This is a genomic window from Thioclava sp. F42-5, from assembly GCF_002213195.1.
Taxonomy (GTDB): Bacteria; Pseudomonadota; Alphaproteobacteria; order Rhodobacterales; family Rhodobacteraceae; genus Thioclava; species Thioclava nitratireducens.
In genome coordinates, this window is record NZ_NBNZ01000005.1 from 221040 (window position 1) to 278710 (window position 57671).

55 protein-coding genes (2 of these 55 cut by a window edge) are annotated in these 57671 nt (G+C 60.6%); 16 read left to right on the plus strand and 39 right to left on the minus strand.

All coding sequences use genetic code 11. From position 1 onward, the window contains the following. The 6 genes from galU to B6V74_RS14565 all read left to right on the plus strand — a co-directional run. Positions 1–366, plus strand: partial view of a UTP--glucose-1-phosphate uridylyltransferase GalU gene (galU, locus tag B6V74_RS14540; protein ID WP_075775192.1) — the 3' end only. 528 nt of this gene lie to the left of the window's left edge; only the last 366 of its 894 coding nucleotides appear in the window; the start codon falls outside the window, past its left edge; its stop codon occupies positions 364–366. A gap of 3 nt (positions 367–369) precedes the next feature. Next, positions 370–1353, plus strand: a complete 984-nt coding sequence (gene galE / locus B6V74_RS14545; RefSeq protein ID WP_088723194.1) for a UDP-glucose 4-epimerase GalE — start codon at positions 370–372, stop codon at positions 1351–1353. A 25-nt stretch (positions 1354–1378) separates the two neighbouring features. Next, on the plus strand, positions 1379–2401 hold the full coding sequence (locus tag B6V74_RS14550) for a glycosyltransferase family 2 protein (RefSeq protein WP_088723195.1): 1023 nt from the start codon (positions 1379–1381) through the stop codon (positions 2399–2401). A 212-nt stretch (positions 2402–2613) separates the two neighbouring features. Then, positions 2614–3624, plus strand: coding sequence for a glycosyltransferase family 2 protein (locus B6V74_RS14555; RefSeq protein ID WP_088723196.1), 1011 nt, complete (start codon positions 2614–2616; stop codon positions 3622–3624). A gap of 13 nt (positions 3625–3637) precedes the next feature. Continuing rightward, positions 3638–5335 carry a beta-1,6-N-acetylglucosaminyltransferase gene (locus tag B6V74_RS14560; RefSeq protein WP_075775188.1) on the plus strand — a complete coding sequence of 566 codons (1698 nt, stop codon included), beginning with the start codon at positions 3638–3640 and terminating at the stop codon, positions 5333–5335. Between the two features lie 3 nt (positions 5336–5338). Further along, positions 5339–6730, plus strand: coding sequence for a nodulation protein NodH (locus tag B6V74_RS14565; RefSeq protein ID WP_088723197.1), 1392 nt, complete (start codon positions 5339–5341; stop codon positions 6728–6730). Positions 6731–6797: 67 nt separating this feature from the next. Here B6V74_RS14565 and B6V74_RS14570 read toward each other — a convergent pair whose 3' ends face one another. The 20 genes from B6V74_RS14570 to B6V74_RS14665 form a co-directional block, all read right to left on the minus strand. After that, entirely contained in the window at positions 6798–7262 is a 465-nt protein-coding gene (locus B6V74_RS14570; protein WP_075775186.1) for a PTS sugar transporter subunit IIA, read from the minus strand. Between the two features lie 33 nt (positions 7263–7295). Next, positions 7296–7871, minus strand: a complete 576-nt coding sequence (gene raiA, locus B6V74_RS14575; protein WP_075775185.1) for a ribosome-associated translation inhibitor RaiA — start codon at positions 7869–7871, stop codon at positions 7296–7298. 295 nt (positions 7872–8166) lie between these two features. Continuing rightward, on the minus strand, positions 8167–8943 hold the full coding sequence (lptB, locus tag B6V74_RS14580) for an LPS export ABC transporter ATP-binding protein (protein ID WP_075775184.1): 777 nt from the start codon (positions 8941–8943) through the stop codon (positions 8167–8169). Next, positions 8943–9434: a lipopolysaccharide transport periplasmic protein LptA gene (lptA, locus tag B6V74_RS14585; RefSeq protein ID WP_075775183.1), complete on the minus strand. Its 492-nt coding sequence runs from the start codon at positions 9432–9434 to the stop codon at positions 8943–8945. Before lptA ends, lptB begins: the two co-directional genes overlap by 1 nt. 8 nt (positions 9435–9442) lie before the next feature. Further along, complete coding sequence (gene lptC / locus B6V74_RS14590; protein ID WP_141104918.1) at positions 9443–10045, minus strand: LPS export ABC transporter periplasmic protein LptC; 603 nt, start codon at positions 10043–10045, stop codon at positions 9443–9445. After that, positions 10045–11001 carry a KpsF/GutQ family sugar-phosphate isomerase gene (locus tag B6V74_RS14595; protein WP_088723198.1) on the minus strand — a complete coding sequence of 319 codons (957 nt, stop codon included), beginning with the start codon at positions 10999–11001 and terminating at the stop codon, positions 10045–10047. Before B6V74_RS14595 ends, lptC begins: the two co-directional genes overlap by 1 nt. Continuing rightward, positions 10982–11596: a ribonuclease D gene (locus B6V74_RS14600; protein ID WP_088723199.1), complete on the minus strand. Its 615-nt coding sequence runs from the start codon at positions 11594–11596 to the stop codon at positions 10982–10984. The genes B6V74_RS14595 and B6V74_RS14600 overlap by 20 nt, the downstream gene beginning before the upstream one ends. A 105-nt stretch (positions 11597–11701) precedes the next feature. Further along, complete coding sequence (locus tag B6V74_RS14605; RefSeq protein WP_088723200.1) at positions 11702–12343, minus strand: DedA family protein; 642 nt, start codon at positions 12341–12343, stop codon at positions 11702–11704. 74 nt (positions 12344–12417) lie between these two features. Then, entirely contained in the window at positions 12418–13155 is a 738-nt protein-coding gene (locus tag B6V74_RS14610; protein ID WP_075775178.1) for a hypothetical protein, read from the minus strand. Positions 13156–13265: 110 nt separating this feature from the next. Then, positions 13266–14324: an ABC transporter ATP-binding protein gene (locus tag B6V74_RS14615; protein WP_088723201.1), complete on the minus strand. Its 1059-nt coding sequence runs from the start codon at positions 14322–14324 to the stop codon at positions 13266–13268. 3 nt (positions 14325–14327) lie between these two features. Further along, positions 14328–15116, minus strand: coding sequence for an ABC transporter permease (locus tag B6V74_RS14620; protein ID WP_075775176.1), 789 nt, complete (start codon positions 15114–15116; stop codon positions 14328–14330). After that, positions 15113–15967: an ABC transporter permease subunit gene (locus tag B6V74_RS14625; protein ID WP_075775175.1), complete on the minus strand. Its 855-nt coding sequence runs from the start codon at positions 15965–15967 to the stop codon at positions 15113–15115. The genes B6V74_RS14620 and B6V74_RS14625 overlap by 4 nt, the downstream gene beginning before the upstream one ends. Positions 15968–16044: 77 nt before the next feature. Then, positions 16045–17151, minus strand: coding sequence for an ABC transporter substrate-binding protein (locus tag B6V74_RS14630; protein WP_075775174.1), 1107 nt, complete (start codon positions 17149–17151; stop codon positions 16045–16047). A gap of 237 nt (positions 17152–17388) precedes the next feature. Next, positions 17389–18543: an iron-containing alcohol dehydrogenase gene (locus tag B6V74_RS14635; protein WP_088723202.1), complete on the minus strand. Its 1155-nt coding sequence runs from the start codon at positions 18541–18543 to the stop codon at positions 17389–17391. After that, positions 18540–19928 (minus strand): aldehyde dehydrogenase family protein, encoded by a 1389-nt coding sequence (locus B6V74_RS14640; protein WP_088723203.1) that lies wholly within the window; start codon positions 19926–19928, stop codon positions 18540–18542. The genes B6V74_RS14635 and B6V74_RS14640 overlap by 4 nt, the downstream gene beginning before the upstream one ends. Positions 19929–19972: 44 nt before the next feature. Next, positions 19973–21337, minus strand: a complete 1365-nt coding sequence (locus B6V74_RS14645; RefSeq protein ID WP_088723204.1) for a glutamine synthetase family protein — start codon at positions 21335–21337, stop codon at positions 19973–19975. A gap of 103 nt (positions 21338–21440) precedes the next feature. Further along, the gene (locus B6V74_RS14650) at positions 21441–22478 is read right to left on the minus strand and encodes a TRAP transporter substrate-binding protein (RefSeq protein WP_075775171.1); all 1038 of its coding nucleotides are present in this window, start codon (positions 22476–22478) and stop codon (positions 21441–21443) included. A 43-nt stretch (positions 22479–22521) separates the two neighbouring features. After that, positions 22522–23847, minus strand: a complete 1326-nt coding sequence (locus B6V74_RS14655) for a TRAP transporter large permease subunit (protein ID WP_075775170.1) — start codon at positions 23845–23847, stop codon at positions 22522–22524. Continuing rightward, positions 23847–24353: a TRAP transporter small permease subunit gene (locus B6V74_RS14660; protein ID WP_075775169.1), complete on the minus strand. Its 507-nt coding sequence runs from the start codon at positions 24351–24353 to the stop codon at positions 23847–23849. The genes B6V74_RS14655 and B6V74_RS14660 overlap by 1 nt, the downstream gene beginning before the upstream one ends. Further along, positions 24353–25123: an N-formylglutamate amidohydrolase gene (locus tag B6V74_RS14665; protein ID WP_075775168.1), complete on the minus strand. Its 771-nt coding sequence runs from the start codon at positions 25121–25123 to the stop codon at positions 24353–24355. Before B6V74_RS14665 ends, B6V74_RS14660 begins: the two co-directional genes overlap by 1 nt. A gap of 138 nt (positions 25124–25261) precedes the next feature. Here B6V74_RS14665 and B6V74_RS14670 point away from each other — a divergent pair, with 138 nt between their 5' ends. Together B6V74_RS14670 and B6V74_RS14675 are read left to right on the plus strand one after the other, a co-directional pair. Further along, entirely contained in the window at positions 25262–26140 is an 879-nt protein-coding gene (locus B6V74_RS14670; protein ID WP_240497113.1) for a MurR/RpiR family transcriptional regulator, read from the plus strand. Between the two features lie 233 nt (positions 26141–26373). Beyond that, entirely contained in the window at positions 26374–27822 is a 1449-nt protein-coding gene (locus B6V74_RS14675; protein WP_146694561.1) for a DUF6538 domain-containing protein, read from the plus strand. A 233-nt stretch (positions 27823–28055) separates the two neighbouring features. On the opposite strand, the gene B6V74_RS14680 is transcribed toward B6V74_RS14675, so the two are convergent. The 7 genes from B6V74_RS14680 to B6V74_RS14710 all read right to left on the minus strand — a co-directional run bounded on the left by B6V74_RS14680 (position 28056) and on the right by B6V74_RS14710 (position 35142). After that, a complete protein-coding gene (locus B6V74_RS14680) occupies positions 28056–28856 on the minus strand; it encodes a DNA-binding transcriptional regulator (RefSeq protein ID WP_088723206.1) in 801 nt (266 codons plus the stop codon). Between the two features lie 38 nt (positions 28857–28894). Continuing rightward, the gene (locus B6V74_RS14685) at positions 28895–29737 is read right to left on the minus strand and encodes a fumarylacetoacetate hydrolase family protein (RefSeq protein WP_088723207.1); all 843 of its coding nucleotides are present in this window, start codon (positions 29735–29737) and stop codon (positions 28895–28897) included. Positions 29738–29740: 3 nt separating this feature from the next. Further along, positions 29741–31234: a bifunctional 3-(3-hydroxy-phenyl)propionate/3-hydroxycinnamic acid hydroxylase gene (locus B6V74_RS14690; protein ID WP_088723208.1), complete on the minus strand. Its 1494-nt coding sequence runs from the start codon at positions 31232–31234 to the stop codon at positions 29741–29743. After that, positions 31234–32217 (minus strand): VOC family protein, encoded by a 984-nt coding sequence (locus B6V74_RS14695; protein ID WP_088723209.1) that lies wholly within the window; start codon positions 32215–32217, stop codon positions 31234–31236. The genes B6V74_RS14690 and B6V74_RS14695 overlap by 1 nt, the downstream gene beginning before the upstream one ends. A gap of 109 nt (positions 32218–32326) precedes the next feature. Beyond that, positions 32327–33334, minus strand: coding sequence for a TRAP transporter substrate-binding protein (locus tag B6V74_RS14700; protein WP_088723210.1), 1008 nt, complete (start codon positions 33332–33334; stop codon positions 32327–32329). Between the two features lie 27 nt (positions 33335–33361). Continuing rightward, the gene (locus tag B6V74_RS14705; protein ID WP_088723211.1) at positions 33362–34663 is read right to left on the minus strand and encodes a TRAP transporter large permease; all 1302 of its coding nucleotides are present in this window, start codon (positions 34661–34663) and stop codon (positions 33362–33364) included. Next, positions 34660–35142 carry a TRAP transporter small permease gene (locus B6V74_RS14710; protein ID WP_088723249.1) on the minus strand — a complete coding sequence of 161 codons (483 nt, stop codon included), beginning with the start codon at positions 35140–35142 and terminating at the stop codon, positions 34660–34662. The genes B6V74_RS14705 and B6V74_RS14710 overlap by 4 nt, the downstream gene beginning before the upstream one ends. A 599-nt stretch (positions 35143–35741) precedes the next feature. On the opposite strand from B6V74_RS14710, the gene B6V74_RS14715 reads away from it, so the two are divergent. Then, a complete protein-coding gene (locus B6V74_RS14715; RefSeq protein ID WP_168184232.1) occupies positions 35742–36263 on the plus strand; it encodes a GNAT family N-acetyltransferase in 522 nt (173 codons plus the stop codon). Positions 36264–36652: 389 nt separating this feature from the next. Here B6V74_RS14715 and B6V74_RS14720 read toward each other — a convergent pair whose 3' ends face one another. From B6V74_RS14720 to B6V74_RS14750, 7 genes are all read right to left on the minus strand, one after another. After that, on the minus strand, positions 36653–37438 hold the full coding sequence (locus B6V74_RS14720; protein ID WP_088723213.1) for an aldolase/citrate lyase family protein: 786 nt from the start codon (positions 37436–37438) through the stop codon (positions 36653–36655). Between the two features lie 18 nt (positions 37439–37456). Beyond that, the gene (locus B6V74_RS14725) at positions 37457–38380 is read right to left on the minus strand and encodes a DUF6282 family protein (protein WP_088723214.1); all 924 of its coding nucleotides are present in this window, start codon (positions 38378–38380) and stop codon (positions 37457–37459) included. Between the two features lie 92 nt (positions 38381–38472). Further along, entirely contained in the window at positions 38473–38805 is a 333-nt protein-coding gene (locus B6V74_RS14730; protein ID WP_088723215.1) for a cupin domain-containing protein, read from the minus strand. Positions 38806–38853: 48 nt separating this feature from the next. After that, positions 38854–39906, minus strand: coding sequence for a hypothetical protein (locus B6V74_RS14735; protein ID WP_088723216.1), 1053 nt, complete (start codon positions 39904–39906; stop codon positions 38854–38856). A gap of 3 nt (positions 39907–39909) precedes the next feature. Further along, positions 39910–41187, minus strand: a complete 1278-nt coding sequence (locus B6V74_RS14740; RefSeq protein WP_088723217.1) for a TRAP transporter large permease — start codon at positions 41185–41187, stop codon at positions 39910–39912. Next, entirely contained in the window at positions 41184–41711 is a 528-nt protein-coding gene (locus B6V74_RS14745; protein WP_088723218.1) for a TRAP transporter small permease, read from the minus strand. The genes B6V74_RS14740 and B6V74_RS14745 overlap by 4 nt, the downstream gene beginning before the upstream one ends. A 67-nt stretch (positions 41712–41778) precedes the next feature. Further along, positions 41779–42768: a TRAP transporter substrate-binding protein gene (locus B6V74_RS14750; RefSeq protein WP_088723219.1), complete on the minus strand. Its 990-nt coding sequence runs from the start codon at positions 42766–42768 to the stop codon at positions 41779–41781. Between the two features lie 114 nt (positions 42769–42882). Here B6V74_RS14750 and B6V74_RS14755 point away from each other — a divergent pair, with 114 nt between their 5' ends. Further along, positions 42883–43674: an IclR family transcriptional regulator gene (locus B6V74_RS14755; protein WP_168184233.1), complete on the plus strand. Its 792-nt coding sequence runs from the start codon at positions 42883–42885 to the stop codon at positions 43672–43674. A 515-nt stretch (positions 43675–44189) separates the two neighbouring features. Here B6V74_RS14755 and B6V74_RS14760 read toward each other — a convergent pair. The 5 genes from B6V74_RS14760 to B6V74_RS14780 are packed head-to-tail and all read right to left on the minus strand — an operon-like array spanning position 44190 to position 48430. Next, positions 44190–45467, minus strand: a complete 1278-nt coding sequence (locus tag B6V74_RS14760) for an FAD-binding oxidoreductase (protein ID WP_088723221.1) — start codon at positions 45465–45467, stop codon at positions 44190–44192. 11 nt (positions 45468–45478) lie between these two features. Then, positions 45479–46207 (minus strand): amino acid ABC transporter ATP-binding protein, encoded by a 729-nt coding sequence (locus tag B6V74_RS14765; protein ID WP_088723222.1) that lies wholly within the window; start codon positions 46205–46207, stop codon positions 45479–45481. Further along, positions 46204–46857 (minus strand): amino acid ABC transporter permease, encoded by a 654-nt coding sequence (locus B6V74_RS14770; protein ID WP_088723223.1) that lies wholly within the window; start codon positions 46855–46857, stop codon positions 46204–46206. The genes B6V74_RS14765 and B6V74_RS14770 overlap by 4 nt, the downstream gene beginning before the upstream one ends. A gap of 26 nt (positions 46858–46883) precedes the next feature. Further along, complete coding sequence (locus tag B6V74_RS14775) at positions 46884–47636, minus strand: ABC transporter substrate-binding protein (RefSeq protein ID WP_088723224.1); 753 nt, start codon at positions 47634–47636, stop codon at positions 46884–46886. A gap of 23 nt (positions 47637–47659) precedes the next feature. Beyond that, complete coding sequence (locus B6V74_RS14780) at positions 47660–48430, minus strand: IclR family transcriptional regulator (RefSeq protein ID WP_088723225.1); 771 nt, start codon at positions 48428–48430, stop codon at positions 47660–47662. Between the two features lie 714 nt (positions 48431–49144). On the opposite strand from B6V74_RS14780, the gene B6V74_RS14785 reads away from it, so the two are divergent. The 6 genes from B6V74_RS14785 to B6V74_RS14805 form a co-directional block, all read left to right on the plus strand. Then, on the plus strand, positions 49145–50653 hold the full coding sequence (locus tag B6V74_RS14785; protein ID WP_088723226.1) for a type I restriction-modification system subunit M: 1509 nt from the start codon (positions 49145–49147) through the stop codon (positions 50651–50653). Continuing rightward, complete coding sequence (locus B6V74_RS14790) at positions 50643–51881, plus strand: restriction endonuclease subunit S (protein ID WP_088723227.1); 1239 nt, start codon at positions 50643–50645, stop codon at positions 51879–51881. Before B6V74_RS14785 ends, B6V74_RS14790 begins: the two co-directional genes overlap by 11 nt. Before the next feature lies 1 nt (position 51882). Beyond that, entirely contained in the window at positions 51883–52965 is a 1083-nt protein-coding gene (locus tag B6V74_RS18805; RefSeq protein WP_146694563.1) for a hypothetical protein, read from the plus strand. A 1-nt stretch (position 52966) separates the two neighbouring features. Then, entirely contained in the window at positions 52967–56245 is a 3279-nt protein-coding gene (locus B6V74_RS14795) for an HsdR family type I site-specific deoxyribonuclease (protein WP_088723228.1), read from the plus strand. Beyond that, entirely contained in the window at positions 56242–56973 is a 732-nt protein-coding gene (locus B6V74_RS14800; protein WP_088723229.1) for a SprT family zinc-dependent metalloprotease, read from the plus strand. Before B6V74_RS14795 ends, B6V74_RS14800 begins: the two co-directional genes overlap by 4 nt. A gap of 550 nt (positions 56974–57523) precedes the next feature. Continuing rightward, on the plus strand, positions 57524–57671 hold the start of the coding sequence (locus tag B6V74_RS14805; RefSeq protein WP_146694564.1) for a CBS domain-containing protein. Its footprint extends 878 nt past the window's final position; 148 of the gene's 1026 nt are visible here — the first part of the coding sequence; its start codon is at positions 57524–57526; its stop codon lies off the right edge, out of view.

The window sequence follows — 57671 nt, forward strand, 5'->3', positions numbered from 1 at the left end:
GTGGGCCCGGGCGACGGTCCGCGCCTGCCCGTCAATGGCATGGTCGAGAAGCCCAAGCCCGAAGATGCGCCCTCGAACCTCGCGGTGATCGGTCGTTACATCCTGACCCCGCGGATCATGTGGAACCTCGATGCGCGCAAGGCGGGAGCCGGTGGAGAGATTCAGCTGACCGACGCCATCGCGCAGGAAATCCACGGCGGCAACTCGGTCTACGCCTATCGCTTCGACGGCCAACGTTACGATTGCGGATCGAAAGCGGGCTTCCTGCAGGCAACGGTGGCCTTCGGCCTCCAGCGCCCGGATCTGAAGGACGAGTTCGGCGAGTATCTCTCCGATCTCTCCGCGATGCGGCAGGCTGCCGAGTAAGCGATGAAGCATGTGTTGGTGACGGGCGGTGCGGGCTATATCGGCTCGCACGCCTGCAAGGCGCTGGCCGCGGCGGGCTACGTCCCGGTCTGTTTCGACAATTTCTCGACCGGCTGGAAAGAAGCGGTGAAATTCGGCCCCGTCGAGGAGGGCGATCTGGCCGATCGTGCCCGGCTCGACGAAGTGTTCGCCAAGTATCAGCCCATCGCTGTAATGCATTTCGCGGCGCTCAGCCTCGTCGGCGAGTCGATGAAAGATCCGGCGAAATATTGGCGCACCAACGTGAATTGCGCGCTGAACCTGATCGAGGCGGCCGTCGATGCAGACTGCCGCAACTTCGTCTTCTCCTCGACCTGTGCGACCTACGGCGATCAGGACGGGGTGGTGCTGGATGAGAACACAGAACAGCGCCCGATCAACGCCTATGGCGGATCGAAACGCGCCATCGAAGACATGCTGCGCGATTTCGACGCGAGCCACGGGATGAACTCCGTGATCTTTCGCTATTTCAACGTGGCGGGCGCCGATCCCGACGCAGAAGTCGGCGAGCAGCACATCCCCGAGACGCATCTGATCCCGCTGATGCTCGACGCGATCGCGGGCAAACGCCCGGCGCTGACCGTGTTCGGCTCGGATTACGCGACGCGCGACGGCACTTGCATCCGCGATTACGTGCATGTCTCCGATCTGGTCGATGCGCATGTGCTGGGTCTGAAATGGCTCGAGGATGGCAAACCCTCGCGGGTCTTCTGCCTCGGCTCTGGCAACGGGTTCTCGGTGCGCGAAGTGATCGACGCCTCGCGCGCGGTAACCAATCGCGATGTTCCGATCGTCGAGGGGGACCGTCGACCGGGCGATGCGGCGTCGCTTGTGTCGGGCTCGAAACGGGCGACCGAGGAACTTGGCTGGCAGCCGAAGCGGTCGGACCTGTCCACCATGATTTCCGATGCATGGCGTTGGCATCAGGCGAAAGAGTATGAATACTGACCCCGAGGCAGGGTCAGGAGTATGGATGCCATCGCGCCATGAGCTTTGGGAGAGCTACAGGCTGCGCCTCAAGCGCAAGCACTTCCTGTGGCGCGCCCTGCGCAAGCGGCATCAGCTCGACAGCGTCACCAACCGCACCGGCAAGATAAGGCCCTGTGCGATCCTCGCCTTCGCGGTCATGCGCAACGAGGCGCGGCGGCTGCCCTTTTTCCTCAAGCATTACCGCAAGCTGGGCGTCGATCACTTCCTGATCGTCGATAATGGCAGCACGGATGACACCGCCGCGCTGCTGGCGGAAGCGCGCGACGTCTCGCTGTGGCAGACGGCGGGCAGCTACCGGGCCTCGCGTTTCGGGCTCGATTGGGTGACATGGCTGATGCTGCGCTACGGACACGATCGCTGGTGCCTGACCGTCGATGCGGATGAGCTGCTGATCTACCCCTATCACGACAGCCGCCCCCTGCCCGCGCTGACCGACTGGCTCGACCGGTCCGAGCAGCGCTGTTTCCCGGCGATGATGCTCGACCTCTACCCGAAGGGGCCGCTGGGCGCGCAGCGCTATGAGGCGGGGCAGGACCCGCGCAAGATCCTGAGCTGGTTCGATGCCGGGAATTACATGATGACCCGGCAGGACCGGACCGACGCGCTGTGGATTCAGGGCGGACCCCGGGCACGGGCGTTTTTTGCCCACAACCCCCGGCAAGCGCCGACCCTGTCGAAAATCCCGTTGGTGCGGTGGCATCGCCGGTGGGCCTATCTGAACTCGACCCATGCGCTGCTGCCCCGCCACCTGAACCAGACCTACGACACGGAGGGCGGCGAGGCGATTTCGGGGCTGCTGCTGCACACCAAGTTTCTCGACGAGATCGTGGACAAGTCGAAGGAGGAGAAATCGCGCGGCGAGCATTTCGGCCAGCCCGCGGAATTCGACCAGTATTACGACGCGCTGGCCGCCGATCCGGAACTCTGGACGCCGCATTCGACGCGGCTCGGCGACTGGCGACAACTGGAGGCGCAGGGGCTGATGTCGCGCGGCGGGTGGATGTAAATTTGTTGACTTGGGGGCAACAATACTGACGTGAGCGTGAAGCGCGGGCTTCTCAGTTGCAAGCAAACCGGGTAAGTATCGGAAGATATTGATAACCCGTTAAAAACTTGCCGATTTGAACCGGGCGACCTTTAACGATTTGAAAACTACGATACGAGCATCACGGGACCGAAGCGGCACGAAATGACCGCGACGTCGAAGAGGGACGGATATTGGGACTGAGAGAAATCGCCAGACTGCGCCGCAAGCGCAGAATTCGGCAGATTCGGGCTTTCCGGAAAAGCCGCGAACTCTCTCTCTATTCCGATCGCACCGGCGACATCCACCCCGAGGATATCCTCGTCTTCGTCACCGCCCGCAACGAACGCATCCGCCTGCCCTATTTCCTGCGCTATTACCGCGAGATGGGGGTCGGCCACTTCCTGTTTGTCGACAATGGCAGCGACGACGGCAGCGCCGAGTATCTCGCGCAGCAGGAGGATTGCTCGGTCTGGAGCACGGAGGCGTCTTACAAGGCGTCGAATTTCGGCATCGACTGGATGAACTGGCTGCTGCGCAAATACGGCACCGGGCATTGGACGCTGACGCTCGATCCGGACGAGTTCTTCGTCTACCCGTTCTGCGACACGCGGCCCATTCAGGCGCTGACCGACTGGCTCGACACCTATGGCATCCGGTCTTTCCCGGCGATGCTGCTCGATATGTATCCGAAAGGGCCGATCGACGCGCAGCCCTATCGCGAGGGGCAGAACCCGTTCGATCTGGCCTGCTGGTTCGATGCGGGCAATTACATGATCTCGCAGAACTCCGAGACCAATAATCTGTGGATCCAGGGCGGACCGCGGGCACGCATCTTTTTTCCCGACGCGCCGAAAAAAGCCCCCTCGCTCAACAAGATACCGCTCGTCAAATGGGAGCGCGGGAATGTCTATATCTCCTCGACCCATGCGCTGCTGCCGCGCGGCCTCAACCAGGTCTACGACACGATCGGCGGAGAGATGGTCTCGGGGTGCCTGCTGCATGCGAAGTTCCTCTCGCCGCTGACCGACAAGGTCGAGGAAGAGTTGGAGCGCAAACAGCATTACGCGGGTTCACGCGAATACCACGCCTATGCCCGCACGATCTCAAAAGAGCCCGATTTGTGGTGCAAATGGTCGGAGAAATATATCAACTGGCGCCAGCTCGAAATCCTCGGGCTGATGTCGAAGGGCAATTGGGCGTGAGGAAACAAGTCGCGTGACAGTCGGATTCATCATGATGTGCCACACCGCGCTCGACCGGGCCGCGCAGGTCGCGCGGTTCTGGTCGGAGGGCGGATCGCCCGTGGTGATCCATGTCGATGCCCGCGTCACCGCGCATGACTATAACGGCTTCAAGAAGATGCTCGCCGATCTGGAGAATGTCTCCTTCTCGCGGCGCTACAAATGCGAGTGGGGCACGTGGTCGCTGGTCGCCGCCAGCCAAGCTGCGGCCGAACAGATGCTGGCACTGCATGCCGACGTGCGCCACGTCTATCTGGCGTCGGGCTCCTGCCTGCCGCTGCGCCCGCTGCACGAGCTGACCGACTATCTCGACGCGCGGCCCTATACCGATTTCATCGAGAGTGTGACCACCACGGAAGTCGGCTGGACGGTTGGCGGGATCGACATCGAACGCTTCACGCTGCGCTTCCCCTTCTCGTGGAAAAAACAGCGGCGGATGTTCGACCGCTATGTCGAGTTCCAGCGCCGCGTAGGCTTCAAGCGACGCATTCCCGACGGGCTGGTGCCGCACTTGGGCAGCCAGTGGTGGTGCCTGACGCGCCAGACCCTGTCGGCCATTCTGGAAGACCCGGATCGCGCGCTTTACGACCGCTATTTCAAGCGCGTCTGGATCCCCGATGAGAGCTATTTCCAGACCCTCGCAAGGCTCTATTCCACCTCGATCGAGAGCCGCTCGCTGACGCTGACCAAGTTCGATTTTCAGGGAAAGCCGCACATCTTCTACGACGATCACCTGCAGCTTCTGCGGCGGTCGGACTGTTTCGTGGCGCGGAAAATCTGGCCCAAGGCGGACAAGCTCTATCGGACCTTCCTCGACAAAAGCCCCGGGCGGTCCGTCATGGCGGAGCCGAACCCGGCCAAGATCGACCGGCTGTTTTCCAAGTCGATCGAGCGGCGCACACGCGGGCGGCCCGGCCTCTACATGCAAAGCCGTTTTCCCAGAAAGGACCACGAGAACGGCAAGACCTCGGCACCCTATTCGATCTTCCACGGCTTCTCGGATCTCTTCGAGAATTTCGACGGTTGGCTCGCGAAATACGTGGGTGCCCGGGTTCACGGTCATCTCTTCGCCCCCGAACGCGCAGAGTTCGCGGGTGGCGAGCGGATGTTCAACGGTTGCCTGACCGACGACGCGGCGCTGCGCGATTACAACCCGCGTGCCTTCCTGACGAACTTGATCTGGAACTCGCGCGGGGAACGGCAATGCTACATGTTCTCGCCGCGCGACAATCAGGCGAATAACTGGTTCACCGCGACCGATCCGAATGCGCAAATCTCGGTCATCACCGGGGCCTGGGCCCTGCCGCTGTCGCGCCGCAACGAGAATTTCACGACGATCCGGCGCGAGGCCGCGATGCTGCAAAAGCGCGAGCTGGAGCATCTGGATATTCTCCGCTCGATGTATGTGAAGGCGCGGGTGCGGATCTGGACCGTCGCGGATTTCATCGAGAACCCGATGGAGCCCCTGCAGACCATCATCGACGAGATCAGCCCCCGCGCCACGCGCCGCCTGACCGAAGCGCCGCAGATGGTCGATCTGTCGGGGTTCAACCAATTCCTGCAAAATCTCAAGAACCAGGGGATGCAGCCACTCGTGATGGGGGATTTCCCGCTCGAGCAAAGCGGGCAGCGCGACGCCGTCCGCCGGGGCCGCCCCTATCTGGTGAAATAACCCATGCCCAAGTTTGAGAGTTTCGTCGTCTTCGCCGAGATGCGCACCGGCTCCAACCTCGTGGAAGCCGCGCTGAACGATCTGGACGGCGTGAGGTGCCATGGTGAGGCGTTCAACCCGGCGCTGATCGGGTACCCGAACCGCAAGGAGCTGGTGGGAGTCACCAAGGCGCAGCGCGACGACAATCCTCTGGTGCTGTGGAATGCGATCAAGTCTCAGGATGGGCTGAACGGCTGCCGCTATTTCCACGATCATGACCCGCGGATGCTGGCGGTCTTCGTGAACGATCCGAAATGCGCGAAGATCGTGCTGACCCGTAACCCGATCGAAAGCTATGTCAGCCTGATGATCGCGCGCGCGACGGGCCAATGGAAGCTGGGCGATGCGAAACACCGCAAGGCCACGAAAGCGCGCTTCGATGCGGAGGAATTCGAGGCGCATCTTGAAGGGCTGCAGGATTTTCAGGTGACGTTACTGAACGCTCTGCAACGCTCGGGACAGACAGCCTTCTATATCGATTATGAAGATGCACAGTCCGTCGAAGTGCTTAACGGTCTGGCGAATTGGCTGGGCGTCTCGGGGCGGCTGAAACAGTTGCCCGAGAACCTCAAGGTGCAGAACCCGGAGCCGCTGGAGGCAAAGGTCGCAAATTTCCCGGGGATGGAGGCGTCGCTGGCGCGACTCGACCGATTCAACCTGTCGAAGACCCCGAATTTCGAGCCCCGGCGCGGTCCCGGCGTGCCCGGTTTCATCGCGAGCGAGGCGGGGCTGCTTTATATGCCGCTCCGGCCCGCGATGGATGCGCCGATCCGCGACTGGCTGGCCGCGACCGGCGATCTGGTCGAAGGGTTCAGCCAGAAAACCCTGCGCCAGTGGAAACGCCGCCATCCCGGCCATCGCAGCTTCACCGTGCTACGCCATCCCCTGATGCGCGCGCATCTGGCGTTCAATGCCGTGCTGAACTGGGACACTATGGACGAGACGCGCGCCGTTCTGCGCGAAAGCTACAAGCTGCCAATCCCGAAGGAAGGGCAGAGCATCGCGCAAGACGACTACGCCGAGGCGCTGATCGCTTTCTTGGGCTGGCTCAAATCCAATCTCGCGAACCAGACGAGCCTTCCGGTGAACACGCTCTGGGCCACGCAATCCGCGGCGCTTCAGGGCATCGGCCAGTTCGCGCTTCCCGACCTGCTGGTGCGCGAAGAACGGATGGCCGAGGACTTCGCCTATCTCGCCAGCATGGCCGGGGTGGAGGCGCCTACGTTCGCGCCCGGAGAGACCGACACCGCGGCGATCAAGCTCGCTGATATCTGGACGCCCGATCTCGAGGCCGCCGCGCGCGAGACCTATACGCGCGACATGATGCAGTTCGGCTTCGGAAACTGGCGAGACTGATCTTGGGCCATGGAAAAAGCGCGCCGGGAGGACCGACGCGCTTTTTCGATTTTCATTCGAGAGCGATTCAGGCCGCCTGACGGCTTTGCGCTTCCGTCAGCACTGCGTGCAGCGTAGAGGGATCGGTATTCGCCCGCAGCTTCTCGCAGGTTTCCGGATCGCGCATCGTGCGCGACACGAGGGCCAGCGCCTTGAGATGCTCGACGCCGGAATCCTTCGGCGCGAACAGCGCGAAAACCAGATCGACCGGCAGCCGGTCCACCGCGTCGAAATCGAGCGGCTTTTCCAGACGCAGGAAGACACCCACGACCTCGCTCAGCCCGTCGAGCCGCGCATGCGGAAGCGCAACACCATGGCCGACGCCGGTCGGTCCGAGGCTCTCACGCTCCTGCAGCGCATCGACGGTTTCCGAGGCGTCGATCTTGTAGCACGCCGCCGCGATGTCACCGAGATCCTGAAACAGGCGTTTCTTGCTCGTGACATTCGACAGCACTTTGACCGCGCCAGGCACGAGAAGTTTAGATAGGTCCATGAACTCGTCTACTCCGCGCCCGTTCCGGGCCGCTCATTTGCTGTTGCGCGGGTCGATCCAGCCGACATTGCCGTCTTCACGCCGATGAACGACGTTGACCCCGCCATGTTTCTCGTTGCGGAAGACGAGTAGCGACGCGTCGGACAGCTCCATCTGCATGACCGCTTCACCGACCGAGAGCGTGGGAACCTTGGTTTCCATCTCGGCTACGATCATCGGAGCGCCTTCGCGCGTCTCGCCGGTATCGTCATCCTCTTCCGAGGCGAGCACATATAGACCTGCAGCTTCGAATTCAACTGGTTCGGCACGGTCGCGGTGATGATCTTTCAATCTGCGTTTGTGGCGCCGCAGTTGCTTGTCCATCTTTTCGCGGGCCGCATCGAAGGCCGCGTAGATTTCGGTGGCATGCCCCTTGGCCGAGGCGGTCAGCCCGGTCGACAGGTGCACCGTCGCTTCGCAGATATATTCATGCGCATCGCGCGAGAAGGTGATCTGCGCGTCGGTGGGACGCTGCATGTATTTCTCGGCGACTTCGCCCAGCTCCGACTTGACGTGAGATTGCAGGGCCTCTCCGACATCGATTTGTTTGCCGGTGATTTGGTAACGCATGGATTTCCTCCTTCACGCATTGGGCCAGTGACCCCAGCCTTGGGGCTGAGGTGTTTCGGGCCGGTTAATCTCTTGAAAAGTCGCGTCGAGTCTGAATTCGCCCGGGCCCTCTTTCGGGGACCTTTCGCGCGCCGGACCCCTCTCGGGGGCCGCAAGCGCGCCCGGGGAGTGGGGGCGAACATCACGCATCTCTTATGTATTTGGGGATGGATCGCAGGGGGTGTCAACGGGTGACCCTCGCTGCGGTGCAAAACTGCCGAGGGTCGGAGCCGCTTGGGCGATCCGTAGAGCATGCTCAGAGGATGCGGAAATGCTGCCCGAGATAGACGCGGCGCACGTTTTCGTCCTGCACAACCTCTTCTGCGGTGCCCGACATCAGCACCGTCCCGTCATGAAGGATGTAGGCCCGATCCACGATCTCGAGCGTTTCGCGGACGTTGTGATCCGTGATCAAAACCCCGATACCGCGATCCTTGAGCTGACCGACGAGGGCGCGAATCTCCGACACCGCGATCGGATCGACGCCCGCGAAAGGCTCGTCGAGCAACAGATATTTCGGATCGGCGGCCAGACAGCGCGCGATTTCGCAGCGACGGCGTTCACCGCCCGACAGCGCCAGCGCGGGCGCGTGTCGCAGGTGGCCGATCGAGAAATCGCCCAGCAGCTCCTCCAGACGTTCCCGCCGCGTGTGCGGGTCCGGCACGGCGACCTCGAGAACCGCCATGATGTTCTCTTCGACCGAAAGCCCGCGGAAAATCGAGGCTTCCTGCGGCAGATAGCCGATCCCGAGCCGCGCGCGGCGATACATCGGCAGGCCCGTCACATCGCGTCCGTCGATGAGCACCTCGCCCGCATCGGGACGGATCAGCCCGGCGATATTGTAAAAACAGGTGGTTTTCCCGGAACCGTTGGGCCCCAAAAGCGCCACGACCTCGCCGCGCGACAGATCGAGCGAGACATCGCGAATCACGGGGCGGCGCTTGTAGCTCTTGCGCAGCCCGCGGATCTGCAAACCGCCGTGACCCGCGACCGGGGCCAACCCGGCGTCGCTCTTGGCGGCATCCTCGACCATCACTTGCTCCCGGCGGGCTTCAGAAGCGTGCGGACACGTCCATCCATCGTGCCCGTGCCGGTGCTCAGATCGACATTGAGCTTGTTGCCCGACATCACGTTGTTGCCTTGGGTCAGAAGAACCTTGCCCGTCATCACGACGGTGCCCGCCTTCACGTCGTACACGGCTTCCTCTGCCTCGGCGGCTTCGGTGGGCGACACCAGCGTGACACCGCCGGTCGCATGCAGCTTCGTGATCTCGGAGCGTTTGTCGCTGGCGTAGAACACCTCAAGCTCGGCCGCTTTCATATGCATATCGCCTTGGGTGACTTCCACATTGCCGGAGAACACCGCCTGGCCGCTTTGCTGATCGACGTTGAGCGAGTCGGCCGTGACCTCGACCGGGGCGGTCTTGTCGGCGCGCAGACCGCCGAAATTGACGCTTTGCGCCATCACGAGAACCGGGAACGAAACCACCATTGCGCAGGCGGTGAAAAAACGCGCTCGAAACATCCACACCCTCATTGTTGCGGCTGATATACCAGCTTCACACCCTGTTTGAAAACAAGATCGTGACCGCTGCCATCCGCCGTCGGGACGATCTGCATATAGCCCGCATCGAGCGTTCCGAAAGGGGATGTCCCGTGAATGGGGCCGGGCGAGGTCAGAACGCTGCTATCGGTCTGAAGTTCAATTTTCTCGGAATTCACCCGATAGCCGTCGGAGGTCTGCATCGCGACCTTCCCGGTCAGATCGATACGGTTCGAATTGGGCTGAAACAGACCCTCATTCGCGCTCAGATCGGTCACATGGCCATCGGGTGCGGTCAGCTTTGCCGCGACCTGATCGGCACTCGCGCCCTGATCCTGCGCGGGCTGGGTGCGCGCCATTGCTGCGGTCACCGAGAGCGTCGCGCCGGTATCGGTCACGCCGGAATATTCGGGCCGGGTGACCGCATTTTCGCGCGCGAGTTTCTCGACATCGACTTTGGCATAGGGGATCGCGGCGCTCGGATCGATCCGACGTGAAACGAGGAAGATCGTCGACAACAGCGCCAGCGCGAGCAGCGGCAGCACGATCTTCGCCCAGTTCACCAGTCGCGTATGGCTATTGTCGTACATCATTAGACGATCCCGGCCCTCAGGCAGTCGTGGATCTGCAAGAAGCCCACGGGTTTCTCATCTTCGACGACGAAAAGCGCGGTGATCTTGCGCTCGTTCATCTGCGCCACCGCAGCCTCGGCCAGTTGTCCCGGCGCGATGGTGCGCGGATTGGCGGTCATCACCTCGGAGACCTTGTGCTCCAGCAGCCCCTGCATATGGCGCCGCAAATCGCCATCGGTGACGATCCCGGTCAGACGGCCCGCCTCATCGGTGACGCCGACGACGCCGAAGCCCTTCTGGCTCATCATCAACAGCGCATCGGACATCGGCGTGTCTTCCGCGACAAGCGGCATATCGCGATGCATCAGGTCCGAGACTTTCGACAGGCGCGCGCCCAGCTTGCCGCCGGGATGGAACGTGCGGAAATGCTCGGCGGTGAATTCGCGGTGCTCCATCAGCGCGACGGCCAGCGCATCGCCCAGCGCGAGCGTCATCGTCGTCGAGGTCGTGGGCACCACGCCCGTCCCGCAGGCTTCCTCGGCCTTGGGCAGCACCAGCGCGAGATCCGATTGCCGCAGCAGGGTCGAGTCCGGGCGGCTCGCGACACCGATCAGCGGAATCTGAAAGCGCCGCGTATGGGCGATCAGGTCGGCCAGCTCCGGCGTCTCGCCAGAATTGGACAGCACCAGCGCCAGATCGTGCCGGGTGACCATGCCCAGATCGCCGTGGCTCGCCTCCGCCGGATGCACGAAATGCGCCGGTGTCCCGGTCGAGGCCAGCGTCGCCGCGATCTTGCGCCCTATATGGCCCGATTTCCCCATGCCGGAAACGATCACGCGCCCCTCGGTCTTGAGGATCATCGACACCGCGCGCGAAAACTCGCCATCGAGGCTCGCCGCCAAGGCTTCGAGCCCGGCGACCTCGATGCCGATCACGCGGCGGGCGATGTCGGAATAATCAGTGGTGGAAGATGTCATTGGGTTCATCCCAGCCCAGCAGATCGAGCTTCGCACGCGTCGGCAGGAAATCAAAACAGGCCTGCGCCAGCCCGATCCGGTTCTCGCGCTCCAGCCGCTTGACCAGTTCAGCCTTGATCTGGTGCAGGTAGAGCACGTCCGAGGCCGCATATTCCATCTGCGCGTCGGTCAGCTCCGCCGCGCCCCAGTCCGAGCTTTGCTGCTGCTTGGAAATGTCGACGCCGACAAGCTCCTGCACCAGCACCTTGAGCCCGTGGCGATCGGTGAAGGTCCGCACCATCTTCGAGGCGATCTTGGTGCAGAAGACCGGCTTCGTCTCAACCCCGAATGCGTTGTAGAGGGCCGCCACGTCGAAGCGCGCGAAGTGGAACAGCTTCTCCACCGACGGATCGGCCAGCATGCGGCACAGGTTCGGCGCTTCGGTCTGACCTTGGGCGATCTTCACCAGATGCGCGTCGCCATCGCCCGACGAAAGCTGCACGAGGCAGAGCCGGTCGCGGCGCGGGTCAAGGCCCATCGTTTCGGAGTCGATGGCCACGACGGGACCGAGATCGAGCCCGTCGGGAAGGTCGTTTTGATGCAGGTGGATTGCCACGGCGTATCCTTCTTTAACGTCTTGCCGGGCATATAAGCCTTTTGCCGCGTTCTTGCCAACGCGAGATGGCGAAAGGCAGCCGAGGTATGGCGCTTGCTTCGCCGATCAGCTCTCGCGTGACGGCATGGCGCCGCTCGACTCGTCGGGGTCTTCCAGCGGCTTCCAGGTAATCACGCGGTAGATGTAGAGCAGGACGAGGATCACGATCACGCCGGTCGAGACCGGGTTCACCCAGCTTGCGACTTCGCTGTACTGCTTTCCGAGCAGATAGCCCGCAACGGTCAGCAATGCCGTCCAGAGCGCGCTGCCCACCGTGGTGTAGGCGAGGAACGGCAGGAAGGGCATCCGCGACATGCCAGCCGGCACCGAGATCAGCGTGCGCGCGCCGGGCAGCATCCGCCCGAAGAACACCGCTGCCCAGCCGTGCTTGTCGAACCATTTCTTGGTCCGGGTAATGTCGCGGGGGGTGATGCCGATCCAGCGACCGTGGCGGCTCGAGAGGTGACACAGACGCTTGATCCCGATCTTCAGACCAATCCAGTACCAGAGAAGCGCCCCGATGACCGAGCCGATCGTCCCCGCGACGATCAAACCGATCAGCGAAAATTTCCCTTGCGCCGCCATGTACCCCGCGAGCGGCATGATCAGCTCCGACGGGATCGGAGGAAAAACGTTTTCCAGCAACATCAGCCCCGCGATGCCGAAATAGCCGAAGGACGCGATAACGCCGGTAATCCAGTTGAACATGTTGTCTCCTTTGGCGACGAAAACCGGAACGGCGCGTCTTGGTCGGGTGGGTTAAACTGAGGTATCTGTCCGCTTCATTCAGCGGCCTCGTGCGGAGCCTTTGTTTGGCGCCCGTCGCCGCGTTGTTTCAGGCGTAGCTGCCCCAACTCGGCGCCGCGCCCCCGGCGTTTGCCGTCTTCGCCGGTCAGGTAGGCGCGGGCTTCCTGCTCCAGCATCTCCTCCAGCCGCGACGCCAGTTCCCGACGCTTGCGAAAACTGCGCAGCTGCTCGGTCGACAGGCTTTGCGGCAAGAAGCGTTGATGCTCCCCGGCGTTATAAACGTCGAGAGAAAGTCGTCCGGCGACGAGGATATTGTCGCGACTGCTTTCCGCCAGAACGGTGAATACCACGGTTTCCATCTCTTTCGCGTCGTCAGGCAGGCTGGAGAATTCCAGTGCGACATCCACGAGATCTGAAATCCGGCCCAGATCCCGGTACTCCGCAGTGTTCAACGGGCCCTTGATCGACTCGTCGGGTTGGGAATCCCCGAAAGGAGCGAAGCCGCCGGAGTCGCTGGCGATCGAGTGATAGGTTTTCCCGTCGACCACGAGATCGGCGAGAAGCGCTTTCACGAAGATTGGCTCGGCACCCATATTGCCAAGCATCAGATGCCCGCGTTCATGGCCGCCCGCGACCCGGGTGAGCAGCAGTTTCGAGCGCCGTTCACGCCGAAAATTCTGCAGTAGAAGTTGCAGGTAGACCAGCCAGACGAACGCGGTGACGATCTGCACCGCGATGCTCACAACCTGATTATGGTCGACAAGCCACTCCATCTTCATCCTTCTGCATCGGTCGCACGTAGTGTTCTATCGGCAACGCGGCAGAGGGGCGTCCGGGTCCGGAAACCTGAAGAAATGAGGAGCGCAGGACCGGTTTTGCCTCGTCAGTCGGCAAGAACCAGCAGATCACGGCTCGCTACGCTGACCTCGGCTTCGGTGCCGACCTTGGGCGGCGGGTTGCCGGGGCGGTTGAACGTGTCGAGCGCGATGAGCTGCCCTTCCACTTCCATTTTTACCCGCAGGATCGAGCCGAGGAAATGCGTCTCGACGATCCGCCCGGTGAACACCGTGTCATTGCCCTCGCGGCGGCCCAAGGCCAGAACCTCGGGCCGTGCGGCCAGCGTCACCGGAGTCCCCTGCCCCATGGTGACCGGTTCGGAGAGGATCACCTCGGTATCGCCGACCCGCAATGCGCCCCGCGCGGGATCGGCCACCTCGGCCTCCAGCGCGTTCAGCGTGCCCACGAATTGCGCGACGAACCGGGTCTTCGGCTGATTGTAGATTTCGAAAGGCGCACCGATCTGCTCGGCGACGCCACCATTCATCACCACCACGCGATCCGAGATCGACAGCGCCTCTTCCTGATCGTGGGTGACGAAGATCGTCGTGATGCCCAGACGTCGCTGAATGTCGCGGATTTCCTCACGCAGGCTCACGCGGATCTTGGCATCGAGCGCGGAGAGCGGCTCGTCCAGCAGCAGCACGCGCGGCTGAATCGCGAGCGCCCGTGCGAGCGCCACACGCTGCTGTTGTCCGCCCGACAGCTGGAACGGGTAGCGATTGCCCAGATCGGGCAGGCCGATCAGCGACAGCATCTCGGCGACACGTGCCTTGATCTCAGCGCGCGGACGTTTCGCCACGCGCAGCCCGAAGCCCACGTTCTGCGCGACTGTCAGGTTGGGAAACAGCGCGTAGGCCTGGAACACCATACCGATATTGCGCTGGTTCGCCCCCATATGCGTCACGTCCTGCCCGCCGATGCGGATCGCACCGCCCGAGGGGGACTCGAAGCCTGCCACCATCCGCAGCACCGTCGTCTTGCCGCAGCCCGACGGGCCAAGGAGCGAGATGAATTCGCCCTCTTCGATGGAGAGGTTGAAATCCTTCACAACGCGGTTCGCGCCGAAGGATTTTTCCAGATGTTCGATCTCGAGAGAGGCCATGGGTTACCGCTTTGCGTTCGTATGTTTGGAAAACCGGGTGACGAGTTGAATGAGCCCCATGCAGATCCAGGTGATCGAGAAGGCGATCACCGCAAGCGCGGCGGGCTCGTAAGCCTTGTTCGCGCCGGTCAGCTGCATGTAGGGGCCGAAGGCCGGCCGGTTGAGGAGCGAGGCGAGGACGAACTCGCCGATGACGATGGCGAAGGTAATGAAGGCGCCCGAGAGCACCGCGACCAGCACGTTCGGCAGGATGACGCGGGCAAGGATCGTGCTCCATCCCGCGCCGAGGCTTTGCGCCGCCTCGGTCAGCGTACCGACATCGATGGTGCGCAGGCCGGTATCGACGGCGCGATACATGTAGGGCAGCGAGAGCGTGGCATAGCCCAGCATCAGCAGGACATTGGTGCCCGTCGTCGTGCCGGTCAGCGGCAGGATCGACGACGTGTTATAGAGCCGGATATAGCCGAAAACGATCACGATTGGCGGGATCACCAGCGGCAGCAGCGTGATGAACTCCACCACCGGGCGCCAATGCGGCAGGCGCAACCGCACCCAATAGGCGGTCGGCACCACGATCAGCGCCCCCACGAGGATCGTGAAGATCGCCATCACGACGGAGTAGCTGAAGGTCTCGCGGAATTGCGGATCGGCCAGCACCGAGCGGTAAGCGTCGAGCGAATACACCCCGCGCCGCGCCCGCAGCGAGAATTCCAGCGTACCGAGCAGCGGCAGGGCGAAATAGAGCGCCCCGAACGCCAGCGCGAGCCATGACCAGAGTTTCTTGGATTTCATCGCATCCACCTTTCCGAGCGTACGCGCAGCCAGACATAGGCGAGGTTGGCTAGGCCGGTGATGACGATCATCCCGAAGGCCAGCGCGTAGCCCAGATGCGGGTCCTGCAGCACATCGCCACGGATTTGCGCGTAAAGCATGATCGGCACGATCGACATCGACGAACCGGTGAGCGCATAGGCCGTCGCCACCGCACCGAAGCTATTGGCGAACAGCAGCGCCAGCGTACCGAGCAGCGAGGGCCAGAGGATCGGCAGCGCGACGATGCGCCAATACTGGAAGCCGGTCGCGCCGAGGATGCTCGCCGCCTCTTTCCATTCGCGCTTCAGACCGTCCAGCGCAGGGGTGATGATCAGCACCATCAGCGGGATTTGGAAGAACAGATAGGTGATCGTCAGACCGAAGAAGCTGAGCAGGTTGAAGCCGTGCGTGTAGATGTTGAAGCCGAACCACGACTTCAGCAGCACGGTCACGAGACCCAGACGCCCCAGCGTCGCGAGAAAGGCGAAGGCCAGCGGCACGCCCGCGAAGTTCGAGGCCACGCCCGAGAAGGTCATCACCGGACCGCGCAGCCATTTCGGCAGGCCGCCCAGCGTGACGGCCGCAGCGAGCGCGAACCCGATCAGGCAGCCTACAAGCGCAGTGGCGAGGCTGATCCTGATCGAAATCCAATAGCTCGCGAGGATCGTCGGTTGAAACAGGTTCACGAGGTTCGACAGCGTGAAACCCCCGTCACTCGTCCGGAACGCGCCCACCACGATATACATCGTCGGGGCGATCAGGAACAAAAGCGCGAAGAGCGTGAAGGGAACCATCCCCACCCAAGTCAGCGGCAGCTTGCGGCTTTGCATCGGGCCTCGCCTTACAGAAATTCCAATAAAGTCGCCCCGCGCGATCAAGCGCGGGGCGTTTTCTTATGCCGGTTCGGTTACTGGACGTTCGCGCCGACGACGCTGTCCCAGCCGCCGGTCACGACTTCCTTGTTCGCAGCCTGCGCGTCGAGCGACGGGAAGATCGCCTTGGCATAGCCTTCCGCCGGAGGCATCGCGTCGAGCATCTTCTGCGGAACCTTGCCGTTGGCCGACAGGTCGTTGAAGCGGATCGGGTGGCAATAGCCTTCCAGCCAGCCGAGCTGACCTTCGTCCGAATAGAGGTATTCCATCCAGAGCTTGGCTGCGTTCGGGTGCGGCGCGTAGGCCGAGATCGCCTGAACGTAGACACCGGCGACCACGCCCGATTTCGGCACGACGACGTCGACCGGCGGGTTGCCGTTCAGCGTGTCGCGACCGGCCAGAGCGTTATAGTCCCACTCGATGACGATCGGGGTCGCGCCCTGTGCGAGCGTCCCGGTCTTGCCGATGACGGGCACGAAGTTGCCGTTCTTGTTCATCTCGGCGAAGTACTTCAGGCCAGCTTCACCCGAGGCTTTGCCCGGCTCGCCGCCTGCTGCGACGCCCGCGGCCAGAACGCCGAGGATCGCCTGGTTCGAGGCGCGCGGATCGCCCGCCAGAGCCACCGAGTTCGCGTATTCCGGCTTGAGCAGATCCGACCAGTCCTGCGGCACGTTGTCGACGATGTCCTTGTTCACCGCGAACGACAGCACACCGTAATAATCACCGTACCAGTAGCCTTCGGAATCCTTGGCGCTGTCCGGGATCGTGTCCCAGGTCGAGACCTTGTAGGGCTGGATCAGACCTTCGTCCTTGGCCGCCGGGCCGAAGGAAAGACCGACGTCGATCACGTCGGGCGCCTGCGGACCCTTGTTGTCCTTGTTGGCGCGGATCGCCTCGAGTTCGTCGGCCGAGCCCGCATCGGGGTTCAGCTCGTTCACGGTGATCCCGGGGTACTTCTTCTTGAAGCCGTCGATCACGCCCGAGTAGTTGCACCACGAATGCGGCAGCGCGATCGTGGTCAGGCTGCCTTCTTCCTTAGCGGCGGCGTAGAGGTCATCCATGCTGTCGGCGAAGCTGGTGCCGGTGCTGGCAGCGAGGGCCATCGCGCTGGCTGCCGCAAGATAACGGAACTTGAAGGTCATATTCAGGTCTCTCCCCGTTGATGGAGGGCGGTGCCGCATCATGCGGTCCTGTCCCCCGAGCTATGTCTTTCGACGATTGTGCCGTCCGGTTGGCTCCGGCATCGGCGTCCCTTTATGCGGGTCTTGTAACAGAATTTTGGCAAGATTGATCATGCAGTCAATTTACTTATCAACACGAGCCACAGATGCGTGAGCCGCAGGCGCGTGCGACGACCTTCCGGCCGCCGCACGCAGATTTTATAGGCACGCCTCGTAGAGCGCGCGGGTATTGTCGGCGGTCATCTCGACCGGATTGCCGCCACAGGACGGATCTTCCAGTGCCATCTCGACCAGCATGTCGAGATCCTCGCGCTTCACGCCCATCTCGGTCAGGTTAGCCGGGATGGACAGTTCGGTGCGCAGGCTCTCGATGCGGGCCTTGAAGCCATCGAAGCCGCCCGGGATGCCAAGGTAAGCCGCCGCGCGGTTGATCCGCTCTTCGATGGCTGCGCGGTTGAAGTCGAGCACCATCGGCATCACGCAGGCATTGGTCGTACCGTGATGGGTGCCGTAGACCGCGCCGACCGGATGGCTTAGCGAGTGGATCGCGCCGAGCCCCTTCTGGAAGGCCACCGCCCCCATCGCCGCCGCCGACATCATGTTGGCGCGCGCTTCCAGATCGTCCGGCGTCGTGAAGGCGCGCGGCAGGTTCTCGAAGACCAGCCGCATCCCTTCAAGCGCGATACCCTGGCTCATCGGGTGGTAATGAGGGCTGCAGAACGCCTCGAGACAATGCGCCAGCGCGTCCATCCCGGTGCCCGCCGTGATGAAGGGCGGCATGCCGACCGTCAGCTCCGGATCGCAGATCGTGATCGCGGGCATCAGCTTCGGGTGGAAGATGATCTTCTTCTTGTGAGTCTCGGAATTGGTCAGAACGCCCGCGCGCCCGACCTCCGAGCCGGTCCCGGCGGTCGTCGGTACGGCGATGATCGGCGCGATGGCGTCGCCATTGGCGCGCGTCCACCAGTCGCCGATATCTTCCAGATCCCAGACGCTGAGCGAGCTGTCCTGCCCCGCCATCAGCGCGATCATCTTGCCCAGGTCGAGCGCCGAGCCGCCGCCGAAGCAGATCACGCCGTCATGGCCGCCCGCTTTATAGACCTCGATCCCGGCGGCCATGTTGCCCTCGTTCGGGTTCGGATCGACCTCGGAGAAAACCGCGCGGCCCAGACCCGCGCCGTCCAGAACGTCGAGCGCGGCAGCGGTGATCGGCAGCGCCGCCAGCGCCTTGTCGGTCACCAGAAGCGGCTTGTTCATGCCCACGGATTTGCAGTGATCGGCCAGTTCCGAGATCCGGCCGGGGCCGAACTTGATCGTGGTCGGATAGGACCAGTTTGCGGTGGGGGCAGTCATTTCGTCACCTTCTTGAGATGGTAGGATTTCGGACGCGTCAGCGCGTGATAGCCCAGCACCGAGAGCGAGCCGCCACGGCCCGTTTCCTTGCAGCCGGTCCAGCACAGCGCCGGGTCGAGATAGTCGCAGCGGTTCATGAAGACGGTGCCGGTCTGCAGCCGCTTGCCCATCGCCTCGGCGCGGGCCGGATCGGCGGTCCAGATCGAGCAGGTCAGCCCGTAGTCGCAATCGTTCATCGCGGCGATGGCTTCCTCGTCATCCTTCACCGGCATGATGCCGACGACGGGACCGAAGCTTTCCTCGCGCATCACGCGCATCTCGTGGTTCACGTCGACGAGGATCTGCGGCGCGAGATAGGCGCCGCCATCGTCTGCCGGGAACAACGAAGGATCGAGCAGCGGCTTCGCGCCATCGGTGATCGCGTCCTCGATCTGGCCGCGCACCACTTCGGCGAAACGCTTGTTCGCCATTGGGCCGAGGGTCGTTTCCGGCTCGAACGGATTGCCGAGGGTCAGCTTGCTTGCCCAGGCTGCGGCCTTTTCGACGAAAGCGTCGTAGAGGCTGGCATGGACGTAGATTCGCTCGATCCCGCAGCAGCACTGACCCGCGTTGAACAGCGCACCATCCATCAACCCGTCGACCGCCGCGTCCAGGTCGGCGTCTGCGGCGACATAGCCCGGATCCTTGCCGCCCAGTTCGAGGCCCAACCCGGTAAAGGTGCCCGCCAGCGCGCGCTCCACCGCGCGACCGCCGCCGACCGAGCCGGTGAAGTTGACGAAATCGAACGCCTTCGCGCTCATCAACTCTTCCGACACCTCATGCGTGAGGTAGACATTCTGGAACACGTCCTGCGGCACGCCCGCCGCGTGGAAGGCTTCGGCGATGCGTTCGCCCACCAGCATCGTTTGCGTCGCGTGCTTCAACATCACCGTGTTGCCCGCGATCAGGGCCGGGACCAGCGAGTTGATCACCGTCATGTAGGGGTAGTTCCACGGCGCGATGATGAAGACGACGCCTACGGGTTCGCGCGCGATCTGGCGCAGGAAGCTGTCGCTCTGCTCGACCACCATCGGGGCCAGCGCCTCTTCAGCGATCGAGGCCATGTAGCCCGCGCGCTCGTTCATGCCGCCGAATTCACCGCCATAGCGGGTCGGGCGGCCCATTTGCCACGCGAGCTCCTCGACTACTAGGTCTTTCATCTCGTTGAGCTTGGCGATGCCCGCCTCGACGAGCGCGATACGCTCGGACAGCGGGCGCTCGGCCCATGCCGGCTGCGCGGCGCGCAGGCCTGCGGCCAGCGCCTGCGCGTCGGAGGCGCTCAGCGCCTCGCGTTCGGCATAGACCTGCCCGTCGACGGGCGAGATACATTTCAGGGTCTTGGTCATCATGTCTCCTTGCGGGGTGTAGGGCCCCGCGGGTCTGTCAAAACTCAGGCGCGTTCGAAACCGCGCATCCGCTCCCAGTCGGTCACAACTCGGTTCTGTTCTTCGATTTCCCAGCGGGCGGCGCGCACGTAATGGGCCATCACGTCCTCGCCGAAGGCGGATTTGAGCATGTCCGAACCTTCCAAAGCGCCCAGCGCCTCGGTCAGGGATTTCGGCACCTCGGTCACTTCGCCCGCCTTGTAGATGTCGCCCGCGGCTTCCGGGCCCGGGTCCATCTGCTGCTCGATCCCGGCGAGCCCCGCCGCCAGAAGCGCGGCGCAGGCCAGATAGGGGTTCAGGTCGGCGCCGCCGATGCGACATTCGACGCGGATGGATTTCGTGTCCTCGCCGCAGATACGGAAACCCGCCGTGCGGTTGTCCAAAGACCAAACCGCTTTCGTCGGCGCGAAAAGCCCCTCGCAGAAACGCTTGTAGCTGTTGGTGTAGGGCGCGAGGAAATAGGTGATGTCACGCGCATGGGCCATCTGCCCGCCGAGATAGTGGCGCATCAGCTCGGACATGCCATTGGGCGCGTCCTTGTCGAAGAAGGCAGGCTTGCCACCCTTCCAGAGCGACTGGTGCACGTGGCTCGAACTGCCCGCCTTGTCGGTGTGGTATTTCGCCATGAACGTCGCCGACAGCCCGTGGGACTGGGCGACTTCCTTGGCGCATTGCTTTACCAGCACATGCATGTCGGCGGTCTGCAGACCGGCCGCATATTTCACGTTCAGCTCTTCCTGACCGCGCTCGGCCTCGCCCTTGGAGCATTCGACCGGCACGCCCGCCGCATAAAGCGCGTTGCGCATCGCGCGCATCGCCGGTTCGGCGCGCGAATTGCCCATGATCGAGTAATCGACATTGTAGCGCGCGACCGGGGTCGGCTCCGGATAGCCCGCGTCGAACAGCTGCGGATAGCTTTCCTCGAACAGGAAGAACTCCAGCTCGGTCGCCATCATCACGTCATAGCCCATGTCCTTCGCGCGCTTGAGCTGCGATTTCAGCATCTGGCGCGGCGCATGGGGGATCGGCTCGTGGCTGTGATGATCGAGCAGATCGCAGATCACCAGCGCCGTGCCCGGAACCCAAGGGATCAGCCGCAGCGTCTCCATGTCGGGTTTCATCACGTAATCGCCGTAGCCGCGTTCCCAGCTCGACGCGTCATAACCCGGCACCGTGACCATCTCCATGTCGGTCGCCAGCAGGTAGTTGCAGCAATGGGTCTCTTCCCATGCGCTGTCGATGAAATGCGCCGCGTGGAACCGCTTGCCCTGAAGCCGTCCCTGCATATCCACAAGGGCTGCGATGACGGTATCGACCTCGCCAGCATTGACCGCCTTCTTGAGCGCGTCGAACGACATTTTTCGCGACATGAATTCCTCCGGGATCAGGGTCACCGCGCGAGAGTGCCGCGCGGTGCAAGGCCCTACAAGAGGGCAAATAAGAGCGGGCAGGACGGGCTGCCCGCCGACGAGATCAACCGCAACGGTAGGGCGGGCCTGCCTTGCGCATCGTCTCGTTATACTTGCGGAAGATGTCGACGACTTTCGCCTTCAACTCGCTCTCGGCCGCGATCTCGTCCCAGAACTTGTGCGCCGCATCCTCGACCTTCTGCCATTCGGCATCCGGGATCGTGGTGAGCTGCATGTCCTCGCCATCGACGCGCAGCTTCGCCTCGCCCGACCAGTACCAGTACTGGCGGTGGTAATGCGATTGATCGAAGCAGGTCTTCATCAGCGTCTTCAGACGATCCGGCACTTCGTTCCAACGATCCATGTTGGCGAAGAAGTGGCCGATCCATGCGCCCGAGATGTTGTTGGTCAGGAAGTAGGGCGCGTTCTTGCCCCAGCCCGAGGTGTAATCCTCCGTGATGCCCGACCATGCGACGCCGTCAAGCTCGCCGGTCTGCAGCGCGACTTCCACGTCTTCCCACGGGATCGTCACCGGCACCACGCCGAATTGCGCGAGGAAGCGCCCGGCGGTCGGGAAGGTGAAGACCCGCTTGCCGTTCAGATCGTCGAGCGACTTCACCGGTTCTTTCATGGCGAAGTTGCACGGGTCCCACGAGCCCGCCGAGATGTGCTTCACGCCCACGGCCGAATACTGCTCGTCCCAGATCTCGTTGAGACCCCATTCGTTGAACAGCGTCGGCACGTCGAGCGAGTAGCGCAGGCCGAAGGGGAAATAGCCGCCGAAGACGGTGACTTCGGTGGGCGAGGCCATCGAGTCGTCGTCGGATTGCACGGCGTCGATCGTGCCCGACTGCATCGCGCGGAACAGCTCGGAGGTCGGCACCAGCTGGTCGGCGTAGTAAAGTTCGATCTCCATCTCGCCATCGGCGATTTCGTTGAAGGTCTTGATGCAGTTATCCACGACCTGTTCAGCCAGCGCGGGGCCGGCATAGGTCTGCATACGCCACTTGATCGGCGTGGTTTGCGCGACGGCCGGGGCCGCAAGGCCCGCCGCAGCCGCACCCACCGCACCGGTGGTGAGAAACTGTCTTCTTGTCGTCATCACTCTCTCCTTGTTGGTTGATCCCGGTTTTTCCGGGTTATGGTTATCTTCCAAGCACCGCATGCGGCAGCCAGAGCGCCAGCTGCGGAAAGATCATCACGAGGATCAGCGTCAGGACCATCACGCCCACGAAGGGGATCACGGAGGCGTAGATCACCGGCAACGTGAATTCCTTCGGCGCCATCGCCTTCATCAGGAACAGGTTATAGCCGAAGGGGGGCGTGAGATAGGCAACCTGACAGGTGATGGTATAAAGGACACCGTACCAGATCATGTCGAAGCCCAGATGCCGGGCGAGCGAGACATAGACCGGAGCCACGATCACCAGCATCGCCGTGTCGTCGAGGAACATTCCCATCACGAGGAAGCTCAGCTGCATCAGGATCAGGATCTGCCACGGGCCGAGACCGAGGCTGTCGGTGAAGAAATCCTCGATCGCGCGGCCCGCACCCAGACCGTCGAACACCGCCCCGAAGGAGAGCGCCGCGGTGATGATCAGCATGAACATCACGGTGATCTTGAGCGTGTTCTCGGTCGCGACCTGGAACACCTGCCAGGTGAAGCGCCGCTTGATCACCGCCGCGAAGACAGCGGCCAGCGCGCCGATCACCGAAGCTTCGGTCAGGCTCGCCCAGCCTTTGAGGAATGGCACCATCATCGCAATGAAGATGAACACCGGCATCAGACCCGCACGCAGCAGACGCAGTTTCTCGCGCATGGTGATCATCGCGCGCTCTTCCGCATCCATCGGCGGCGCGAGGTCGGGGTTCAATTTGCAGCGGATCACGATATAGGCGACGAAAAGCGTGGCCATCAGAAGCCCCGGCACCGCGCCGGCCAGCCACAGTTCGGAGACCGGCTGGCGTGCGATCAGCGAGAACAGCACCAGCACGACCGAAGGCGGAATCAGGATGCCGAGGCTCGACCCCGCCTGAATCACGCCCGAGATCATCAGCTTGTCGTAGTTCCGGCGCAGCAGTTCCGGCAGCGCGATCGTCGCCCCGATCGCCATGCCCGCGACCGACAGCCCGTTCATCACCGAGATCATCACCATCAGCATGATTGTCCCGATGGCGAGGCCGCCCGGTAATGGCCCGAACCAGACGTGGAACATCCGATATAGGTCTTCGGCCAGACGGCTCTCGGACATCACATAGCCCATGTAGACGAACATCGGCAGCGTCAGCAGCGGCGTCCATTTCATCAGCTTCATGACCGAGCCGAAGCCCATCTGCGTGCCGCCCGGCCCCCAGAGCCAGAAGGCCGCGACGACCGCGACGAAGCCGATCGCGCCGAAGACGCGCTGGCCGGTCAGCATCATCAGCAGCATCGTCGAGAACATCAAAAGGGCGATGGTGTTGTGATCCATCAGATTTCCTCTCCGCGAATAGTCGCGACATCGCGGATCAGAAGCGCCACGGCCTGCAGGAACAGAAGCGCGAAGCCCGTCGTGATGATGACCTTGATCGGCCACAGCACCGGACGCCACGCGGTCGGATTTCGCTCGTTGTATTCGAAGGAATAGACCGTCGAGTCATAGGCCGAGTAGACCATGATCCCGAGATAGAAGAGCAGCGCGAAGACGGTGAAAGCATCCCACCACGCCTGCCCCTTCGCCGACCAGCGGGAATATAGCAGGTCCATCCGCACGTTGGTATCGCCCTGCAGCGTCCACGGCGCGCCCAGCATGTAATAGGCCACCAGCGTGAACTGGGCCATTTCCAGCGTCCATAGTGCGGGGATCTGAACAATCTTCGTCACCGACGAGAACAGCATGATGCCCATGATGACGTAGAGCAGGTACATCGCCAGTTTGCCGAGCTTGCGATTGAACCCGTCGATCAGGCGGACATAGGCGACACTCCAGCGTGGCATCAGGCGGCCTCCCCGTTATTTGCGGTGATCCGTGACAGCGCGGCTTGCAGTACCGGCGCAAGCGTCGCGGCCATCGCCTCCTGCGCGGCGGGATCGGCGATCAGATCGTTGCGCAGTTCCAGCATGACATTCGGCAGCCCCATCGGCGTCGCTTGCAGCGCCAGCGTATGACAGACGCCATCGGCGCCTGAGTAAGGTTCGTTAAGACGCGTATCGAGCTCGGTGACACGGCGGGCTTCCTCGAGAACCGCCTGCGCAAAGCTCGGATCGGCGTCGTGGATCACGCCGAACTCTACCGCGCGGGGCTGACCGAACCAGATCGGCGTGAAGGAATGCACTGTGACCAGTGCAGTGGCTTGCCCGCGCGCCAGCCGCTCGGCAACGAGACCGCCCAGAGCCGCGTGGAACGGAAGATAAAGCGCCTCGGTGCGGGCGCTGCGGTCGTCCGGTGTCAGCCCCGCATTGCCGGGGATCTCGTGGATCTCCGATTGCACGGGCATGGCTCCGGTATGATGCGGCGGGCGGTTGAGATCGTAGATCAGCCGCGACTGGCAGGCCGCAACCAGCGGTGCCTCCAATTTCGCGGCCAGACCGCGCGCGAGGCCCAGCGCGCCGGGATCCCAGGCGATATGCGCGTCGCGTTGATCGGGGGTCAATCCCAGCTCGCCCCAAGGCGCGGGAAAGGCATTCGACGCATGTTCGCAGACCAGAACGATCTGGCCCGAACGCTCTGCGCCTTCGATGTCCACCGCTGCATGCGCGCTGTTCAAACTGGTCCCTTCCTGTTGCAAGGCGCGATTCTGCGTCGCGTCCTTAGAGTCAGGCTCGCCCCGGCACCTCGTGTCTGTCAAGAAAATTTCAGAGAAGAAAATTCTGTTACAATCATTTCTAACGTGATTCGCACGGGAGTGCCCGATTTGTCAGCAGCCACGCAAAGCATCGAAGACAGGCTCCGGTCGGGCATCGAAGAGATGACCCGGACCGAGAAGCAGCTCGCCGGACATATCCTGCGTCACTATCCGATGGCGCTTCTGGGATCTGTCGCGCAGCTGGCGCGCGCCGCCGAGGTCTCCTCTCCCACCGTCGTGAGACTTGCCCAGAAGATGGGCTATGGTGGCTATCCGGGACTGCAGCAGGCGGTGCGCGACGAGCTGGAGGCGCAGCTTGTCTCACCGCTCGTCAAACATGACCGCTGGGCGGGGGATGCGCCCGATACCCATATGATCAACCGCTTCGCCGATACGGTTCTGGGCAACCTGCAGGCGACCCTGAAGCAGATCGACCATGCCGAGTTCGACGCCGCCGCCGCGATGATGGCCGATCCGAAGCGGCGCATTTTCGCGACCGGGGGCCGGATCACCGGCCCGATCGCAGCTTATTTCGTGGCACATATGAAGGTGATCCGGCCCGGGGTCGAGCTGCTCGAACCGCTATCGAACAGCTGGCCGCCCGCGCTTCTGGAGATGCAGAAGGGCGACGTGCTGCTGGTATTCGACATTCGCCGCTATGAATCGAGCGTGCTGCAATTGGTGGAGATGGCGGTCGAGCAGGGCGCGGAAGTCGTGCTGATCACCGATCCCTGGGTCTCGCCTGCCGCGGCGCATGCGCGCTATCGGTTTTCGGCGCAGATCGAAGCGCCCTCGGCATGGGATTCAACGGTCGCGATTCAGGTTCTGGTCGAAACCTTCATGGCTGCGATCCAGTCGCTCACTTGGGAGGAAACCTCGGCCCGCATGGCTAGGCTCGAGGCGCTTTACGATCGCGCGCGCTTTTTCCGCAGGAAATAAGACGGTGCGCGGGCCGCTGCACGAGGACGCGCCACCCGAAAACGAAAAAGTCGCGCAACCCAGATGAGTTGCGCGACTTTTTAGTAGTGGTGCCCAGGAGAGGCACACCTGCGGGAATCACAAGATTTCTGCAGGGGATCATATGCACCCATTTTTACTGTGGAAATCGTCGCTCTCCCCTGAGGAGAAGGCAAGTTTGAAGCAAGCCCGCGTGGGGCAGTTTGTGGGGCAGAATGATCACAAGCGAAAACATCTGCATCGCCGGCATCGAACGGCGCGGACGTGTCTATTACATGCGGTTTCGCGTTCCCGCGCGCTTCGCTGAGGTTGAGACACGGCGAGAGATCAATGTGACATTGGGCACGCGAGACTATGAGGAGGCCAGGGCGCGCTTTGCTCTAAAGAAACGCGCGATCTTCAAGCAATGGGAAGTGCGATTGTCTCAGAACGGCCCTTGCATGACACCTGACGCATACGATGCCGCCATGTCGCTCCTCGACGATCTTGGCCTTTCCTACAAGTCGATGGATGAGATCCTTGCAGGTCCGGTCAACGACCTTCTGGTTCGCATTGAGAAAGCCGCGACCCAAGGCCTGTCTTCGGCCTCTCTTCCCGCAGCCTTGGGTGCAATGGAATTTCCCAGAACGCTCCTGTCGGAAATGCCGCCGATAATCGAAGAGCTGAAGAGCGCCGACATCGCAGCAAAGAACCCACGCCAGTTGCGGGCTTGGAGGAACAAATACCTGCAAGCGGCATCGTCCTTTGCGGAGATCGTCTCCGACAAACCGGTTCTGGATCTGACTGAGCCCGACGCAGTTGCCTACCGAAGGCACTGGAAAGAACGCCGTGATCAGGGCGACGTCACGACCGCATATGCAAACAAAAAGTTACGCTTCGTTCGCCAACTCGTTGATGCGTATCACGAGCGCTTCGACGTACCTCCGAGCCAAAGAAGCAATCCGTTTGAAGGCTTCTCGATCGAAAAGCTCGCCGGAGAGACATCAGAGGAAAACAGGAAACTGGCTTTCCCGGTCCCTTGGATCCAACAACACCTGATCGAACAGAAGGGTCTCGAAGGTCTTAATGCGGAGGCAAGAGACATTTCGACGATCTCGGCAGAATGTGGAAGTCGGCAAGCCGAGGTCTTTGATCTCCCACCGGGAGACATCTTCTTGAATCACGCTATCCCGCACATAAAGCTTCGTGTTGTTGATGATCCGGAGTTCAAGAGGCAGCTCAAAAATGGCGCGTCCGTTCGTCCAGTCGTTTTGCTCGGGGCAGCTTTGGACGCCATGAGGCGTCACCCGCAAGGCTTCCCTCGCTACCGCGGCAAGGATGCGTATTCGGGGGCGGTAAATTCCTATTTCCGTGAAAACGAACTGTTCCCTCCCATTCCTGAAGGTGAGAGCGGTAAATATACAATTAGCTGCACCCGCCACACATTCGAAGATCGGATGCGATTTGCCAAAATGACGAACGAGGAGCGCGCATATCTGATGGGGCACTCAGTCGGTCGCGTTCGTGGACGACCAGTGTATGGATCAGGCCCAGACCTTCAGATGCGCGCGCTATACCAAGAAATGGTTTCTTTTCCGACGAAGACCTGGGAACCCCGCCCCATACAGGTCCTACGACACGAGATTGATAGGCTGGCTTCCGATCTCGGCTTCCGCGTGGAGTAGAAACTACGAACTGAAACTCTGGTTGGACCCGATGCGACTTTTCTGAGCTGCTGAACTCTGCTCTCACAACGAGACAAAGGCCTGAAACTCCGGCGTCCGGCGATCCAAAACAACGTAGGCAGAGCAACACCAACCAGGCTCCGGTCGCCGCTGGACGAAAGAGCGGAGGCAGGCTATCTGATACTGGAATCAGAGCTGATCATGAAGCGGATCGCAAAGGTCAACCGAAAGAGCTATGTGAGAGAGAAGGCGATCTTCCTCGCGATTTCCTCAAGCGCCTTACCATATGTCTCGATCGCGTTTGCAGTGCTCATCGCCGAGCGAATCCAAATCATCGATATGCACCCCGCGACGCTGCCTACGGAAATGATCGGCGCCGCCAGCGAGGCCGTTTGAGCTCGGAACTCGCCCGCATCTCGCAACGCAAGGCCTCGCCCTTGTGTCTCTTCAAACATGCTGCCGAGCCAGACAGGGTCGAGAAACTGCGCATCTGCCGGATCGCCGAGGCGGCGCAGATGTTCGAGGATCAGACGTCGTTCATCTGCGCTGCAATAGGTCAGGTATGCGCGCCCGGCCGACGTTCTCAGAACGGGCAACCGATATCCGATCATGGCGCGATCGATCGAAAGCGGCGAGCGACCATGTGTTGTTTCCTGGATAACCATCGCCGCGTTGTCGTAGATCGACAGGTCGAGCGGCCAAACGAGTTTGGACCCGTATTCCGCCAGTAGAGGCCCTGCGACGTGACACAATTCGCTATCCTGGCGCGCACTATCTCCGAGACTTGCGGCGAAACGCGTTACGCGCACCCTGTTGGAACTGGATGAAAAGGCGACATAGCCAGCTTCTTCCAGCGTCTCGAGAAGCCGGTAGACGGTTGGGCGCGGGATGCCGAGAGATTTGGCGATCTCCCCCGGACGACAGGCGCCAGTCTCGTTGATATGGCGCAAAATCGCCAGCCCACGGGTCAGGGCCCGAACGGACTCGCCTTTTCTTGTTCCGGATGCAGGGGATGTCTCGCGCGCGTTACTCATCCTATCAGCTTTGCATGACGCGCGCGAGCAGGGAAGGCTCAGCTTTCCGCGACCACCGGGTTGCGCAGCACGCCAATGCCGGAGACCTCGATCTCGCAGACGTCACCGTCCTTCATGAAGACAGGCGGGTTACGACGTGCGCCGACGCCGCCGGGCGTGCCCGAGACGATCACATCGCCCGGCAGAAGCGGCAGGATAGTCGAGCAATAGGCGATCAGGCGCGGGATCGAGCAGACGAGCATGTCGAGCGTCGTATCCTGCATCACTTCGCCATTCAGGCGGGTCTGAAGCCGCATCACCGTCGGATCGGGGATTTCGTCAGCCGTGACCATCCACGGACCGAACCCGCCCGTCCCGGCAAAGGTCTTGCCGGGCATGAACTGATGCGTGTGCTTCTGCCAGTCGCGAACCGAGCCGTCATTGTAGCACGCATAGCCCGCGACGTAGTCGAGCGCGTCAGCCTCGGAGATGCGACGGCCTTCCTTGCCGATAATCACCGCAACTTCGCCCTCATAGTCGAACAGGCCGGATTCCAGCGGCTTGACCAGAGGCTGATCGTGTCCGATCTGGCTCCCGGCATAGCGCGCGAACAGAACCGGGCTCGGGGTCTCTTCGCGGCCCGTCTCCTCGATATGGGCGTGATAGTTCAGACCGACGCAGATGATCTTGTCGGGGTTGGGGATGACCGGATCATGCGTGACCGCGTCGAAAGCGTAATCGGCGGGCGCGCCGGCCAGTTTCGCAGCCTCGGCCACCAGCCCTTGCGCGAGAAAATCGCGCAGGCTCGGCGCGTCAAAGCGTTTGCCGAGATCGACGATACCAGCCTCAGTAACAAGGCCATAGCTCGCGCGGCCCTCATGGGTGAAGGAACACAGTTTCATTGTTCAGACCATCTCCTGTTCTTGAATGGCAATCGGGTTGGGCAGGATGCGCGCGATCAGCGCTTCCAGCTCGGATTTCGTATCGGCACCACCGAGCGTGTGCCGGTCCGGGCGCAGAACGGTCGCCCGCGCCCCAAGGCGGGCCAGATGTTCGGCTGCGTTGGAATTGGCCGTGGTGACGAGCGCGACGCCCTCGGGCAGATCGATCCCGTCCGCCAGATCGGCTTCAGTGATGACCACCCATTGATGCGGATAGGCTTCGTCCATCCGGCGCCCGTCGCTCAGGCGCGGCTGGCCGAAGAGACGCCCTGATTTATCGCCCACGCCAAGCCCGGGACCGATCGGGGGCGCGATGCTTTCCATCCGTGCGGATCCATCGGAATTCGGCAGGGCAGCACGCAGGGCTTCTTCGGTGCCGCAAGTGTTGATCAGCCCGCCCAGCCGCACGGCGGTCTGAATATACTCACGGGCGTTGGGCTTGCGCTCGCTCTCATAGCTCTCCAGCAATGCCTCGGCCTGCTCTCCGGCAACTTTGCTCTGACAGATCAGTGCGAGTTTCCAGTAGAGGTTGGCAACATCACGCGTGCCGGCACACATTCCCTGCCCCATAAACGGCGGGGTTTGGTGACACGCATCGCCTGCCAGAAGTAACCGCCCCTTGCGCCAATCCTCGGCCACCAGCGAATGGAAGACGTAAACCGCGGTGCGCTCGAGATCAGCTTCCTCGGGCGTCAGCCAATCCGAGAGCAGCTCCCAGACACGCTCAGGACGGCTGATCTCGGCTGTATCCTCACCGGGCTGCACCGTGATCTCCCAGCGACGACGTTTGCCGGGGCCACGCACATAAGTCGCCGGGCGGTCCGGCACACAATACTGGATCGAGTGATCGCCCAACTCAGGCTTTTCATTTTTTAAGATGACATCAATAACGAGCCAGCGCTCGTGGAAGCCGTAATCCTCCATGCCGCTTTCGATATAGCGGCGGATCAGAGAACGTGCCCCGTCACAACCCACGACATATTTCGCGGCAACCCGCTCAACTTTGCCACGCGACATGTCTTCAAAGCGGATTTCCACCTGGTCGCCCTGATCCTCGACGAAGAAGGCCTCGCAGCGGGTTCGGACAGTAACTTCGGGCCGCTCCACCAGCGTGTCGCGCAGTAGTTTTTCAAGATCGGGCTGATGAAAACGGTAATTGGCGCGCCAACCTTGCGGACCTTCGCCCTGAGGCCGCGGCCAGTCGAGCAGCAACTTGCCCTCAGGCGACACGAACCGCATGCCTGGATGCAGCGCCGTCATCGGCTCCATCGCATCGGCGATCCCGATCCACTGAAAAACGCGCATCACCTCGGCATCGAAATGCACCGCGCGCGGCAGGTGATAGGCGGCACTTTCGCGCTCGAGAACCAGCGTCTTGAGCCCGCATTGCGCCAGAAGATGCGCCAGCGTGGCGCCTGCCGGGCCGTAGCCCACGATTGCGACATCGAAGTGTTCCATCACGCGCCTCCCTGTTTCGCGAGTTCACCATAAAGCCAGGGGCATTCGGCCACGGGCGGCGAGCGCTTGCCGCGTGCCGCCGCGTCGAGACGCATGTCACGCAACCGCTTACGCCCGTCCTCTTCGGAGAGATACAGCCGCTCGTGCCCCCAGAAACTCGGGCCGTCATGGGTCTCGTGCGGCTCCCATGTCTCGGGGTCGATCTGCCGTCCGCCCCAGCCGTTCTCGACAAAGAAGCCCGACGGCGAATTGGCGTAGTAGCTCGTCATGTAATCATTGGTGTGGCGGCCCAATGTATAGGCCACCCGACCCTCTTCGAGCTGCGCGAGATCGTAGCCCTGGCCGACATCGTCGAGGTTCTGGAACTCCACCATGAAATGATGGAAACCCGCCTGCCCCGAGCCCACCATCGCAAAGGAATGGTGCCTTGCGTTGAGGTGGAAGAAATAAAGACCGTAAGGCTTGAGCCCGTAGTCCGAGACATGGAAATCGAGTATGTCACGGTAGAAGGGCATCATCACTTCAATGTCCTTCACATGCAGCACCGCGTGGCCCATACCGAGCGGCCCGGTCATGAAGCCATCGATCGGACGACCCGGCACGAACGGGTCCGAGGCGATCATCGGCGCGTGGAACAGCTCGACGCGATTGCCCATCGGATCCTCGAACCAGATCAGGTCTGAGACAAAGCGCCGGTCGGCCAGCTCCTTGGTTCCGAGATGCACACGGACGCCTGCCGCATCGAGCCGTGCGGCGTAGGATTGCAGATTGTCCTTGCTCGCCACCTCGAAGCCAAGAAAGGCCAGCGTTTCGCCCGGTTCGTCCGAGACCAGCAGCCGCTGCACCCGGTCATCCATCCGGAAAGCCAGCGCCTTGCCGCCGCGGTCGATCTTCTGCATACCAAGCAGTTTTCCGGCAAAATCGCTCCAATCGTCGAGCCTGTCAGAGCGCACGCCGAGATACCCCAGTGCAATGATTGCCATGGTCGTCTCCATCACTTGAAAAGATTGTCCCTTGGATAATTTTACCGCGCGTTTGGCACGACCCCGAGGGGATCCCCCTGCCCGTCCGAGGGGCGGACAGGGAGCGGCGTCATTGCCCCACGGCCTCCTGGGCGCGTTTGAGCACGGCCTCTGCCGCCGCCTGATCGGGCTGCTCGGCCACCCATTTTGCGGGTGCATCGGCCAGCGCCTTATCCCAGGCGGCGCGATCCTCATCGGTCAGTTCGGTGAAGGTCACGTCTGGATCGGCGCGGAAGGCCTTTTCGATCTCGGCATCGGTCTGATCGACAACGCCCGCGATCCATTCGGCATTTGCGCGACCCGACATCTCGTCGATGACCTTCTTGTCGGCATCCGACAGGCTGTCATAGGTATTCTTGTTCATCAGGATCGCCATCGGAGAGGCCGTGAACCGGATATCTGTGACGTATGGAGCCACCTCGTTCAGGCGGAAGGTGCGATAGGCGTCCATCACCCAGACGGCACCCTTGACCACGCCGCGCTCGAGGTTCTCATAGACCTGCGGCGCCGGCACGGAGACACCGGACGCTCCAACCATCGAGAACAGGGTCGAGCCGAATTTAGATGGCGTGCGTAGCTTCAGCCCCTCGAGGTCGGAGGGAACCTTTACGGACTTGTCCGTCATCAGGAAGCGATAGCCCGGCGTAGTGAAGAGCGCGATTACCTTGTAATCAGCATATTCCTTATCGAGCATCCCGTCATCTGCGAGCGCGTTGAGGATCTCGGTGCCATCGGCCGACGTCGCGGCCATCCCGGGCAGCTCGACCACACCGGAACCCGGAAAGACACCAGGTGTGTAAGTCGGCACTACCAGCGCGATATCCGCGACGCCCGCTTTGACCAGTTCGGCCTGCGCGGGCGGAGCGCCGAGCATTGATCCCGGGTAGAGTTTGAACGCATTCCCCGCCGAGAGCTTTTCATTCACCTTCTCGATCCATGGTTGCAGGATCTTGGCCGAATAGAACCCCTGTGGCGGCTCGAAACTCGAGACACGCATTTCGCGTGCCAAAGCGGCGTTGCCCGATGCGGCTACAATCGCCGCGAGGGCGAGAGATTTTACGATTGTCTTCAGGAACATGCTTTCCTCCCTAAGTGACGTTCCAAATCAGAATTTCATAAGCGGCAGCCAGGTCACGATCGCCGGGATCGCGATGATGGTGCCCACCCGGATCAGGTCGGCCAGCACGAAGGGGGAAACGCCTTTCCACAGCTCCACCATTTCGATGTCCGGATTAGTGGTTTTAAGAACGAACAGGTTCATCCCGACCGGTGGCGTGATCAGCCCCATCTCGACGACCATCACCGCGAATATCCCGAACCAGATCAGGTCAATCCCGGCGGCTTGGGCGATCGGCACGAACAGCGGCACCGTCAACAAGAGCATGGCGAGGCTGTCCATCAACGTGCCGAGCACGAGATAGATCACGAGCATGAGCAGGATGACGAGGATCGGTTCTGCGATGATGCTGGAAAACAGCCCCGTCAAAGAAAACGGCAGACCCGATAAAACAAGAAAGAAGTTGAAGAGATTCGCCCCGATCAACACCAGATAGAGAGCCCCGCAAGTCAGCGCGGTATCCATCGCCGCGTTGAAGAACCCAGCGCGTGAGAGCCGTCTTGAGAGCAGCCCGTAGAGCAGCACCACTGCGGCCCCGATCGCAGCCGTCTCATTGGCGGTAAACAGGCCTGAATAGAGGCCACCCATGATCAATCCGAAGATGCCCAGCGGCGGAACCAGTTCCCGCAACGCAGCCGCCCGCTCATCACGCTCGGCTCGCTCGCGGCTCGGCGCCTGGCTCCACCCCAGCCAAATAGGCACCCAGATCGCGAGGCAATACAGCGTCACTGCCAATGTGATCGGACCGGCCGTCGCAAGCAGGAGTTCGCGGATAGATTGCTCGGCGAGGAAGGCATAGATCACCAGAACAGTCGAAGGCGGAATCAGAATTCCGAGCGTGCCACCTGCGGCAATCGAACCCGCTGAGAGCGACCGGGTATAGCCCGCTGCCTGCATCTCTGGCAGCGCGATCCGCCCCATCGTCGCCGTTGTTGCAAGTGACGACCCCGAGATCATGCCGAAGCCAGCGGAGGCGCCGATCGTCGCAAGCGCGAGACCGCCCCGGCGATGCCCGATCAGAACGGACATCGATTGGTAGAGCTTGGAGGAAAGCCCGGACTGCGCGGCAAGATTTCCCATCAACACGAAGAGGGGCAGCATCGTAAGCGTGTAGTTCGTCAGGCTGTCCCAGACCGTAGTTGCCCCGATAGTCATCGCACCATGCAGGCCGATGATCGCCCAGGCACCGATCAACCCGGTCAGCCCAAGAGCCACCGCGACCGGAACTTCGAGAAAGATCATCACGATCGCAGCAAGGAATCCCAGGCCGCCGACTGCCAACCCGCTCATGCGTCTTGCCCTCGTTTGCACTCAAGCCAGAGCCCTACGAGAGCGGCAAAAACCGCGGCGGCAAGCGTTACCGTCGTGACGGACAAAATCAGCGGCATCGGAATCCCGAGGCTCGCGGAGGTTTCTGCCGAGCCAAGCTTGGACCACGTGTTCACGCCCACCAGCCACAACAGCACGAAGGCAAAGAGAACGGAAGCCACGGCCCCCAGCATCCCCAGCGGCCGTCCGAACCTGTTCGGCATCAGCTCTGACAACAGTTTCGCTGTCACATGGCTCCGCAGGGCGTAGCAGACTGGCATAGACAAGAGCGCGCCGAGTCCAATCGAGAATGTGGTCAGTTCGATCGCTCCCGGCACGTTGACCCCGGAAAACTTTCGGAGGATCACATCCGCCACGGTCACGCCCGTCCCCAGCAGAAAACATCCCGCCGCAGCGCTGAGCAGTGTGACAGAGATCACAGGTGTCATTTTCTTGGCCATTGCCGACGCCTCCTCCAAGCGCGTGAAGGCAAAGCGCATTGCGCTGTCTTCACGTTGAGCATCTCTTTAATCGGTCCCGGCCTCTCCACACCGCAACCATATCCCCCAGATGTCACTTACCCGCGGCGGAGCAACATATTGAAGCGGCAGGGCGAGACTGTCCGCTTGGTGGACAAAATTACACAGTGACGTGATGGCCTAAGATGGCAATGATCTCCAGCCAAGAAACCCTCGGCGCTGACTTCGGAAGTGGATGCACGCAGACGCTTCGTATCCAATCTCAAACAACTCTGGCTCAAACGGCGGCCCGCGTCATTTGGTCAACGAAACTTAGGCGGCGACGGACGAACTGCTCGGTCTCATTCGCCGAGTTAATTCGACTGCGATGGTTTTCCTTCGAAACGATCGGGCTTTATCGCCCGCGTTAATCGACGTTGTGAATGAGAGTTGTGCGACCCAAACCAGATATTCGTTCTAAGAGCGGCGAAATACCACATCCGGTCCTTTCGAGCACAAAGTTCGAACCGGCCTCAGTGCCGCCGTTCGCCGCCTCTCGAGTGCCGCTGCGCAGCGTTCCTAAACCGGTGATTCGGGCACGCATGTCGGATGTTTCGGTCCGGATGGCAGAAAATCCTGGTGATTTCGAAGTTGCCCAGAGGTTGTGCCGGGAATGGCTGGATTGGCACTGGCGCCACTACCCGAGCGACTGGCCGCGCGGGGCCGACAACCCGATGGACCCCATGAAATTCGAGGCGATTGTGCAGAAATTACCAACGCTCCATGAGCGACCGGGTGGCGGCATCATCATATGGTCGGTGGATGGGCAAGCCGTTGGGTGCGTGATGTATCGTGAAGCGGAAAAGGAAGCAGGCCTCGCTGAGTTCAATCGGATGTTCGTGAGCGAGGGTGGTCGGGGCCACGGGCTTGGGCGGCTGATGCTGGAGTACATGTTTGAGCAACTAAGAGCGGACGGCTACTGCATGATGCATTTTTCCTCTGCAAATCGGCTAACTCACGCCGCGATGTACGAAGCGGCCGGCTTCTCGGATATTCCGCATCCCACGGGTTTTCCCGACGAATGGCGAAAACGTGCCTATGTTATGGAGCGCACCCTCATTTAGCAGCTGCAGACCGGTCATTCGAAGCTGACCAGTCATCTGTGCGTTTCATCCGGATGTCCGCAAGGCCGCAAACCAACCGCTCATACCCATCCGCAGCATTTGTCACTCTGGGCTTGAAGCGGAACTGCTCAGGGTCGTCTGGTCTAATCTCGCGGCTTCGTCAGAGCCTACTGGCTGCCGCGATCGCGAGCACGAAGGAGCCGTTACCGACTTACAGTGGCATAACGCCGAAAAACTATTGACCCAAAGAAGTCTGTAACTGGATGCGTTTCTCTATGTTGCACCTTCTTGACAATGCTTCATGGAGGCGGTGGAAGACCATTTTCGAACCGGCCTTAAGTCAGCCTTCTCCTGGCGTCGATCTCTGACCACGCTTCGGTAAGGCAGACCTATTCGATCGCAACGCCAACGGCTTTGCTGATCTCCGTGTGCGCTCTGTCGGCGTCAGCCCGAAGGAAACTCTGGTCTGAGCTGATGATGAAGGTGGTCGATCCGGCACGTGCCTGAGCCGTGGCGTCCTCTGGACTTCCGGGCAGGATCGCCACGGGTCGTCCTGCTCGCCATGCGGCGGCGTGCACGCGCTCCGTGGCACGGCGCACGTGTTCGGGCGCCCCTTCTTGTCCTGCATAGGCCGCGCCGAGATCTCCACGCCCAATGAACACCCCATCGAGACCTTCGATCGCAAGAATTTCGTCTATATTCTCGACTGCCTCAGGATCCTCGATCATCGCGATGAGGGTCACGCGACTGTCCTCCGTCTCCATGTGATCCGCTTGGCTTTTGCGTCCGAAATCGCCCGCGCGTGTCGTGGGCGCGAAGCCGCGTTTGCCGGTGCGATAGCGTCCCGCGGCGACAATTGCACTGGCGCTCTCGGCATCGGTAACATGCGGCACGAGCACCCCATCGGCACCACAATCGAGAGCCGATAAAATCGCTTCAGGCGCGCCGGACTGGACTCTCACGATCGCGGCGATCCCAGTCGCGCGGCAGGCGAGAATGATCCGGTCGGTGGTTTCACGGTTGAAGGGCGCATGCTCCTCGTCCACGACGATGAAGTCATATCCGACGCTGCCCATGATTTCCGCGGGCATCGTAGCGGGGATCTTTAGGAAGGTTCCGAAGAGCACCTCCCTCGCAAGAAAGCGCTCTCTGAAAGTAAGCTGCGTGGTGGTCATTTCGATCTGCTTCCTCGTTCAGCTATCCGCAAGGCCAATGACCTGGGCAGCGTTCGTGGCCACCATCAGACGCACGTCAGCATCGGAATAGCCGAGCGCAAGGCAGGTCGCGATGCCGCGCCGCAGCCCTTCGAGCGGCGTGATCGTGCCGGTCTGGCCGAGATCGGAGCACAGGATTGTGCGCTCGGGGCCGACGCAGTCAATGAAGGCGCGCAACTCGTCTTCGGTGCGATTGCGGAACTTGGACCCCGCTGCAAAGAAAGCAAGGGAATGTTCTGCGAAGGCGCCCATATCGGTGATCTCTTTCACATCCTCGAAAGAGGCGCCGACAATGTCCTCCGGATGGGTGAAGATCAGCCGCTCGACTCCGCGCTTGCGTGCCTCGGCGAAGACGATCTTAGTTTCGGAGACGTGGATATGGCCGCTGGCCAGAGCCAGGCCGGAATCTGCGATCACGTCGAGAATATCGAGAAGTTCGGGCCGCAGCTTACCGTTCTCAAATAACGGCACTCCGGAGGCAGGGCGGATCTTCGACGTGGCGGCGGGATGAGACCAGCCCGCGGTCTTTTGCCATTCGAGGTGGTTCTCGGCGGCAAGCGTCGGCATCCAGACTATTCGGCCATCCATCGCGGCGGTATGCTCCACCGCGTAGGGGTTCAGGCCGCCCACGACGTTGTTCAGGACGATCCCGGAATAAACCTTGGTCTTCAGGTCTGGATGATGGTCGCGGATCATCCGTGCGCACATCACGCCCGAATAATCGTGGTCCTTGGTGACCACGGCTTTCAGACCTGCTTTGGAATAGACTTTCGCCAGATCGAGATGATCGATCGCGCGCGGGGCAATAGAGGGACCGCTGTGGACGTGCGGGTCAACGGCACCCTGCAGTATGTCGGTGATGCGGTCGGCTTCGATCCGTTCGATTTGTTCGATATCGATCATCGTTGTCTCCTGGAGGTCTTGTGACGCGTTGCCCGTCCCTCCGCCTTCAGGTGGGCGCAGGAGCGGACGATCTTCGTGCGGCCTGTGGCCGCTCAGGCGTATTCAGGGCGACGGGGGGTGAATACGTCGAGGTTCAGTACGGCCTCGTCGCCCACCACGACCGCGTGATGCATGACGTTGGGCGGCACCACCAACATCCCGCCCGGCCCCAGTCGCACGACGTCATCGCCAATGTGGAAATCGCACTGGCCCTCGATTATGTAGGCGATCTGCTCGTGCGGATGCTTGTGCGGCTTGGGTTCGTGATCGGGTTGCAAGCGATGCAGTGCGACCGTCGCGCCCTCGCCAGAAAACGCCTTTTGCTCAACGCCGGGGCGAATCTGTTTCCATTCCATGTCATTCCAGTTGATGTTGTGAATGCTCATCGCAGGTCCTCCAAATTGTCCTGTTCGTGGTAGGGGGGGAGCGCCGCGTCAGAGACTTTCGCGCGGCACGAACTGTTTCCAATGATCGTCAAGTTCGGGCATGTCCGCGAAGGCTTTGCGCGCATCCGCGGCACGCCCTATGAGGTCGTTCGCGGCCATACCCTTGTCTTTGCAATAGGTATCGAGGGTTTCGACGCTCTCGCGGATGACGTCAAAGCCGCGCAGCATGACTGCTGAGGCGAGCCCCGCAGCGGACGCACCTGCGAGCATCGCGCGGGCGACATCATGCCCGCCGGTAACCCCGTTGATCCCGATAAGGTCGGCCTTGCCGTTCAGCGTGGCCCGACACAACGCCAGCCAATGACAGGTGAGCGGCAGGTTCCAGAACCCACCGAACCCGCCCGACGTACCCAGCATCGGTTCTTGCGTGTCCAGATCGGGGAGCATGCCGAGCAAACGCCCGGCCACAATCGCCGCCTGTCCGCCCGCATCTGCTGCGGCCCGGGCAAGCTGTGGCACGTCGCTCGACTGTCCCGTCAATTTCACCCAGACCGGAATATCGAGCCGCTCGGTCATAGCACGCGTCAGCTCAGCCACGCGGTTGGCGGCGGTTTCGGTCGAGACCGCGCCCTTGGCCGCTTCTCGCGCATAGGGGGTGCCGATATTGAATTCGAGAACTGGCAGCCCCGCCTGCTGCACCTGCAACGCCATATCCAGGGCGTGATCGAGGTCGGCGAGGATCACGCTCGGGATCAGCAGGCAGTCATGATCGCGTGCGATCCGGTAATGCGAGATGCATTGATCGAGCCAGGCCTCGAAGCCAAGCGGATGCAGACCCGAGCGCGACAGGATCATCGTCGATGGATCAGCATCCGGTCCCCATGGCACCGGTCGCCATCTTGAATCGAGGGCGACGTATTCCGCTGCACGCAACTGCGCCTTCGCAGGCAGGCTTTCGTTCGTGGATTTCATCACGACCGCGCCGGCGCCAGCCTTGATCGCCGCTTTCAGGCCGCCATCGGCAATCATGTGTTCCGCGGGCGCTGCGATGACCGGATTCTTCAGGGTCAGATCGCCGATATGGGTCTCGAGGCGAGGCATGGCTCAGTCCACCAGGAGATCGGGAAGGAAAAGGACGAGGTCTGGAAAGACCGTGATGATCGCGAGCACGACGATTGCGAGCCCCACCATGGGCAGTGCATGCACGGAGATAGCTTCGATCGGGCGTTTGGTGACGCCGGACATCACATAGAGGCATAGGCCCACCGGCGGTGTCGCGAAGCCGATCAAGCAGTTGAAGACAACGACCACGCCCAGATGCACCGGGTCCAGTCCAAGCTGTTGCCCGATCGCCATCAGGGCGGGCACCGTCAGGATCAGAATGCCCACCGTGTCGAGGAACATCCCCAGCACCAGAAGGATCAGGTTCACCATGATCAGGATCACCCATTTATTGTCCGAAACGGTGGTCAGCGTATGCACGACAACTTGCGGCAACCGTTCAATAGAAAAGATCAGCGCAAGAACATGGGCAAAGGCGATAAGAAGGTAGATCGCGGCGCTCACCGTTGCGGTCGATAGAAAAACCTCGCGCAGCCGCGGCAGCGTGAGCGCGCGATACCAGAGCCCAGCGACCAGCAGAGCATAGATCACCGCGACCGCCGCAGCCTCGGTCGGGGTAACGACCCCCCCGCGGATGCCGCCGATAATGATGACTGGCAACAGCAGAACCGGGGCGCATTGTCCGAAGCTGCGCGCGATTTGCGACAAGTTCATTGCGGGCAGCTTGGGATAGCCACGCTTGCGCGCAATGAGCATCGCATAGGCAGACAGGATCACCGCGAGGATGATACCCGGGACAATTCCGGCAACGAAGAGCTTGGAGATCGAGGTGCCCGACAGCGCACCGTAAAGGATCATTGCGATCGAAGGCGGCACGAGCGGCGCCATTATCGAAGACACTCCGATCAAAGCGGCGGAATAGTCTTCTTGGTAGCCTTGGCGCTTGAGTTCCGGTGTCAACACAGTCCCGAGGGCCGCCGCATCCGCCGCAGCGGAGCCGCTTACACCGCCGAACAGAAAGCTGCCCCAGATCGCGGTTAATGAAAGCCCGCCGCGGAAACGGCCGACAAGCGAATTGGCGAAGCCCACCAGCCGTTGAGTAAGGCCGCCAACGTCCATCAGATTGCCTGCGAGGATGAAGAGCGGGATCGCGAGCAGGATGAAACTGTCCTGCCCAGCGAACATCCGCTGCGGCACCGCCAGCAGGAAGCGCAGATGATCAGTCGCAACGAAATAACCCAGCGAGGAGAGGCCGAGCACGAAGGCAATCGGTACACCCATCAGAAGCGTCGCGAAGAAGAAGATGCCAAGCCAGATCATTGTGCGTTCACCGAAGGGTCAAGTGTTGGGCGGCGGGCCTCGAACAGCAGCTCGACGAGGCTCGCGGCGACATGCAGGGCGATCAGCGCCGCGCTGACCGCGATCGAAATGTGCAGCCAGAACATCGTGATCGGGAGTGCGACGGCCGTTCCTTCACCCGTTCGCACGGCGAATTGCCAGCCATAGATCATCAGACAGATCATCGCCGCGAGGATCAGAAGTCGGCCCGCGATGCGGATCGCCACACCGATCGGGCGAGGCATAGCGTCGACGAGCAGGTTCATGCCGATCATCTCGCCGCGTGAATAGGCAAGTCCCACGCCAAGCGAAGAGATCCAGATCATTGTGTAGCGCAGAACTTCTTCCGACCACGACAAGGAGGCGCCGACTACGTAGCGGAAGAAGACTTGGAGCGCTGCTATGATGACGACTGCCACCATGCCGGTGATCAGCAAGGTTTCGAGGATCGTCACATAGATGCGCACGGGGCGCGACAGAAGCTGCGGCAGGTCACGGGCCATCATCTCGGATCTCCATTGAATGAGAGGTCGGGCCCCGCAGGGGATACCGGGGCCCGAAACACCGCAAAAGTCAGTGGCCGGCTTCGGCCGCCTTGACGAAATCGGCGATCAAAGGATCACGATCGGTGTATTTCTTAATCACCGGAGCCCAAGCTTCGTGCAGCTGGGATTTGAGCGTGTCGGAGGCTTCGGTGATCGTTACCCCCTCGTCAGCGAGCTTGGTCTTGAGTTCTTCATCATAGGCTTTGACCGCCATGACCTGCGGCTTGACGACCTCGCGCGCGGCATCGCGAAGGATCTTCTGCTGATCGGCGGTCAACCCGTCGAAGACATCCTTGTTGATCAGCATCATTCCCGGCCAGAAGTAGTGACCGGTCATGGTCACGTTCTTGGCGGCATCATAAAGCCCTTCAGACTGAATCGAGGTCAGGTTGATTTCCACAGCGTCGATTGTCCCGGTCTCGAGGCCGGAATATACCTCACCATAGGCCATCGGAGTGGGGTTTACGCCCACGGCCTTCCAGATGTCGAGGAACAACTCAGACGGCGCGACACGGGTCTTGAGGCCCTTGAAGTCGGAGAGGTCCTTGATCGGTTTCTCGGTACTCAGAAAGTTGCGTTGACCGCCCTCATAAAGTCCGAGCCCAATCATCCCATGCCCCTTCAACTCGTCCATGATCGCCTGCGCCTCGGGCGAGACGGCCATGCGGGCGAAATCATCGTAATCGCTCATAACGTACGGGAGCTGGAAGGCATCGACCGCTGGGTCGAGCGTCGAGAGCGCGGAAGAGGAATTGATCGTCATATCGAGCGTGCCCATCTGCACGCCTTCCATCAACTCTTTAACATCGCCCATCTGGCGTGCGGGGTAGATGTCGATCTTGATCTCGCCGTCGGATTTCTCATCAACGGCCTTGGCGAAGCGTTCGGCCGCGTCGTGAAACGGGTGCGTTTTGAAAACCGCGTGGCCAAGGGTGAGCGTTACCGGGTCCGCGAACGCGGAACTGGCAGTCAAGGCAAGGCCGGCAAGAAGGCCGCCGATCTTCGTGAAAGTTTTCATTTGATCCTCCCAAAAGTTCTCAATATAAGAACTGTAGTTCTCGATATGAGGCTTGCACTATCCTGTGGCCGTGTCAAGAACCCTTGGGGAGAGTTGTTTGATCGAGAGGCATTCATGAAGACGACGCGCGTGAAGACGTCCGATATGGCGCTGGCAATACTGGAAAAAGTCGCTTTCACAGACGTTGCACCAAGCCAGACTGAAATTGCCGAGGCGGTGGGCATCGTTAAGAGCGCCGCTCATAAGCACCTGAATACGCTTGAAGAAACCGGTTGGATCGCCCGCGACTCGGGCACCGGGCGCTACTATCTCGGCCCCAAAGCTTGGATTGTAGGACAGCGCGCAACGGCGATTCGCGATTTGGCAGAGACTGCACGAGAGAGAATGCGCGCCAAGCGTAACGAAACTGGGCTTGCCGTCGTTCTGAGCTCTGTCAATAAGCGCCGTCTGAGCGTCATTGCTGCGCTTCACGGAACCCATGCGATCGAGATCGGTGTCCGTCAGGGAAGCGAGCTTACTCTTCACGCGTCGGCGCAAGGCCAGGTTGCCCTCGCGTTCGGAGGGGCCGAGGTTGCCGAGGACTTGCTGGCCGGAGAGCTGGAACCATTGACGCCGAAGACCATCACCGATCCCGACCTATTGCGGGCCAGGCTCGCTGAGGTTCGAGCGTCCGGTTTCGCCTGTGCTCCAGAAGAAACCCTTTTAGGGGTAAACGTGGTGGCCGCTCCGGTCTTCGATCACAACGGCGCTCTTATCGCGACGGTAGCTCTGATCGGATCGATTCAGCATCTCACGAACCCGCCCGAGCAGGCTCACATCGACGCCATCCTTGAGTTGGCGCAGTCCATATCGGTGACCTGTGGGTATCAGGGTCGCTCCCCTACCGCCCTCTCTCCCCCGAGGTAGGCGTGAAGATGTTTTGTTGTTTCAATCGCCCGCGCGCGGATCAGCACAGCGAGAATAGCGTCCTAATGAAGGCAAGAGCCCCGCTGCGAGGTGCTCCGCCACGCCGAAGACGAAGTACAGGAACGCAATGACGGTGGTAACGAGAACGATGTCCATGAACATTTAATTGCTGGATTTTCAGGCGCCGGGAAACGGCGGCCGAATAATCAATGTAGTAAGCAGAAATTCGTTTCTAAAGCCGAGTGAGGCAAGCTTCTTCTCAACGAAAACGCATTTGCGAAAATGGCTTTCATGAAAAGCAGCCATTCGAAACCGATGCTGCGAAGTTCAGCTCGCTGCCCTGCCTGCTTCGGCGTAGTGAACGGCCCGAAGCTGACCTTCGAGGCCTCTCGAATGCCGCAGCGCAGCCTTCTTAAACCGGTCATTCGGGCAAGCATGTGGCATTACGAAGTCGCCGAGTGTCCACTGTGCGGACCGCTCCGACGTTCGCCTTATTTGCTCAGATTTTGCCGCGCCTACCCGACCACGTCCCTGAGCTTGAAATATGCAATCGTTGCGGCGACGTAGAGGCGGCGAAGTTCGTGGAACGGGATCGGTGCGATACGAGTCAGCGGGAGGGGCAGTGCCTCTCGGCGACCGGTATCGATATAGCTGCCAAGCCATTCTCCCATCTTGCTTTGCAGCGCCATGCCGCGCCCCTGACATCCGACCATGATGACGAGGCCAGGCTGGGGCTCATGGAGATGGGGAAGGCTGTCCTGCGTGATCGCTACGCGACCGCCCCATCGGTATTCGATCGGGTAGCCTTCCACATCTGGAAAGGTTCGGATGAGCATCCGCTCGACATGTGCGAAGTCCTCCGGCTTCGTCGGGTCGCCGAAGGTCCCGCGACCGCCCATGAGCAGGCGACCGTCCCGATCCTTGCGGAAGTATGCCAACAAGCGCCGAGTGTCCGAGGCGACGATTCCGCCTGGCATGATCTTGGCATCAAGATTGCTCGAAAGCGGTGCGGTAGCGACCTGGAAGCTGTTCGCGGCGATATAGCTACGCTCGAGCTTTGGCCAGATCTTTCGAGAATACGCGTTCGTGCAGACTGCGACCCGCGGTGCCGTCACGGTGGCGCCGGACGCCGTTCGCAGTTGCCATTTTCCTGACCGGGACGAGATGTCGGTCACCGGGCTCCGTGAGGCTATGCAGACGCCTTCGGTGAGTGCGCCGCGTGCCAGGCCGCGGGAGTAGCTCAGTGGTTGGACGCTGCCGGCCCTGCGATCTATCCAGCCACCGAATCCAGTGTCGGCTCCAAGCCGAGAATGCACCTCGTCGGCCGTTAGTTCATCGACGTCCGCCCCGTACTTCTTCCATTGCTGGCAGCGAGAAATTGCGATGCGTAATCCGGCTTCCGAATGCGCTGGCTGTACCCACCCTTGGCGCGTGTCGTCGCAGTCGATTCCGTAGCGGTCGATCAGCTCGAAAACCTTGCCAGCGGTTGCACCGAAAGCTTCGATAGCCGCGGCGCCAGCCTCGGGTCCGAACATCTCGATCATATCATCGGGGTCGTATTTAATGCCGGGGATGACCTGTCCGCCACTGCGACCGGAAGCTCCCCAGCCAACATCCTCTGCTTCCAGAAGGGTAACCGAGCGCCCTGCTCGCGCGAGATGGATTGCCGTCGAGAGGCCCGCGATGCCACCGCCGATTACTGCGACGTCTGCGGTCGTGTCGCCTTCGAGCGGATAAGTTTCCGGTGCAGGGGCCGCAGTCGCTTCCCACAATGATGTCATGCCATCGGACATTCCCGCCGTCCTTATCTGTTCAATACGCGCCTCAGGAAATCCTGGGTGCGATTGTGTGTCGGATTGGTAAGCACTTGCTCGGCCGGACCGTCCTCGACAATCAGGCCCTGGTCCATGAAAAGGACCCGGTCGCTGACTTCTTTCGCGAAAGCCATTTCGTGTGTGACGACCAGCATGGTCATGCCCTCGTCGGCCAGGTCGCGCATCGCCCCGAGCACCTCTCCGACAAGTTCCGGATCGAGCGCGGACGTGGGTTCGTCGAACAGGATCGCCTCGGGATTCATCGCCAGGGCTCTCGCGATCGCCACGCGCTGTTGTTGCCCGCCAGACAGAGCGCCGGGATAGACATCTGGTTTCTCGCCGAGACCCATCCGGTTAAGCAGCTCGCGGCCACGCTCCTCAGCTTCCTTACGCGGCATGCCCTTTACGTAGATCGGCCCTTCGATCACGTTCTCAAGTGCGGTCCGGTGAGGGAAAAGATTGAATTTCTGGAAGACCATCGTGACCGAGGTGCGAATGTCGCGGATCCGCGGGGACTTCCGATCGACTTTCTCACCGTTGACGGTGATCGAACCCGCCTCGTAGCTCTCGAGCCCATTGACGCAGCGTAGTAGCGTCGACTTTCCGGATCCGGAGGCCCCGATAAGGCAGACGACCTCTCCTTTTTGAACTTCGCAGTCGATGCCCTTTAGGACTTCGAGCGCTCCAAATTTCTTGTGGACTTCGTCGAGGCGTATCATCGGGGACCGAACCTCCGTTCCAGGTAAGATGCAAGGGCGATCAGCGGAATGCTGAGGGCGAGGTAGAGTAGCGCAACCAGCGTGTAGACGGTCATGTTGTCGAAGGTGGAAGCCGCGATGAGCTTGCCCTTCATCGTCAGGTCGGCCACCGTGATCACCGAGGCTTGGCTGGTGTCCTTCAGGAGCATGATCATCGTATTGCCGTAGGGCGGCAGTACGGTGCGCACCGCTTGCGGCAGGATCACTCGTCGCATCATAAGCGACCACTTCATGCCAATCGTCTGTGCGGCTTCTATCTGACCTTTGTCGATCGCCTCCAACCCCGCACGGAAGTTCTCGGCCATGTAGCAGGAGTAGGCGATCCCGAGGCCGAGCGTGCCGGCCTGGAACGCAGTCAGGTCAATGCCGAAATCGGGAAGGACGAAGTAGATGTAGAAAAGCTGGACGAGGATCGGAATACCACGGACGCCGTTGACGATACCCTTCGAGATCATCACCAGAGGCCAGAGTCCCGAATAGCGCATCAGTGCCCATATCAGCCCGAGCAGTGTGGACAGTATCAATGCGCAGATCGTAAGTGAAATAGTGATCACCGCGCCCTGTAGAAGGATCGGCAGATATCCTGCCGACTTGTCCAGAAATTCTGTCATGTCGTTCGTCCTTCCGACGGGCGGCGTTACAGCAGGCCCCACTTCTTCGCGAGGTCGTCGATCGTGCCGTTCTTCTTGAGTTTGGCGAGGGCATCGTTGATTCGCTGCATCAACTCGTCGTCGTCCTTGCGGACGCCGATGGCGATATCGCCTGCATACTGGCTGTCGTAATTGGCCAACTTGATGCCGTCATAGCGGTCCTGTGACAACTGATAGGAGATGATCGGGCGATCGCCCATGCCTGCCGCGATACGACCGCGTTGCACCTCGGCGAGGATATCGGCGAGCGAGTCGTAAACGCGAAGTTCGCCGAAGTTGCCGGCCTTTTGGAGTCTTTCGAGATAGACGGTGCCCTGCTGGACACCCACCACCTTGCCTTTCAGCTCGCTGAAATCGGCGCTGATGCCGCCCTCGAAGTCGTCACTTACCACCCAGCCTTCGCCATAGGGCAAGATTGGATCGGAGAAGCTGATCGCCTTCTTCCGAGACTCGGTGATTAGCATTGCTGCCGAGATGATATCGATTCGCCCAGAAGTAAGTGCGGGAATGAGCGAGGAGAAGTCGACGGCCTCCACCTGAGGATCAAATCCGGCCTCCTCGCCGACCGCGTTGATCAGGTCCACCATCATGCCCTGTACCTCGTTCGATTCAACGTTGAGGAAGGTGAACGGGACGCCTGTGGCGGTCGATCCCACTTTAAGAGTCTCCGCGGACAAGAGCGTTGGAGCCGCGGCCAACGCGAGCATTGTCGCGCCGATCAGCGTGTTCTTGATTGTCATAAGTAGTCCTCCTTGTTGGTATTTTATGCGTTCGGTCGGCCAGAAGAGACCGCCCGGGCCGTGTGGATCAGCTGAGCCGAAAGCTCGGAGCTGAGTTTTTCGATTGTCCAGCGGCTTGTTGGGCCTGAGATGTTGATCGCGCCGATAACTTTGCCGTTGGACCCGAAAACCGGGGCGGCGATCGCGAGGTCGCCTACGTAATATTCTTCCTCCGCAATCGCGAAGCCGCGGTGGCGCGCAACTGCGATCTGCTCCATCACCGCCTGTTTGTCGGTGATCGTCTTTGCCGTGTACGGCATTGCCTTCGAACCCGAGATCAGGTCTTCCGCCTGTTTTGTGTCGAGCCTGGAGAGGTAAGCGCGCCCTGATGCTGTGCAGAACATCGGAATGCGAGTTCCGAGCGCCATGTGGATGAATGTCCGCTGGTTCGCCACGAACCGCGCGACGAACACCATGTCGGTGCCATCGGGAACCGATAGGTTCACTGATTCCGAGCAATTTCGGTTCAATTCCGCGAGGTGGGGATTGGCGCGCTCGATGAGCGGGTTCATCGAAAGATAGGAGGCGCCAAGTTCGAGTGTTCTTGGAGTGAGAACCCACCGTCGGCTCTCGTCCCGGGACAGGTATCCAAGTTGCTCAAGCGTATAAGTGAAACGTTGCGCCGCGCTTTTGGTGATACCCGCCAGATTTGCAAGCTCGGTCAGGCTCAGCGAGGCGTGGCCCTTGAAGGCTCGCAGTACCGCGAAGGCTTTCTCGACCGCTTCCACATACTGCCTCGATCTCTTTTCAGACATAAATATCGCTCTGCAATACAATATAGCGCATAGCAATAGATTGAATTACATTCAGGCGATGGGTCAAGCCCAGATCGCTCCGAACCGAAGACGGCCCACAAATCTCCACAAACCTATTCGGGAGCAGGGAGCAGGGAGCAGGGAGCAGGGAGCAGGGAGCAGCTTTCTGGAGCTTGCAGAGATGATCCAAGGATGATTTCACTCGTACCGAGTGATCCGCCCATACCAAACCGACATATGGGCTGAGAAAGGATGCAAAGGGTCCGATGCCGCGCAGCGTAGGTGAATTTGACGACGGCAGCTCATCGGATTTCTTTGCCAAGAGCAGCTCGCTGTATCTACGAAATTGCGCCGTTTTACGGTTGAGAGCCTGGGCTTGAAGCGGTCATGCGGCGACGCGGCAAGCCTGTCTTGAGACCCGCCCAGCCGTAACAGCGCGCTCGGCCCAGAGCTAACCTTCGTTCCAAGCGCCGTGAATGATGGGTCTCAGCCCTATCCTGCCGGTCGCGGCGCCGCGCTCGTAGAGTCCGGAGAAGACAATCACGGCAAGCGGACTTGCCGTGCCGCAGCGAAGCCCAAGCAACGGGCTCATCTTGGGGGACCGGACTTCAATTTTGGGTTCGAATATTAGGTCACGAATCCCCCTCGTGCAGGACAGTTGTGGAGACTCTCTCCACATGCGAAGACTGTTCCCAAAAGGCCAAGAGCAGACAGATGAACCCGATTACACAACAAGAGATCAATAAGGCCGCCTGGGGCGCCTGTGACACATTCCGCGGCGTGGTCGATCCCTCGATCTACAAGGACTACGTCCTGACCATGCTATTCCTGAAATACGTCTCGGACGTCTGGAAGGACCACCGCACGCGCTACGAAGCCGAGTATCCGGACGCACCCGAGCTGGTCGACGCCATGATGCAGGAGGAGGCCTTCGTCCTCCCCGAGGGAGCCGCGTTCGATGCCCTGCACAAGCGCCGCTTCGAGGCGGGTAACGGTGAGCGTATCGACAAGGCGCTGCATGCCGTCGAAGAGGCCAATGGCGCCAAGCTCAAGGATGTCTTCCAAGACATCAGCTTCAACTCGAACAAGCTGGGCGACGAGGAGCAGAAGAACGACATCCTGCGTCACCTGCTCGAAGACTTCGCCAAGTCCGCACTCGATCTGCGTCCGTCCCGCGTCGGCGCGCTCGACATTATCGGCGGCGCCTATGAATATCTGATCTCTCGCTTCGCCGCCTCGGCTGGCAAGAAGGCCGGTGAATTCTACACCCCTGCCGAGGTCTCCGAACTCATGGCCCGCATCGTCGATCCGCAGGAGGGCGATGACATCTGCGACCCGACCTGTGGCTCAGCCTCGCTGCTCATGAAATGCGGGCGCCTTGTGCGTGAACGCAGCGGCACCCGCCGCTATGCCCTCTTCGGGCAAGAGGCCATCGGCTCCACCTGGGCGCTGGCCAAGATGAACCTCTTCCTGCATGGCGAAGAGAACCATCAGGTTGAATGGGGCGATACGATCCGAAACCCCAAGCTGCGCACCTCGGACGACATGCTGCGCCACTTCGATATCGTGATCGCCAACCCACCTTTCAGCCTTGAGAAATGGGGTGTGGAGACAGCCGAGAACGACAAGTTTGTCCGCTTCCGCCGGGGCATTCCGCCCAAGACCAAGGGCGACTATGCCTTCATCCTGCACATGATCGAGACACTGAAACCCGGCAGTGGGCGCATGGCCATTGTCGTGCCCCATGGCGTGCTGTTCCGCGGCTCGACCGAAGGCAAGATCCGCCAGAAGCTGATTGAGGAGAACCTGCTGGATGCCGTGATCGGCCTGCCGGAAAAGCTGTTCTTCGGCACCGGTATTCCCGCGGCTGTCTTGATCTTCCGCAAGCGCAAGGCGGATGACAGCGTGCTGTTCATCGACGCCAGCCGTGAGTTCGTGGCGGGCACCAACCAGAACGTGCTGAGCGAAGAAAACCTCGTGAAGATCGAGCAGACCTTCCGCGCCCGCGAGACGGTGGACAAATACGCCTATCGCGCGACCAAGGCCGAGATCGTCGAGAACGACTTCAACCTGAATATCCCGCGTTACGTCGACACCTTCGAGGAAGAAGCCGAGATTGATCTGATGGCCGTGCGGGCCGAGCGGACGCGGCTAAAGGACGATCTGGCCGAGTTGGAAACCCGGATGGAAGGGTATCTGCAGGAGCTGGGTTATGGAGCTTGACGGATGGGAGAAAACTCGACTTGATGAGCACATTACCATTAAGCATGGTTTTGCCTTCTCCTCAGAATATTTCGATCCCAATGGTGAAGATATCGTTCTAACGCCGGGAAACTTCTATGAAGAAGGTGGTTTTCGTCCGCTCGGAGAAAAGCAGAAGCGGTATAATGGTCCAATCCCAAAAGACTACATTTTAAGCTCGGGCGACATGCTCGTCGCAATGACTGAACAGGCCCCAGGACTGCTCGGCTCGACTTTGTTCGTGCCTTCCGTAGGTCGCTACCTGCACAATCAACGTCTGGGGCTTATCCAAAAGCTCGAAGGCTCGAGAATCAATCTGAACTTTCTTCACCTTCTTCTCGGAATGCCCAGCATTAGACGACGCATCTCGGCAGAGTCTGGTGGCACAAAGGTAAAGCACACGAGCCCTTCGAAAATTACTGGCTTGGATGTGCTTCTCCCCCCACTGCCCGAGCAAAAGAAGATCGCGGAGATCCTGTCGACATGGGACCGGGCCATCGAGACGGCCGAGGCGCTGCTGGCCACCGCCCGCACCCAGAAACGCGCCCTCATGCAAACCCTCCTCACCGGCAAACGCCGCTTCCCCGAGTTCGAGGGCCAAGAGTGGCGCGAGGTGCGACTGGGGCATGTGGGTGTCGTTTCTTCGGCTGGGGTCGATAAAAAGACGGATCCGAAACAGCCCGAAGTGCGACTTCTGAATTTCTTGGATGTCTTCCGCCGAGAGTTCATTTTCGACAGTGAACTTGACCATGTTGTGACCGCACCTCCCGCCAAAGTCGAGCAATGCAATGTCAGCCGCGGAGATGTCTTCTTTACTCCGTCGTCGGAAACTCGCGACGAAATAGCCATTCCGGCGGTCGCCGCCGAAGACATGCCGGGCGTCTGCTATAGCTACCACGTCGTTCGCTATCGTCTCAAGGAAGACTGGGACTTGAACTTCCGAGCCTTCGTGTTCCAGACAGACGATTTCCGGCGTCAAGCTTACCGTCTCGGTGACGGAAGCGGTCAGCGATACGTCATTTCGCAGAATAACTTTCGCCAGATGCTCGTTCGAGTGCCCGGCTTGGCCGAGCAGAAGAAGATCGGTGCGGTTCTTAAGGCTGCGAGCGATGAGGTCGAGCGTTTGGAGAAGGGCATCGAAAAACTCCGCACCGAGAAAAAAGCCCTGATGCAGCAACTCCTGACCGGCAAACGACGGGTGCGAGTTTAGTATGTCGCATGAAGTAGCAGCGCCTCCGATTATCGACTTTTCTGAAGCTTTGCGCGGCGCGAGCTCCATCAGGCGTGGCTTCATCAAATGCCGGCTCGTCCATATGCAGGATCGCTCTTTTGTGTTGCCGGATATACTTCTTTCGAGTGAGTTGAAGGGCGAATATTACTCGCCGAAATTTTTCACTCCGAACCAGATTGCATTCTTTGGGGATGACGGCTCTGCAGATTTCTGTCGCCTTACACTTGAAATGCTAAACGGTAAGAACGTCGAGGTCGCCTTCTTTCGACGCGATGTAGTTAAGGCGTGTTCTGATGGCGCCTTCATTTACAAGTGCGCCTTCTCTTCAAGCGCCCCGAAAGGGCTGCCCACTCCCTGCGGTAAATGGCGGCGAAGAGATAAGTCTTTTGAAATATTGGCCTATCACCACACTAACGGCAGTGCAGAAAGTGGCATCAAGGCCAGTAAAGAGCTCTGGTCATCACCTTGGAACATCCAAGGCAGCAAGAAGCTTGAAAATATCGGCTATTGCTACTTCACGAGCATACCGGCAATCAGGTCTGAGTTGCACCTTCGAGAAGTCGCCATGTCTCAGATGGGCACAGCTCACTTTCTGCCTACGAATGCTCCTTACAGCGCAGAGTTCGCATCAGCACTTGCTGTTCCTAAGCGGACTCCCAAAGACATGGATCGCAGCTTAGGGTTCTGGGTTGATCTTGAAACAGTATCGCCCAGCCATATTTGGCTTCACCGCCCATGGAGCGCGCCTGCATACTACGAAATTGTTCTGCCCCGGGTTTTTCGGCTGGGGGTGAACCCAGGCTACCACCTCCCACTGGATGGCAACCGTATTTCGATAGACCCTGCGCAAGCAAAAGTGTTGAAATATGTTGTCGTAGGCGATGCTTCTTCCCCCGAAGGCCTCGCAGCCCCTTATAATGAAGAAAACACGCTGCTTCTCGCGAAAATTGACGATATTTCAAACGGTTCGGAGATTATCTCCCGCTGGAAGGAGAAACAAAACAGCCATCTTTTCCCATCGATGAGTGTAGAGATGGCAAGAATGATCGAAAATAGTTCCTGATATGCATTCGATGACTCCAAATACCCGCGAAGAAGCCACAGCCAAGCTGCCCGCGCTGCATGTGCTGATGGCAATGGGCTACACCTATGTCAGCCCGGGCGAGGCGCTGACGATGCGCGGGGCTGGCGCGGGTGTGCTTTTAGAAAGCGTGTTGCGGGGGCGCCTGAAGCGGTATCGGTTCGATCATCGGGGCAAATCCTGTGCACTCTCCCCCGGCGGCATCGATGAGGTCGTGCGGACCTTGAGCTCGACCGGCCTGACCGAAGGGCTGATCCCGGCGAACAAGGCGCTGACGTCGCATATCACCAAGGGGATCACCGTCACCGAGTTTGTCGATGGCGAGAAGACCAGCAAGACCATCCCGCTGATCGACTGGACCGATGTTGGGGCCAATGAGTTCCACGTGGTCGACGAGTTCAGCGTGCAGCGCCCCGGCGGGCTTGGCAGCTACCGGCCCGACATCGTGGTCTTCGTCAACGGCATTCCGCTGGCCATCATCGAGGCGAAGCGCCCGGTTTCCACGACGCGTGACAAGGCGATGGTCGAAGAAGGCATCAGCCAACACCTGCGCAACCAGCAGGGAGACGGCATCCAGGACCTCTATGCCTATTCGCAGCTGCTTCTGTCGATTTCCGGCTCGGAGGGGCTTTATGCGACCACTGGCACCAAGAAGAAGTTCTGGTCGATCTGGCGCGAGGAAGAGCTGTCCGAGGCTGAGCTTTCGGCTATCCGCAATACTCAGCTGACGCCTGAGCAAGTAGACAGCCTCTTTGCCGAGCGCCCGGGCTATGCCTTCGCAGACTACACACGCCTGCACGCAGCGCCTGTTGCTGTTACAGAGCAAGACAGGCTTATCATTGGGCTTCTGCGCCCCGACAGGCTACTGGATTTCACACGGCGCTTTATGTTCTTCGACAAGAAGCTTGGCAAGATCGTCGCCCGCTATCAGCAGGTTCGCGGCGCGAAGGCAATCATCGAGCAGGTGTCCAAAAAGAAACCGGACGGAAGCCGCGAAGGCGGTGTGATCTGGCACACGACCGGGTCAGGCAAGTCGAACCTGATGGTGTTCCTGACCAAAGCGCTGCTTGTTGAGCCGGAGTTGGCCGGCGCAAGGGTGATCGTCGTGACCGATCGCGTCGATCTGGAAAAACAGCTGGCGGGCACCTTCCTGACCGGTGGCGCCTTTGGCTCCGAGGTGGCAACCAAGAAAGACGGCGAGAAAGCGAAGGTTCAGTCAGGGAAAGAGCTGGCTGTTCGGATCGGCAGTGGCAGCGAGCGGATCATCTTCACGCTTCTGCAGAAGTTCAACTCGGCGACCAAGCTTCCTGAGTGCCGCAACCCCTCGGACCAACTCATTGTGCTTGTGGATGAAGGGCACCGCAGCCAAGGCGGAGAAAACCACGAGAGGATGCGCAAGGCGCTGCCCAATGCAGCTTTCATAGCCTTCACGGGCACGCCCCTTCTGAAGGACGACAAGACCCGAAACAAGTTTGGGCCTATCCTGCACGCTTACACCATGCAGCGCGCTGTTGAAGATGGGGCTGTGACGCCGCTGGTCTACGAGGAACGGCAACCAGTCGTCGATATCAATGAGGCTGCAATCGACGCCTGGTTCGACAGGATCACCAAAGGCCTCACCGACAGCCAGAAGTCGGACCTTAAAAAGAAGTTCTCTACCCGTGGTAGCATCTACCGAGCCGCCAACCGGATCGACCTGATTGCGTGGGATATCGCCGAGCATTTCAGCGAGAATTTCAAGAAACTCGATCTTGGGCTGAAAGCCCAACTCGCGACAGACTCAAAACTGTCCGCAATCCGATACAAGGCGGCACTTGATGCGACCAATTTGGTGACCAGTGCCGTCGTCATCTCCGCACCTGACACGCGCGAGGGCCATGAAGACACTGATGAGACCAAGACACCGGAAGTGCAGGCTTGGTGGAAGGACAATGTCGGCAAGGATCCCAAGTCCTACGAAGACGGCATAATCGAGGATTTCAGCACAGATGGAGATCCGGACATACTGATTGTCGTCGACAAGCTGCTGACCGGCTTCGACGAACCGCGAAACGCGGTGCTCTACATCGATAAACATCTCAAGAGCCATAATCTTTTGCAGGCGATTGCTCGCGTCAACCGCTTGCACGAGGCGAAAAAGTTCGGCCTGCTGGTCGATTATCGCGGTATCCTTGCCGAGCTCGACACCTCCATCCAGGACTATCAGGATCTGGCCGCACAGACGCAGAGCGGCTACGACATTGAGGATCTTGCCGGAACGGTGGCCAACATGGCCACCGAATATAAACGCCTACCTTCGCTTCACGACGGGGTCTGGGCCATCTTTAAGGCGGTGAAGAACAAGCACGACTGGGAGCAATACCGTCAGCTCTTGACCCCACGCCTGTCCGATGACGGCACCGGTCACATGGTCGACGACAACCAGAAGATCCGAGAGGATTTCTATGAGGCGTTGACCGAATTCGGGATGTGTCTCCAGCTTGCCCTGTCCTCTCGCGCATTCTTCGATGATGGCGCGTTCGATGAAGCCCAGATACGGACCTACAAGCGTGATCTAAAGTTCTTCACCGAGCTGCGAACACAGGCGAAGCGGGACGCCCAAGAAACTGTCGACTTCTCCGCATACGAACAGCAGATCCGCAAAATGGTCGACACGCAAGTGATCGGTCAGGATATCAAAGACCCGCCCGGCGTTCTTCAGGTCGGCACGCTTGGAGAAGACGACCCTGAGAGCTGGTCTGATGAGAAGACACGCACCGAAGCCGACCTCATCAAGACCCGGATCCGGAAAACTATCGAGCAGGACCTGATCGATGACCCTTATGCCAAGCGAGTTTTCTCGGAGCTCCTCAGAGACGCCATTCGGCAAGCAGAGGCATTGTTCGATCACCCCGATAAGCAATACGTGCTGTTCAAGGACCTTCAGGAGCAAGTCGACCAACGCAAAACACCTGGTGTCCCGGATCGTTTTGACGGACATCCCAAAGCTCAGTCCTACTTTGGCGTGCTGAGGGTCGAGACAGAGGGTTCCGAGGCCGAACTCACCGAGGAACGCATGGTCGAAGAGGCGTTTCACATCGACGAGACCGTGGAGAACGCAGTCAAGACACACTCGATCAACCCCGGCAACATCGAAGGCGAGATCCGGAAGCAACTTTTGCCCCACTATTTCAAGGTGCTCGGCGGCCTCGACGCGGCCAAGTCGCTCATAGACGAAATCGTGGCAATCGTCCGTGCGGGACGGACCAAGGGTGTCCAATGACCGTCGATCCGGTTCTGACCTATGGCGGAGAGACCCTCTCCTATCGGGTGCAGACCGATGGCTCTCGGACGACGAAGATCGCTATCCACGTCGAGCCAGACGGAGAAGTCATCGTTGATGCGCCAGACGGTGCCGACCCCGCAGAGATCCGCAGAGCGGTGCACAAGCGTGCTCGCTGGATCTTTACGCAGGTCGAGAAGACAAGAGAGCGTTTCAGGCATGTGCGGGACAAGGAGTATGTGTCCGGCGAGGAGGTACTGTATCTGGGCCGCCGATACGTCCTGAAAGTCATCAAGGGCGACACGCACCGTGGCGCGGTTAAGCTAAAAGGAAATCGCCTTGAAGTTCCCAGCCGATCGGGCTCGCCTGAAAGCGTCAGTGCAGGCGTCTGGGCATGGTATCGTGTGAAGGCACGAGACTACTTTGATCGGCGGCTTGCCGAATGGGAACAGAAGCTACCTTGGGTAAGCAGCCGCCCACCGTTTCGCCTGCAAGAAATGGAGAAGCGCTGGGGAAGCTGCACGGCCGATGGGACCATTATTCTAAATCCCCACCTGATCAAGGCACCGCGAGAGTGCATAGACTACGTCATTCTGCACGAATTGGCGCATCTCCGGCATCACAACCACAGCCCAGAGTTCTGGAAGACCATCAGCTTTGCCGACCCAGACTGGCAACGAAAGAAGGCGCTACTGGACGGCGCCGCTGAACAGCTCACTGCCAAGTAGCATCCTGACCGGTCTGGGGAGCGACCGCTCGACCTTGGTGTAGGGCGGCGCGAAGCATTGCACGCCAAACATTGATTTTCTTCGAAGAAATCAGCGCTCGGCGCCCATAAGTTTGCGCAATATTCGCGCAATAGTTTGCGCGCTTTTCCTATAACGTTGCGCTTGCAAAATCAGCGCTCAGTAGAGATTTCTCTCAAAAAAACTTTAGCGGATTTCCGTTTCTCGAGAAAGAAAAATGAACCCATATTGTCCAATTTTCCATTCCGGTCGTTAGGCGCTCACCAGTGCGGGGAGCGGTCATTCGCAGCGCAGGGATCAAGGCCCGCAATGTGCAGAAAGAAAGCTTCTGCATAGCCAGGGCCGTCAGCAATAGGGTAGGGGTGCGGCCGGTCCCTGGCTGTCATTATTTCTTTTGGATTCAGTCAAGCCGTGGCATAAAATACCGCAATGGAATACCGAGGCCTCCGCCTCGTCCTCCACGTATTGGACTGCATAGAAGCGTCCGGGCAATTCACCGCGATCGGAACGGGATGATCGGAGGGGTACCAAATTGAACAAGGAGTTCAAAGAGGTCAAAGCCGACATCGGCGAAGGAAAGGAAGCTTCGACGACGGTCCGAGAGTTGCTTCGCTGGTTCGGTGCCCGCAGGCGCCGCACCGGGGTCGTCAAGAGAATACAAACCGAGTTGGATAATGCGG

Bases quoted from the DNA above. Each gene is read 5' to 3' on its own strand.
- B6V74_RS14680 (WP_088723206.1), bottom strand. From the start codon at position 28,856: ATGAGTAACGCGCGCGAGACATCCCCTGCATCCGGAACAAGAAAAGGC.
- B6V74_RS14645 (WP_088723204.1), bottom strand. From the start codon at position 21,337: ATGTCGCGAAAAATGTCGTTCGACGCGCTCAAGAAGGCGGTCAATGCT.
- B6V74_RS14760 (WP_088723221.1), bottom strand. From the start codon at position 45,467: ATGTCCGATGGCATGACATCATTGTGGGAAGCGACTGCGGCCCCTGCA.
- B6V74_RS18805 (WP_146694563.1), top strand. From the start codon at position 51,883: ATGTCGCATGAAGTAGCAGCGCCTCCGATTATCGACTTTTCTGAAGCT.
- B6V74_RS14620 (WP_075775176.1), bottom strand. From the start codon at position 15,116: ATGAAATCCAAGAAACTCTGGTCATGGCTCGCGCTGGCGTTCGGGGCG.
- B6V74_RS14765 (WP_088723222.1), bottom strand. From the start codon at position 46,207: ATGATACGCCTCGACGAAGTCCACAAGAAATTTGGAGCGCTCGAAGTC.
- B6V74_RS14710 (WP_088723249.1), bottom strand. From the start codon at position 35,142: ATGGCCAAGAAAATGACACCTGTGATCTCTGTCACACTGCTCAGCGCT.
- B6V74_RS14730 (WP_088723215.1), bottom strand. From the start codon at position 38,805: ATGAGCATTCACAACATCAACTGGAATGACATGGAATGGAAACAGATT.
- B6V74_RS14745 (WP_088723218.1), bottom strand. From the start codon at position 41,711: ATGATGGCCCGTGACCTGCCGCAGCTTCTGTCGCGCCCCGTGCGCATC.
- B6V74_RS14795 (WP_088723228.1), top strand. From the start codon at position 52,967: ATGCATTCGATGACTCCAAATACCCGCGAAGAAGCCACAGCCAAGCTG.
- B6V74_RS14675 (WP_146694561.1), top strand. From the start codon at position 26,374: ATGATCACAAGCGAAAACATCTGCATCGCCGGCATCGAACGGCGCGGA.
- B6V74_RS14690 (WP_088723208.1), bottom strand. From the start codon at position 31,234: ATGGAACACTTCGATGTCGCAATCGTGGGCTACGGCCCGGCAGGCGCC.
- B6V74_RS14735 (WP_088723216.1), bottom strand. From the start codon at position 39,906: ATGCCTCGCCTCGAGACCCATATCGGCGATCTGACCCTGAAGAATCCG.
- B6V74_RS14610 (WP_075775178.1), bottom strand. From the start codon at position 13,155: ATGGAGTGGCTTGTCGACCATAATCAGGTTGTGAGCATCGCGGTGCAG.
- B6V74_RS14615 (WP_088723201.1), bottom strand. From the start codon at position 14,324: ATGGCCTCTCTCGAGATCGAACATCTGGAAAAATCCTTCGGCGCGAAC.
- B6V74_RS14625 (WP_075775175.1), bottom strand. From the start codon at position 15,967: ATGCAAAGCCGCAAGCTGCCGCTGACTTGGGTGGGGATGGTTCCCTTC.
- B6V74_RS14750 (WP_088723219.1), bottom strand. From the start codon at position 42,768: ATGAAAACTTTCACGAAGATCGGCGGCCTTCTTGCCGGCCTTGCCTTG.
- B6V74_RS14685 (WP_088723207.1), bottom strand. From the start codon at position 29,737: ATGAAACTGTGTTCCTTCACCCATGAGGGCCGCGCGAGCTATGGCCTT.
- B6V74_RS14790 (WP_088723227.1), top strand. From the start codon at position 50,643: ATGGAGCTTGACGGATGGGAGAAAACTCGACTTGATGAGCACATTACC.
- galE (WP_088723194.1), top strand. From the start codon at position 370: ATGAAGCATGTGTTGGTGACGGGCGGTGCGGGCTATATCGGCTCGCAC.
- lptC (WP_141104918.1), bottom strand. From the start codon at position 10,045: ATGATGTACGACAATAGCCATACGCGACTGGTGAACTGGGCGAAGATC.
- B6V74_RS14570 (WP_075775186.1), bottom strand. From the start codon at position 7,262: ATGGACCTATCTAAACTTCTCGTGCCTGGCGCGGTCAAAGTGCTGTCG.
- B6V74_RS14650 (WP_075775171.1), bottom strand. From the start codon at position 22,478: ATGACGACAAGAAGACAGTTTCTCACCACCGGTGCGGTGGGTGCGGCT.
- B6V74_RS14705 (WP_088723211.1), bottom strand. From the start codon at position 34,663: ATGAGCGGGTTGGCAGTCGGCGGCCTGGGATTCCTTGCTGCGATCGTG.
- B6V74_RS14725 (WP_088723214.1), bottom strand. From the start codon at position 38,380: ATGATCGATATCGAACAAATCGAACGGATCGAAGCCGACCGCATCACC.
- B6V74_RS14720 (WP_088723213.1), bottom strand. From the start codon at position 37,438: ATGACCACCACGCAGCTTACTTTCAGAGAGCGCTTTCTTGCGAGGGAG.
- B6V74_RS14655 (WP_075775170.1), bottom strand. From the start codon at position 23,847: ATGGATCACAACACCATCGCCCTTTTGATGTTCTCGACGATGCTGCTG.
- lptA (WP_075775183.1), bottom strand. From the start codon at position 9,434: ATGTTTCGAGCGCGTTTTTTCACCGCCTGCGCAATGGTGGTTTCGTTC.
- B6V74_RS14630 (WP_075775174.1), bottom strand. From the start codon at position 17,151: ATGACCTTCAAGTTCCGTTATCTTGCGGCAGCCAGCGCGATGGCCCTC.
- B6V74_RS14785 (WP_088723226.1), top strand. From the start codon at position 49,145: ATGAACCCGATTACACAACAAGAGATCAATAAGGCCGCCTGGGGCGCC.
- B6V74_RS14800 (WP_088723229.1), top strand. From the start codon at position 56,242: ATGACCGTCGATCCGGTTCTGACCTATGGCGGAGAGACCCTCTCCTAT.
- B6V74_RS14605 (WP_088723200.1), bottom strand. From the start codon at position 12,343: ATGTTCAACTGGATTACCGGCGTTATCGCGTCCTTCGGCTATTTCGGC.
- raiA (WP_075775185.1), bottom strand. From the start codon at position 7,871: ATGCGTTACCAAATCACCGGCAAACAAATCGATGTCGGAGAGGCCCTG.
- B6V74_RS14565 (WP_088723197.1), top strand. From the start codon at position 5,339: ATGCCCAAGTTTGAGAGTTTCGTCGTCTTCGCCGAGATGCGCACCGGC.
- B6V74_RS14700 (WP_088723210.1), bottom strand. From the start codon at position 33,334: ATGTTCCTGAAGACAATCGTAAAATCTCTCGCCCTCGCGGCGATTGTA.
- B6V74_RS14660 (WP_075775169.1), bottom strand. From the start codon at position 24,353: ATGCCACGCTGGAGTGTCGCCTATGTCCGCCTGATCGACGGGTTCAAT.
- B6V74_RS14780 (WP_088723225.1), bottom strand. From the start codon at position 48,430: ATGTCTGAAAAGAGATCGAGGCAGTATGTGGAAGCGGTCGAGAAAGCC.
- lptB (WP_075775184.1), bottom strand. From the start codon at position 8,943: ATGGTCGAGGATGCCGCCAAGAGCGACGCCGGGTTGGCCCCGGTCGCG.
- B6V74_RS14740 (WP_088723217.1), bottom strand. From the start codon at position 41,187: ATGATCTGGCTTGGCATCTTCTTCTTCGCGACGCTTCTGATGGGTGTA.
- B6V74_RS14715 (WP_168184232.1), top strand. From the start codon at position 35,742: ATGTCGGATGTTTCGGTCCGGATGGCAGAAAATCCTGGTGATTTCGAA.
- B6V74_RS14755 (WP_168184233.1), top strand. From the start codon at position 42,883: ATGAAGACGACGCGCGTGAAGACGTCCGATATGGCGCTGGCAATACTG.
- B6V74_RS14695 (WP_088723209.1), bottom strand. From the start codon at position 32,217: ATGGCAATCATTGCACTGGGGTATCTCGGCGTGCGCTCTGACAGGCTC.
- B6V74_RS14770 (WP_088723223.1), bottom strand. From the start codon at position 46,857: ATGACAGAATTTCTGGACAAGTCGGCAGGATATCTGCCGATCCTTCTA.
- B6V74_RS14635 (WP_088723202.1), bottom strand. From the start codon at position 18,543: ATGACTGCCCCCACCGCAAACTGGTCCTATCCGACCACGATCAAGTTC.
- B6V74_RS14775 (WP_088723224.1), bottom strand. From the start codon at position 47,636: ATGACAATCAAGAACACGCTGATCGGCGCGACAATGCTCGCGTTGGCC.
- B6V74_RS14640 (WP_088723203.1), bottom strand. From the start codon at position 19,928: ATGACCAAGACCCTGAAATGTATCTCGCCCGTCGACGGGCAGGTCTAT.
- B6V74_RS14595 (WP_088723198.1), bottom strand. From the start codon at position 11,001: ATGACATCTTCCACCACTGATTATTCCGACATCGCCCGCCGCGTGATC.
- B6V74_RS14550 (WP_088723195.1), top strand. From the start codon at position 1,379: ATGCCATCGCGCCATGAGCTTTGGGAGAGCTACAGGCTGCGCCTCAAG.